We start from the raw sequence: 55,886 nt of genomic DNA, 5'->3' as shown, positions 1-55,886 counted from the left end.
GCTCATGTCTCGCTCCTCTCGACCAACATCCCCTTCCACACCGTAGTGACTGGAGGGCCCGCGCGCGGGCCCTCCAGTCACTACGGTGTGGAAGGGGATGTTGGTCGAGAGGAGCGAGACATGAGCACCAAGACGCGTGCCACCTACCGCACGATGGCCGAGGGCACGGCGGAGGACTATGCGCTCATCGATCGTGCCGAGCACGCGAACAACGCGGGGCTCGTACCCCGCGTGCTCGGCCTGGTGGAGGCTCTGGCCGACGGCCAGCAGGCCTACCCGATCAGCCGGCTCGACCATTCCCTGCAATCGGCCACCCGCGCGCTCGACGACGGACGTTCGGACGGGTACATCGTCGCCGCGCTACTGCACGACGTGGGTGACACCTACGCACCGCATGCCCACGGCGCCTTCGCCGCAGCCGTCGTCGCGCCGTACGTGTCGGAGCGAATGGCGTGGATCGTCAAGGTGCATCCCGAATTCCAGCAGTACTACTACGCACCCCACATGGGCGGCGTGCGCGACGCCCGCGAGAAGTACCGCGGGCATCGGTGGTTCGACGACTGCGTCGAGTTCTGCGAGAAGTACGACCAGAACTGCTTCGACGCCGACTTCGAGCACCGTCCGCTCGACTTCTTCCGTCCACTGGTGGAACGCGTCTTCGCCCGCCAACCGTGGACGAGCAGAGACTGACGACGGGCACGCTTCGCGAGGCAGTGTGAAGCACTCGCACGAGATAGCGTTCGGAACGGTCGCACAACGTCGGGTCCGCTGCCCGATATTCGGTAACCCAGGCGACGGTGGCAAACACTGCCCTCAGCAATGACCGCGACGTTAGGGCCAAATTGTGATTCACATACGACTCGCCTTCACCGTCATGCGAACGGCGTGACGTGGCAGCCGTCCTGGAGACGGTTCCCCCCAGCCGGGCAACGGGATTGGCGCAGCCGTCTCGACCGGCTCATCATGACGACGCGCGCCACTATTGCACCCGTCGCTTCCGCGGCTTCCGCGGGATGAGGACGTACGTCACCAGTCGGTGGGTTCTACCAGGTGGTGCCCTCAAGCCCGGGAATTACGCACCGCCCGTCCGCGGCCACGCGCCCGATCAGCATGCCGTCGTAGCCGGTGCATGAGGAGTTCAGCGGCTCGCAAGTGTTGATCGACGTCACCACCTTGCCTGCGCCGCACGGGGTGCCCGGAGCCGGAGGGTCGGCTGTGGCCACGGCACTGCTGAAGCTCACGGCGAGCATCGCTGCAGACGTGGCGACGAGCAAACGCGTCGAGTTGAACATCATCGGTACCTCCCCTATTGATGGGTTCCGACGACGTCGATGCTACGCCGGCAACGAACCATCCCTGCTGCGATTGACTGCAGGGAAGCTGACCGATGCGGCGGGCGTTAGACGTCGACCCGCTAACTAGTTCCGGTGACGGCTTCGAGGAACTGCATCGAGTATTCGCTTATCAAGTGCTGCCATCATTCCAGCCCTAGGTCACCGCAGACTAAGTCCAACCCCAGCCGCCGCTGCGCCAGCACACCCAGTCGATTTCTACGCGGGCATCGACCGCCAGGCCGGTCACCCCGACACAGGTCCGGGACGGCAACCGGTCCGGAAACCAGGCGGCATACGCAGCGTTGAACGCCTGGTACTCGGACCAGTCAGTGAGATATGCCCGCACCGACACCACGTCGGCCAGTCCCCCGCCGCACAGCTGTGTCACCCGCAGCAGATTGGTCAGCACCTGATCGGTCTGGGCGGCGATGTCCTGACTGACCACCGATCCACTTGTGTCTGTGGGCATTTGGCCCGTCACGTACAGCGTCTCGCCGGCAGCGGTGGCGTGCACGAAAGGGGCCACCGACGGCGGAACTCCGTCGGCGGGGGTGAACGTGAAGGGGCGGATCCCACCCGGGGCGCTCACGCCGCGCTCCCCCATGTGCCGGTGAAGGACCGCTTGTCGATGCGGGCATGCACGCCCTGGCGCTGATCGACCACCTGAGTGACAGTGAAGTCCACCGCCACAGACATGTACGAGTACGCGTCGGCGTGGGAGAGGCCGTACAGCTGCTGCAGGAGGTCGAGCGCGCGCACCGCCGCCGCACGCATCGCTTCGTCGAGGCTGTCTCCGAAGCCATGGACCAGCAGTTCGGTCGACGTCTCCAGCACTGGCACCGTGAACGGCAGGTCGCGGCGCACAGTCAGACGCAGCAGCCCCTTCAACGATGCCTCCAATGCGGTGCCGCTGATCTCGCCGTCACCTTGAGAAACGTGTGGGTCACCAATCGACAGTAATGCGCCGGCGACGTGGACGGGGTAATACATGCGGCCTCCGACGCCGATTCGCCAATTGTCGATGTTTCCTCCGTGGTCGCCGGGCGGCACCGAGGACACCCGCCCGGGGGTTGCCGGTGCCACCCCCATCGTGCCGAAGTGCGGTCGTAGCGCGACAGTGACGCCAGGCAGCGCCGGTTCTCTTGTGACGCTTGTCGGTTCGACGACCGTTCCCGGTTGATCAGCCAGCGCCGTCGTGGTCCAGTCGTAGCCGAAAATCGCCCGTCCTCGCAGCGCCGCGGTGTCGAGCTCGTAGACGGTCACGCGTTCGGTGCCCGTGAGGTCGTAGAGATACCCCCAGTGCGCCGCCAGATTGGAGCCGTAGGGCAGGCGCGGAGTGGCCTCCAAGATGTCGACCTGCAGCACGTCGCCTGGGCGGGCGCCGGTGACCGCGACGGGACCGGTCAACAGGTGCGGCCCCGGCCCGCGATCGCAGACCTGATCGAAGACGGCCCGAATCTCCGCGTCCATCAACAGATCTGGCGCGTCTCCGGCATGATGGGTCAACGCTTCGACGGCCACCAGGTCGCCCGAGTTCACCGTGAGCACCGCAGGCAGAGCCGGATCGAAGTACCCCCAGTGTACGGTCGCCGGAGTGGCTGGCAGGACGTGATACATCGGCACATCATGCCAGTGGAGCCGGTGTGCCGCACGGCGAGCGAACCACCGCGCCTTGTCTGAATTCCAGGTGTCGCAACAATGCTAAAACGTCTGTGCCTCAATAATTCACGATCGCTGCCCGACCTGCAGTCGGTGTCGTGAATCAGGCTCGGGCGCGCACTGTCCCGCGGAACAACCTGTGCACGATCACCCCCACCAGCAGCGCCCAGAATGCCGCGCCGACCCCGGCTACGGTCGCTCCCGACGCCGCGACCACCAGGGTCACCGCAGCCGGTAGGCGTGCCGACTCATCGGACATGGCGCCGGCGCACGCGCTGGCGAACGCACCCAGCAGCGCCACCCCCGCGACCGCCTGCACGAGCCCGGCCGGCGCGGCGAGCACGACGGCCGTCAATCCCGTCGAGACCAGGCCCAGTGCGCAGTAAGCCGTTCCGGTAGTGACTCCGGCTACCCAGCGACGCCGGGGATTCGGATCGGCGTCCGGCCCGGCGGCCAACGCGGCACTGATGGCGGCAAGGTTGACGGCGTGACCGCCGAACGGCGTCGCCAACAGGGAGGCGACTGCTGTGACCGTCAGCGCTGGGCGCCAGGGAACGTGGTAACCGAATCCCGACATGACGGCGACGCCCGGGATGTTCTGCGCGGCCATCGTGACGATGTACAACGGGAGAGCGATACCGATGAACGCCGACACCGTGAGGGTCGGTGTGGTCACCTGCAGGTGCGGGGCCCACGACGACGCGGCGGGCACCGCGTCGTGCCGCACCAACGTCACCGCCAGCACCAGGAGCGCGACGCCGAACGCCGCCGGTACTGCCCAGCGGGGCCGGGTCGCCGATACGATCAGCCACGCCACCAGCACCGGCGCAATCACCACAGGATCGCTGGCCAGTGCGGTGACCGGAGCGATGCACAGCGGCAGCAGTACCCCCGCCAGCATCGCCTGGGCAACGGAATGGGGAATGCGGGCCACGGCTCGGGCCAGCATCGGCCACAGTCCGGTGGCGAGCAGCAGCACGGCGGTGACGGCGAAAGCGCCGACGGCAGCCGGCCACCCTCCTGCCCCCGCGCCGGTGCTGATCAGCAGTGCAGCTCCCGGCGTCGACCACGCACACGTGATCGGCATGCGAAATCTCCACGACAGCAGCACCGATGCCGCGCCCATCGCCAAGCTCACCGCCATCAGGCCCGACGCCGCCTGCTCCTGATCGGCCCCTACCGCGCGCAAACCCGCGAGCACCACCGCAAACGACGAGGTGAAGCCGACGAGCGCGCACACCACGCCGGCGCCCACCGGCACCGCCTTCGAGACGTCCTGGTCCACTCTCGCAACCCCTCGTTCTGTTCACGGAACGCGTTCCGTGAACAGAACGTAGCATCGGTGGGGTGGATGCGGGAGACGTCGGTCGCCGACTGCGCGAGTTACGGTCCGAGCGCGGGCTCAGCTTGTCTGAACTCGCCCGTCGCGCCGGCGTCGGCAAGAGCTCGCTGTCGGAAATCGAAGCAGGCAAACGTAATCCCACGGTCGAGACGCTCTATTCGCTGTGCGCGCCCCTGGACGTACCTCTGACCGCGCTCGTCGGCGAGACACCCGGCGCCCGCTCGGCAGCAGACGGCGGAATGCGCACGGTGTTGCTGTCTGTGCGGCACTTGCCCCGGGTCACCGTAGAGGTGTTCCGACTCGAGTTCCCCGTGGGCGCAGATCATGTCTCGCCATCCCACGGCGCGCGCACCCGCGAACATCTCACGGTGGTGGACGGGCGGGTGCTGGCCGGACCCGTTGGCGAGGAGACCGTAGTCGATGCGGGGTCGACGCTGAGTTGGTCGAGCGGTCGGCGCCACCGGTTCGCCGCCGTCGACGGCGCCGCCGAGGCGGTAGTGGTGATCACCACCCCGCGGACACGCCCGAAGTAGTCCCCATAGGGAGGCATGGCAGCCCGAGGTCTTCTTCGAAGGACTGGTGAACCACGACCGGCCCCAACTGGTAAACCGCTTTGCCCCGCGGCACAGCGGATCGGTGGACCGCGTCAAATGCACGGCACTCTATGTACGTTGCAGATCAGATTGTCCCGCACCCAATCTTTACAAATTTGCTGACAAGAAATTATCGCCACCGTAAAGTCGACCGAGTTCGCGACGCGCGACTGTCGTCGACCGGTGTCGGTCACGAACAACGGCGTCCACATCACTGATGATTTCGGGGGTCTCCATGTCCGTTGCTGCTGCGCCGAGTACGGCCGACCGCGGCGATCTTTCTTCTCTTCCGCAGCGGACGAAAGGGGCGCACCGACGGTCGGAGAGCTTCGCGGTTCGGAGGTGGTTGCTCGCCGGAGTCGCGTCCGCGGGCATGGGCACGGCATTGTTCCTGGCCGTGCCCCAGGCGGCTGCCCATGCCGACGAGGGCACCTCGGCATCGTCGGACAGTCACGTTTCTTCTGCGACGTCGGGCGCTTCGGCAGCGACGCGTGACCGCGCGTCGACCACTGCGGCCGACCGACGCGCTACCGCGAAACAGGAACGTACAGAACGCATCTCCGACGCGGCTGAACGACGCGCGGAACGACGCAACACACTGAACTCGACCGCAGACGAGAGCGCGGCCGACCCCGCTCCTTTCTGGCGATCCACAGCGACCGCATCGACACCGCGTCAGCCCAAAGTCGTTCTCTTCGGCGATGGCACCGCCGAGCGTCCCAATGGCGGCCTCATCGTCGGCGACGGCTACTCGTGGACGTCCGAGACCTGCACAGGTGTCTCTGCGTGCGATGGTGGTCGAGGCGGGTTCTTCGGCGATGGCGGCGCCGGATACAACGGTGGCAAGGGCGGGTCCGCCGGTGCTTACGGCGATGGTGGCGCCGGCGGCAACGGAGTCGCGGCGGTCAACGGCGGCGACGGCGGTGACGGTGGCGCCGGCGGCAAGATCCGCGGCAACGGCGGCGAGGGCGGAGACGGCGCCACGACGGTCGGCGGGTCGCGCGGTGGGCGCGGCGGATCGGCGGGCGCGAACGGTGATGGTGGAAACGGCGGTACGGGCGGCACGTCGACCGGGGCCTCGACCGGCGGCGCGGGCGGCGCAGGAGGGACCGGTGGCCTCGTCCGCGGCGATGGCGGCGCCGGCGGTGTCGGCGGGAACGCGGTCCTCAACGGCCAGACCGCAGGTGCCGGTGGCCGAGGCGGCGACACCGGCACGTTCTCGGTGAGCGGCTACGCCGGCGCGGGTGGCACCGGTGGCAAGGCCAGTTACGGCGGCCGGGGCGGTGACGGCGGCGACGCCGGTCTGCTCGCCCTGTTCGCGATGGGCGGCGCCGGTGGCAGCGGCGGCGACAGCCCTTGGGAAGGCTTCGGATCCGATCACGGCGGCGACGGTGGCAATGGTGGCCGCGGCGGCAGGATGAGCGGCAACGGCGGAGACGGCGGCGCCGGAGGCGAAGGCGGCGGCGACGGTGGCAACGGCGGCAACGCGGGCAGGTCGTCGTTCCTCGGACGTGGCGGCGACGGCGGTGACGGCGGTATCGGACAGACAGGCATCGTCGGCACCAACGGCTCGGCGACCCAACTCGACGGCGGAAACGGCCAGGCCGGTGGCCAGGGCGGCGCCGGCGGTGACGGCGGCAACGGAAGCATGCTCATGGGTCTCGGCGGCAACGGCGGGGCCGGCGGCACCGGCGGCACCGGTGGCCAGGGCGGCCAGGGTCGCAGGGGGCCGGACACCAACGCCGGCCCCGGTTCTGACGGCGGCAAGGGCGGTAACGGCGGTTCCGGCGGCGCAGGCGGTTCTCTCGGCGGCGCGGCGGGGACGGGTGGAATGTTCTTCGTCATCCGCACGAACGGTGAGGCCGGTGCCAGCGGCGCAGGCGGCCAGGGCGGCGCCGGCGGGCAAGGCGGCAGGGGCGGCTGGACGACGGCCGCCGGTGAGAACGGCGGTACCGGCGGCGCCGGCGGCAATGGTGGCGCCGGCGCTGCCGGCGGAGCCGGCTCCAGCGGCGGCAACGGTGGCGCCGGTGGGCTCGGCGGCGACGGTGCCTACGGGGCTGACACCGGGGGGCGCGGCGGGCGCGGCGGCGACGGCGGCACCGGCGGGACCGGCGGACTCGGAACGGCGACACTCGATCCGGGCGATGGTGGAACCGGTGGCGCGGCAGGCGACGGCGGAGCCGGAGGAACCGGGTTCGTCACCCCGGGCGACGGTGGTGATGGTGGCGACGGCGGAACCGGTGGAACGGGGGGAACGCCCGGCGGCGCGGGCGGCGCGGGCGGCCAACTCGGTTCGGGCGGCGTCGGTGGGACCAAGCGCGATGACCCGACTGTTCAGGGTGACAGCGGCTCGGACGGCAGCGCGGGCGCCCAGGGCGCCACAGGTGTCAGTGTGGCCACCGCGCATGTGGCTGTGCCGTCGGCCAAGCCGCTGTCTCCGTTCGCCGAACTCGCGCGTCGGTGGGCGTACGTCTACTTCAATCGGGCACCATCGGCGTCACCGGAGACGGGACCGCAGACGGGCGACAACAAGCAGATCGTCATCGACATGAACGGGCAGAGCAACAATGGATATGACGTCACCTACACCGTGACGAGCGGGCCGCGTTACGGCACGCTCATCGCCGGTGACGAACCCGGGACGTACACCTACATCGTCGATCCGGCGCTGGTCCGGCCGGGCATGCAGGACAGCTTCGTGATCACGCTCGACAACGGCGCTCAGGCGGTTCGGCCGGGACTCGCCGGCGTGCTGCAGAAGCAGCGCCACGACCGGGCCGTGGAGAAGGGATTCGCGCAGGCGGACACGGTCGAACAACTGGTCACGATCAGGGTCCTCGGTGACGGTGTCTTCGGCGACGTCGACGAGGGCAGCAAGTACTGGGTCAGCCAGAGCTTCTCCAACTGCGCCCTCCAGGCCAGCGCGTCCGCGATCGGCATTGCGACCAAGACGACCCCGCCGACCGAGGCCGAGATGGTGTACCTGGCCAAAACCACCGGCAGCGTCGTCAGGCCGGGAAGCATGATCTTCCTGGATGAGAACATCGACGAGGGAGCCGCTACCCAGGACCTGCCCACTCTGATGGAGCAGTACTTCAACGTCACGGCGACCTACTCCACAGGCGCGACGGTCGACGAGAACGGCGACACCGTACTGCCGACGACACTCGATGCCCAACGGCAGCTCCGTGACCTCGAAGCCGCTCTCGCACAGGGTAAGTCAGCCGTGGTGATCTACTCGACGAACATCGTCTGGACGGCCGTCGCCGGCAGTGCGCCAGAAGGCCAGGACGGCTACTTCACCCTCGATCACGCCGCGGTGGTCACTGAGGTCGATCTCGCCAACGGCGTCGTCTACGTCAATGACAGTTCGATGACCGACGACGACGGACAGCTGATCGGCCGAGGCAAGAAGCTGCCGATCGGTGTGTTCCTCTCGGGCTGGCAGGCGAGCAACTACGACATGGTCATCGTCGCGGCGCGCACGCCCTCGGTTGAAGTCTGAGGGCGTGAACCGCCGGGCCCGCCAGGGTCCGGCGGTGTGACCCCCGCGGACACGCAACCGAACGACTCCGCCTGCAGCCCTGCTTCGGGCAGCCATCGCGCACACTGGGACGCGCAATGGAGCGCAATGGAGGAACGGTGCCCGAAACAAGCCCAGTGGCCGAATTCGACTATGTGATCGTGGGAGCAGGAAGCGCCGGTTGCCTGCTCGCCAATCGGCTCAGCGCCAACCCCGATCACCGGGTGCTCCTCATCGAAGCCGGCGGCAAGGACGACTGGTTCTGGATCAAGGTCCCGGTCGGATATCTGTACACGATCGCCAACCCGCGCACCGACTGGTGCTTCACCACCGAGCCCGATCCAGGTCTGGCCGGCCGCAGCATCATCTACGCGCGCGGCCGCGTCATCGGCGGCTGCTCATCGATCAACGCAATGATCCACATGCGCGGCCAGGCCAGCGATTACGAGCTCTGGGCGAGAGCCACCGGCGACGAGCGGTGGCTGTGGGGCGGCCCAGGCGGTCCCGGCGAAACACTGCAGATCTACAAGGAGCTGGAGAACTACTTCGGCGGAGCTGACGAGTGGCATGGCGCCGGCGGTGAGATTCGGGTGGAGCGGCCACGTGTGCGCTGGAAAATCCTGGACGCATGGCAGGCCGCCGCGGCCCAGACGGGCATCGAGCCCATCGAGGAGTTCAACCGTGGCGACAATTCCGGCAGTGCGTATTTCCACGTCAATCAGCGGCGCGGCCGGCGATGGTCGATGGCTGATGCGTTCCTGCACCCCGTCGCCCACCGACCCAACTTGATGGTTTACACCCAGACCCAGGCGCTGCGGGTGCTGATGGACGACCAGGTTCGTGACGATCAGCGGCGCGGTGCGTGGACCGATGCGCGGCACCGCGCCACCGGGGTGCGGCTGCTCAGAGACGGCCAGATCGTCGACGTCCGGGCCCGCCGCGAGGTGATCCTCAGTGCCGGGGCCATCAGTTCGCCTCACCTGATGCAGGTTTCGGGTCTGGGCTCGGCCGAGCTGCTCACCCGACACGGCGTGCCGGTGGCGGTCGATCTGCCCGGGGTGGGTGAGAACCTGCAGGACCATCTGCAGATTCGCTCCGTCTACCGCGTCCAGAACGCCCGCACCGTCAACACGCTGTACCGGAACTGGATCACCAGGGCGGGCATGGGACTCCAGTACCTGCTCATGCGGTCAGGACCCTTGACGATGCCACCGTCCACGCTGGGCGCATTCGCCAAGAGCGAGCCCGAGCTGGCCAGTCCCGATCTGGAGTGGCATGTGCAGCCCTTGTCGTTGCCGAAGTTCGGAGAACCTCTGCACCCGTATGGCGCCATCACTCCCTCGGTCTGCAACCTGCGGCCCACCTCGCGCGGCCATGTGCGTCTGGCCGATGCGGACCCGCTGACCCACCCGAGGATCTCCTGCAACTATCTGTCCACCGACGCCGACCGCGATGTCGCCGTTCGTGGATTGCGGATGACCCGCGAGATCATGGCATCCCCGGTCCTCGCCCGCTATCAGCCGCAAGAAGTACTTCCCGGCCCACAACGGATCAGTGACGACGATCTGCAGGCGGCGGCAACTGAATTGGGAACCACCATCTTTCATCCGGTCGGCACATGCGCGATGGGTGAGTTCGATGCACGCGGTGTACCGCGGTCGGCCGCCACGGTCCTCGACACCGACTGTCGCGTCCACCGCGTCGCCGGCCTCCGGGTTGTCGATGCCTCGGCGATGCCGACGATCACGTCGGGCAATACCAACGCCCCCGTGATGCTGATCGCCGAGCGCGCAGCGCGGGCAATCCTGAACTAGGTCGACATCGCCCCGAGATGTTCAGTCAGCGGGTCTGGATGCCGACATGGTTTGCGCCTGCCGAGACGTGTTTGTCGCGGCGGCAGGACCGGCTGGTCCGGATCGTGGACGCTGTTCAACTTCGTGGTCCGTCGGAGATACTGGGGTGATGGACGGATTCGCGAACGTTGAGCGCTGACGCGATCCCGTCGGGCCGAAGGGCGCGACGGAAGGCCGAAGTGCGACAGCGCCTGTTGACGGCAGCGCGGTCGACGATCGCCGGATCAGGGATTGATGCTCTGCGCATCAGCGACGTAACAGCGCGCGCGGACGTGGGATTCGGAACGTTCTATTCCTACTTCGAGAACAAGGATGCGCTTGTCGAGGCCATCGTCGCGCAAGCTCTGGAATCTTTGGCGTCGATGATCGGCCAAGCAGCGCAGGATGAGTCGGACCCCGCGGTGGCCGCTGCGGCCGCATATCGCCGATTCTTGCGCTTCGGCTGGAAGGAACCCGAATTGGCGAGTGTTCTCGTTGACCGTTACCACGTGGAGGGTCAGTTCGAACAAGCCGTGCAGCCGTGGGCCATGGACACACTGAGACGAGGGATCAGCTGCGGTCGTTTTGACATCACGAACATCGAGTTGTGTCTGTCATCGGTGGCCGCCTCGGCGGTTGCCGCCATCAGGGCGATTCTGTCTGGTCGTCTGGAGCCTGGTCCCGCTGTCGAAAGTGCCGGGGCAGAAATGATGCTGCGTTCGTTCGGGATCGACGCCGATGAGGCACGATCGATCGCGAATCTTGATCTACCGGCGCTGGCAGCGCATTCCTGAAGACCTCCCCCGTTGCGGAGGAAGGCACGGAACCTTGTCACTCGCTTGGGGTCTCGACGTTCAACGGCATCTCGCCGACGAGCATTCCGGCCTAGACGGAGACGCCGCTTCCGTACTGTTGCCGTATCGCACGTAGCAGTGCCCAGGTCATGATCGGATACCAGATGCCGAAGGCCGCCGCCGGGATCCAGAATCCGATCAATCCCGTCCACGCCATCAGCCCGTCGCGAAAGAAGATGATCATATTCGCAGGCAGCAGCAAGACACCCACCCACAAAGTGAAGAATCCAACCGACCGCGGAAACACCTGTACAGCTGGCCGCCGTCGTAGCGTCGTGATGACGATCGCTGCGATCTGACCGATGATCGGTGGCCACGGCAGGATGAGCATGATGTAGCTCATGTCGTTGAGCATCTGCGACAGCTCTGGCGAGCGTTCTGGTCGGAAGGCCGTGACGATGAAGATCAACATCGGAATCAGCAGAACGGCGGTGATGATGATGCCGCAGATCATCTGCAGCGCCGACATGAGCGGCTGCCCTGGCTCGGCCCGGCGCATCTGGACGCTGATGACGAGATAGAAAGGCAACGTCAGGGTGATTCCTACCATGCCCAAGCTGAGGCCGACCTTGTGTAGCACCGGATTCTGTGCGAGCGCAGCCGCTATCTCCGCGGGCGAGTCCGCAGCGGAGATGAGTGGGATGAAGCCGCCCATGATCCCCCACCCACCGAAGAGCAGAATGACGAAGGCGACCCCGCACCACGCACTGAATATCTGGAATCGTCGCGACAGTTCTGCGTCCGCGATCAACATTTCCTCATCGACAGTCGCGCCACGAAGCGTGGGTACCGTCACTTCGCGAGTCGCTGTTCGCGCAGCGCCGTCTGGGCGGCGAGCTTTCCGGGAAGTGCGCAGACCCCGCCGACAGGATGAGTGCCTGCCCCGCTGAGGTAGAGGCCGTCGATCGGTGTGCGGTAAGCGCCCAGGCCGGGCGCCGGCTTCATCGGTCCGAACCGAGTGATCAAGGGGTCGACGTGATAGACGTTGCCCGCTGGAGCGTTGAACCGCTCTTCGATATCGGGCCCGCCGAGCACCTTTCGGTCGATCTCCAGATCACCGAGCCCGTCGTAGTACTCGGCACAATTGCGCAGCACGGAGTCGCCGACCTTGTCGCGCACGTCTTCCCACGGTTCATTGGGTGTCACCGGAATGACTCCGGACCAGAGGTAGAAGGTACTTTGGCCCGTGGGAGCCTGTGTGGGGTCAACGGCTGACGGGATCATCGCGCAGCTCACAGGCACCGGGTCCGGCCACTCCCCGCGGACGACGGAGTTCCATCCCGCGTCTTGCTCCTTGAGCGTGTGCCAAGCAACGAGGTGGCGCCGTAGATCGATGTCGTTTCCGCGCCACTTCTCATGGCGCGCCAACGAAACCTCACCAGACAGCGCGACGTTGATCTTCAACGACGTCGCGTGAGTCTTCCGAATGGGAATGTCGTGTGCCCGAATCGACATCTTTCGGTCCAAGGTGCCCTCGGGCAGCAGCTCGTTCAGCGTGATCACCGGGTTGCAGGTGCTGATGACGCCGACCCGCGGACGCACGAGCCTGTCGTTGTCGAGTCGCAGCGCTGTGACGCGGTCATTGCTGACGACGATCTCGTCGACCCGAACACCGGTGTGGATCGTGCCGCCATGAGCGAGCAGACAGCGGCTCATGGCGGCCGGAAGTGAGCCGGTACCGCCGATGGGCATGAGGTTCGGCGTCTTCTGGACGATGCCGAGGTAAATCATCGCCCACGCCGTCATATCGAGTCGCATCTGAGAGAACGCTGCCATCGCGGCCAGCGCGCCTTTGGGAAGTTCCGACTCGAAGGTCTCGTCCAGGAACTCGGTGTGCGACGCCGTGGCGAAATGGCGAAGGGACCATAGGCGTTTCGGGTGACGGGCAGCTCGGGCTACTGCCGATGCCATCTCTTTCGTCCAGGGGCGGAGGGGATGTGCCTTCATGTATGCCACGACGAGATCCATCGCCGGGTCCAGAGCATTCGCCAAGTCGAGCCAGGCTTGCGCATCCTTCTTCGAGAACCTGCGCAGTTCGTCGGCAGTCCTGCTCGCGTCCTTCCAGATCGCCAGCGAGCTGCCGTCGGGCGCTAGCTGTACGTGGGCTGGGTCGACAGGAACCATCCGCAGCCCGTATTTGCCCAGCTCGAGCTCCTCAGTGACACCGGAGAGGCCGAAGATTCCGGTGGCTTGGATGGCACCCTCATTGAACAGGTGCCCTGGCGCATCGGCGAAGATTGGGTTGGTCGTCGTCATGCCCCCGATCCCCGATGACGCCTCTAACACGGCGACGCTGTGGCCCGCCTTCGCGAGGTAGCAGGCCGCAGTCAGTCCGTTGTGGCCTGCGCCGATGACGACGTAGTCGGGCGAGTGAGGTAAGTCGGTGCCGGCCGAGGGTGTGATCGGTTGCATAGGCCGATTGTTGATGAATCTGAATTAAAAATCAATATTGATTCGTCAATCGATTTTCTGCGTTCGTCGTCGAGGGCATGGCTGTCGTCGCGCGGGGACTCGGCCGTCATCGAGTACGTCGGCGACCAGCCCGTCGTGCATCACAGCCGCTGATTCACGGCGGTGACGAATGGCCCCACTTGCGATGAGAAGCCCGAATTGCCGTTGCGGCATGGCTTTTCGAATCCGAGTGATCCCACGCCGCTAGCCGGCAACATCAGCGTGATCGATCGTTTCCCGCGCTCGGCGTACTACTCGGCCCTGCTGCCCACGCCGAAGGCGCAGCGGCAGGCGGTGGCCGTGCGTTATCCGGTGAACACGCCGGCGGCGATCGCGGCGAGTGCGGCCCGCGCCGCGCGGTTCGCGTCGCGGTCGTCGGGCGCTCCGTTGCCGGTGAGTAGCCGGTAGTAGAGAGGTGCAGACAGGTAGCGAATGGCGTCAGAGGGGTCGGTGCCTGGCGGTGCCTCGCCGCGGGCGATGCCGTCGGTGACGGTTCCGGCGAACTCCTCCAGTCGGACGCTGTAGAACGTGGCGAGAGCCCTGGCGGTGTCGGGACTGCACGTTGCCGCCGCGATGATCGCCGCAAACAGCGGACCTTGCCGGCGATCGGCCAGTGTCCGCTGAATCAGGTTGGCAATACTGCGGAAGTCCTCGGCGAGGCTCCCGGTGTCGGGACGAGGAAGTGATGACTCAGCCATGTCGGCGAGCAAGTCGGTCACAAGCGCCGACACTGTCCCCCAGCGGCGATACACCGTGGACTTGCCGACGCCCGCGCGCCGGGCCACCTCGGCGAGGTCCACGCTTTCCAGGCCGGACTCGACCAGCAGGTCGGCGGTTGCGCTGAGTACTGCGGCGCGAACGTTCGCTGTTCTGCCGCCAGGTCGAATCGGGGTCACCTACTCATCTTAACGGGACTTCGGTCGCGTTAAGACGCGGAACGCGGTAGCGTCATGCCCTTAAGGGGAATATCGTCCAATTAAGGAGATGTCGTGGATTACCGCCAAGTGGGCAGCTCAGGGCTGGCCGTATCCGAATTGTCCTTTGGTGCAGCGACTTTTGGTGGGTATGGCGATTTCTTCGGCGCCTGGGGTGATACCGGCGTGGACGAGGCGCGAACAATGGTCGACCTGTGTCTGGAATCGGGGATCACGCTGTTCGACACCGCCGACGTGTACTCGGCAGGCCGCTCCGAGGAAGTTCTCGGCTGCGCTCTCAAAGGTCGACGCGATGATGTGCTGATTTCGACGAAAGCGGCACTGCCAATGGGTGACGGACCCGCTGACGCGGGCACGTCGAGGGGCCGTCTGATCGGCGCAGTCGAGCAGGCGCTGCGACGCCTGAAAACTGATCGCATCGATCTGTTCCAGCTCCATGCGTTCGATGCGTTCACCCCAGTCGAAGAGGTGCTCGATACCTTGGAGACCCTCATCGCCCAAGGCAAGATCCGCTACACCGGGGTGTCGAATTTCGCGGGCTGGCAGCTGATGAAGTCACTGGCTGCAGCCGACGCTGCGCACCAGCCGCGCTACGTTGCGCACCAGGTCTACTACTCCCTCATCGGCCGTGACTACGAGTGGGAACTGATGCCACTGGGTCTGGACCAGGGTGTGGGCGCACTGGTCTGGAGCCCGTTGGGGTGGGGCCGGCTGACCGGGCGTCTCCGACGAGACTCCCCGCTACCTCCCGTGAGTCGACTGCACAAGACGGCCGATGCCGGTCCGCCGGTCGACGACGCGCTTCTGTTCGACGTCGTCGACGAATTGGGCGTGATCGCAGGCGAAACCGGCAAGACCATCGCACAGGTCGCCCTGAACTGGTTGCTGCGCCGGCCCACTGTGGCATCAGTGATCATCGGCGCGCGCGACGCCCGCCAGCTCAGCGAGAACTTGGGCGCCGTCGGATGGTCACTCGACGACGAGCACGTTGCCCGGCTCGACGCAGTCAGCCAGCGCGACCAGCCTTACCCTCACTTTCCCTACTATCGCCAGGACGGCTTCGCCCGCATCAACCCACCTCTGTTCCCCCCGTTACCCGCGACCGCAACCTAACTGTCCGCGGGCGCTTCCGTTGCGGTCGTCGGCACGATGGGCCGCGTCGGTGTGACCTCAACGGGTAAGGGTGGATACGGCACGCCGCTTGGCATCACGATGGGCACCTGTGCGGGTGAGACTTCGTCCTCGTGCACAGGGTCGAGTCTCGGTGGCCATTCCACCTCTGTGGGAGGCCAGGTGGTGACGACGCTGGACGGACTGCTGCTGCTGTCGTCATCGTCGTCATCGTCGTCATCGGCTCCAGCCGGACCCGCCGTGAGGATGATCCAGCACACCGTCACCAGGGCGAGCAAAGGGCGCGAAACGTGTTGCGATGTCATAAGCGCACGATGTCTCCGTAGACGTTGACGCTGTCATCTGAAGTGTCGGTGCTGATGTGCGCGGAGGCGAACAACCGTACAGACACGGGCCCACCGCACCCGTCGATCTGAACGTGCGCGTCCTCCACCGACACGATGCCGGTGCGTCCCTTCAGGCGTTTGGCGCCGAGCCCCACTGTTCGGATGTATCCGGGGCGAAGGTCGACGCCGATACTCGGAGTCACGTTGAGGAATGGATCGTCGGCTACGACGTCGAGCTGATTGCCGATGCCGAGGTCCATACCCTCGTCGAGTTTGACCTGGCAGCCCAATTGCACCCCGACCACAACGGAGCCGGAGTTGACCGGCATCCGGCCTTCGTCGTCGATGTTGACTTCCACTCGTGCAGATGCGAAGCCTTCGCCGGTGAACGGTGTCGCGGCCATGTTGGGTACCGCGTTGATGGCTATCCGGGTCATCGACAGGCTCAGCTGCCATCCGTCGGCTGTTTCACCGTGCCGGCTGACATCGGGAAGGGCCACCGGCTCGGCACTGGCGATGCCCGTGTCGGGCAGCAGGGCCGCGGCGACCATGGCCGTCGCGGTCACCGTGAGTGCACGCGCGATCGAGTGACTGTTCTGGCTGATGTGCGACCGTCCATGCCGGGAAGGGCTTGACGACGCCGTCCACCGGCCCAGCGTGGCGGCAGCGTCGGTGGGCATCGGCGGTCCTCTCGGCGTGTGCTGACTCGTGCGATGGGCAACTTCGGCGCCGACGAGGTGAAAGGTGCGGCGTGAAGGCGCTAGGGGGTCGCGCCCGCACGCCGCACACCTCGAGGAATGCCGGCGCAACGGTCTCACCGTCGTGCGGATCAGCACCCGTAAAGGCGGCTCAAAGCTACTTTCTCGAGTTAAGTGTCAACTGTTCATCTCTTAGGTGAGAGCTGTGTAATGCCGCCAGGTCTGCGGTCTTGCACATAGACGCCACTGCGAAAACCACGCAGACGATAACCAATCCACAGTGTGGCCATAGTCCAACCTCATCGAATCTCGGTTATCTGGTTCCTATGACAAGCGAACCACCCTCGGGCTGGCCCACCACCACTGGCAATGACGTGGTGCTGGTCGTCCACGCGGACTGCGACGCAGGATACGAGTTGGTACAAGAGTTGCTGGCCAGTGGCCGGCGTGTCGTGGTCACTGCTCGATACGCCGTGTCGCTCAGCCGAATACTGTTGGGTAAGAGTTCCGCTGACGTGATGGCGATCGCCGCCGATGTCGACGAGCAAGCACAGCGGGCTCGCCTGATGCAACGCGCAGCGGATCGGTTTGGACACATCGCGTGGGTTGTCGACGGGCGCAGCGGAATGTTGACACACACCACCAGCGTCGTCGAATCCGACGCCGCGTAATCGATTCTGCTGCGTACCAACATTTCTCCGTTGTGCAGATGCCTGTCGCACCGCTTTCAGGACTGTGCGTTCTCCTGCGCGTCGACTCGAACATCACCGTCTTGGTCGGGCTTGTGGAGGTACCGGAAGGCTGGGAAGGAAAACGAGCCGATGAAGCCGACCAGCATCGTCGCAGCGACGATCATCATGGGCGACGGGTAGCCACCCAAGGCATCGTGGCCGAATCCGACAAGCACCGGGCCGACTCCCATGAAAACCGTCAGAGCTGCGAATGCCGTACCGAGTATCTCTGAGCTGGCCTTCAAGCCGAAGTAGCGGGTTATCAGGAGGGGAACGAAGCCGTTGATGCTGCTGAAAGCCATGCCGAGCAGCGCCATGCCGACCAGCAACCCGAGCCCACCGCCGAAGAAGAGTAATGCCATGCCAATCAGCGGCAGGAAGAAGAACGCGGTCACGACTTTCGGACTCGGCACCCGATCCATCAACGCCCCACCGACCAGGGACCCCAAGGGGCCGATCAGGAAGAAGAGGGAGAGCGCCAGGCCGGCAATCTGTGCCTCTACGCCCTCCTCGGTCATCCACGCGATGATGTGGTTGCTGACCGCCATCAGTCCTGCTGCCACCAGGCAACTGACGCCCATGACCGTCCAGAATGTGCGCGATCGTAGCGCTTGTGACCCTTCGACGCCTTCGACGTCCGACGTCGGCCCCTCAGGGCTCGGGGCCGCCGCCGACGACTCTCGAATCAGCACCAGTGCTGCCGGAACCGAGACAACGAAGGCGGTTACAGCGAGCACGCGGTAGGCGGCTTGCCATCCGTAGGAATCGATCAGTATCTGCGAGAGCGGCACAGTCACTGCGGTGGAGATGGCGGGTGCAGCACTGAGTACCAAGCCGAGGGCGAGCCCGCGGTGCTTGCTGTACCAGCCGGCGACGACCTTGGCATAGGAGATGGGACCGGCGACCGCGGTACCGACGCCCATGACGGCCGAGACGAGGTACAGCATGACCTGATTGTCGACATATGACATCGCGAACAGGCCGGCGCTACAGACGGTTAGGCCGATGGGCAACAGGCGACGCACTCCGTGGCGATCGAGAAGACGTCCGGCGAAGGGGCCGAGGACGGCGCCCGCGAGACCGACCACCAGCGACGCCTGCGGGAACACCGACAGGCTCCATCCCAATTCGCTGGACACCGGCTTCAGAAAGGTTGCAACCGTTCCCATGAACAGCGGGACGATACCGAATCCGATGCAGATCGCGCACCCGATCGCGGCCATCGTGCGGACTCGTGTGGACTGCCTGTTGGTCGAAGAAGAAGTGGAGATGCTCACGGGGCCTCCGTCAGTGGCCGAGGAAATTGATCGATCGGTCGAGCGTCGCGTCGAGCGAGCCCACGGTGAAGGGAGGGTTCGGTGTCATCGGGGCATCGTCGACACCGAGTCAGGGCCACTGCGTGTGAAAGCGGAGCGGGAAGCCCTGAGGCGCACCCAGAGTGGTGACGGACGTGGGCGTCCGTCACCACTCTGGGTGAGTACTAGAATTCGATGACGAGCTTGCGGTGTGGTGCGGACCCCTGCTCGTCCCATGCCTCGGAGATCTTGTCGAGCGGCATCCGCTCGGTCTCCACCGACAGCTGGCCCTTGCGCACATGGGTCACCAGCTCCTCGTAGGCGCGAGCGGTCACGTTCGGCGGCACCGTCACGGCGATGTGCCCGATGACCGTCCTGCCGATGAGGTTCGGGTAGGTGATGGTGGCCGACGGCCCCGCGCTCATCCCGCAGACCACGTAGCGAGCACCGAACTTCGTTGTGGCGAAGGCAGCCTCGAGGGGGCCACCGAAGACGGGGTCGATCACGACGTCGTAGCCACCGGCCGAGGCGTCCTTCAACGCTGCGGCGTAATCGCCATCCAGCACCACGGTCTCGTCCGCCGCGCCGGCGTCCTTCAACCTCTCCAGACTGGCGGTGTGCCGTGCCGCGGCGACGACACGGGCTCCGGCGAGCTTCGCGAGCTGGACTGCAATCTGTCCCACCACACCGCTGGCACCCAGCACCAGCACCGACTCGCCGGCTGCCACCTTCGCCCGAACATGGAGCGTCGCCCATGCCGCGGTACCCGCGATACCCACCGCTACCGCCAACGCGTCGTCGACGCCGTCGGGAACGCGATAGATCTTGGTGGGGTCCAGGGGCACCAATTCCGCCATTGAGCCGAAGGGCTTACGCACATCGCGGAAGTACACCCGGCTACCGTCTTCGAGCTCGGCGATACCCTCCTGCCCCACCACCGACGGAATGGTCGGCGGTCCGTACGGGCCGCCCTTCGACAGTGTCCGGTCGATCGGGTTCAACCCGGCAACCAGCACCCGGCCGATCTTTCCTCCGTCGATGGCCTTCGGGTCTTCGAACTCCCCCACCGCGGGGGTCCCACCCACCTCGTTCAGAATTGCAGCACGCATTCCTGTCTCCTTCCTTGTGTCGAACTAGTTGGTCGAGAAAGATCAACGCCTGTTGCGCTGAGTGGTCGCTCGAGTCGTGATCGGGTCATTCGGCCCGGCGCCGAGCCCGAGCACGAATCGCACCGACCGCTCGGCGATCAGGTCGTAGTCCATGAACGCGTGGTTGGCGATCACGTCGAGATCACGCCGAGCTCGCTGCAGCGGGTCGCTCGTCCTGTAGGGACTTGAACCCATTCCATCGCAAACGATTCCGACAGCCTCCTGCGCCATGTGCACGATCGTCGTCTGGTCGAGTTCGATCTGCCCCACCTCCTCGAGGCTCCACTCCTCACCGGCGTCGCACTTCTTGATGGCGAAGTCCAGATTGTGGTGGTAAAGCAGCTGTGCGCACCGCATGATCTCGTGGGCCTTGCCCCACCGATCCCGGCTCATCGGCAATTGAATTCGTGGTGTGCCACCGAATGCAGTAGTCGACGCGAGCCGGTCACGTACAAGCTCGACCGCGGCCTCGGCGCACCCCAGCGCGACTGCAGTCACCATCATGCCGAGGCTGGCATAGGGCGGGTAGCGCATGATCGTCTCCTCGTACATCACCCCGTGATGACGGTCGGCGGAGAGGAAGTCCTCCATGCGCATGCCCCGGTGCTCCGGCACGAAGACGGCTTCGGCGGTGATGCTAGAGCTTCCCGTGGCGGCCATCCCGGACATGAACCAGTCGTCGTTGATGACGAGTTCGGAGAGCGGGATCAAGAAGGTGTAGGCCACCATCTCGCCGTTCTCCCTGACCATGGAGCTGAGGAAGGTCCAGTCGGAGTTCCACACGCAGGACGCGTATCTGAACGTGCCGGAAACCCGGAAGCCGCCCTCCACTCGAACCGCGCTCCCCCATGGAGTGAGCGGAGCAGAGGCGAGGATGAAAGACCGGTCGGCGAACAGCTCCTCCTGCGCCTCGACCGGCAGGCGGCAGGCCATCCAGCTGTGCTCGATCAGGAACGCGATCGTCCAGGCCGCCGATGCGTCGCCGTGTGCCAGCTCCCTGGCGACCTCGCACAGCACGCGGGCGCCGAGGCCCAGTCCGCCCCGCTTCTTCGGAACCATCGCGTTCATGAATTCCTCAGCATCACTGATGGTTTCGTCTGGCTGCCGTCGCAGTGCCTCCGCTTGCGTCGCGCGCGATCGGAGCACGGGAGCCAATTGCCGGGCCCGCTCGATCAGCCGCTCGGTCGCGGCGTCGAACTCCGGTTGCTTTTCCCACATTTGTTCCACGAGAAGCCTCACTTTCTGATCCGGTCCGGAAGCGCCTCACCGCTGCAATCGGAGCGCTATTGGATGACGACCAACGAGTTCGAGCTTAAGTAGCCCATCGAGTCGATGTCAAATGTCAGACAATTAGTTTTTGCTATGAGTTAGACACTTGTCGGTTCTGTCGTACGATGGATGCGGAGGAGGATCCGGTCACCAGTGCGCCGTGAGCTCCAGGCACTCTGCCATGAGTTCTCAGGCCGACTCATCGCCGTTTCCATGCAACCACACAATCGATCGAGGCGAGGTGCTCACATGACCACACCGACCCGCCCACCGCTGTCGGCGATGCTGATCGGCGTTCTGGCGCTTCTCTCCGCAGTGACGCCACTGTCCATCGACATGTACCTGTCGGCCTTTCCGGAGATGGCGACCGAGTTCGGCACAACGGCATCGATGATCCAACTGACGCTGACCGCCCTGCTGATCGGGCTCGCGGTGGGCCAGCTGGTGATCGGGCCGCTCTCCGACCGCTACGGCCGGCGTACGCCGCTGCTCATCGGCACGGTGGTGTGCTTGGCCGCCAGCTTGTTGTGCATGATCAGCCCGTCGATCGAGATGTTGATCGCGGCGCGTTTCGTGCAGGGCTTCGCTGGGGCAGCAGGCGTCGCGATCTCCCGTGCCATCATCACCGACCGCGCCGAAGGCGCCGAGGCCGCGCGACTGTTCGGGGTGCTGATGGTGATCGGTGCATTGGCCCCGGTGCTGGCGCCGGTGGTCGGCGGTTTCATCGTCGCCGACTTCGGATGGCGCGTCGTGTTCGCCGCGCTGGCCGCTTTGAACGCTGTGATGCTGCTCGGCGTTCTCTTCTTCGTGCCAGAGTCGTTGCCCCACGACCGGCGCCGGCCCGGCGGACTGGCCGCGCTGCGGTCCAGCACGGCCGGCGTGCTGTCCAGTCCTCGGTTCATCGGATACGCGCTGGCACTGGCCCTCGTGTTTACGGCACTGTTCTCCTACATCTCGGCGTCATCCTTCGTCTTGCAGAACATCATCGGACTGTCACCGCGGACGTACTCGTTGATCTTCGGCGGGTGCGCGGTGGTGCTGGCTTTGATGAACGCGCTGTCCACCCGGATGGTGGTCCGCGTCGCGCCGCGACAGCTGCTGTTGGGAGGCATGACCGCGATGGTCATCGCCACCGGCTTGCTGCTGCTCACGGTCACCGTGGGGGGCGTGGCGCCGGTGCCGACGATTGCGCTGATGGCGTGCTTCATGGCCAGCGTGGGGTTCGTCGTGGCCAACGCCATGGCGCTGGCCACCGCCGAGGTGCGCGAAGCGGCGGGTACAGGGTCCGCAGTACTCGGTTTCCTACAGTACGCACTCGGCGCCGGTGTCTCGCCTCTGATGGGACTGGCCGGTGAGAACAGCGCGCTACCAATGGGTATCGCCATGTTCGCGTCGGCCGTGTTGGCACTTGCCGCCCTGATCATCTTCACCCGGGGCCAGCGGACCGCCACGGTCGACTCGGCAGAACCTTCGGCAACCGGCATCGCGCAGTGAGTCAGGCTCCGCGCTTGCTCCGCCTGTTCGCGGCAGGCCGACGGGGCTTGCGCTGGACCGCGGATCTGGGTCGGTCGCGATGCATGAGGTCGAGCTGGGCTGTGATGGTCTTCTCGGCGGCGTCCGGATCCTTCGACACGATTGCCTGGACGAGCGAGCGGGTATGGCCCGCAGCGACCTTGGCCTCGTCAGGCTTCAGCTCCCGCAGATAAATGGGCAAGGTGACCCGGTTCAGCGCCGAGACGAAGGCCGCCAACGCTCGGTTGCCGCTAGCAGCCGCGATGAGGCTGTAGATGCACATGCCCAACCCGAACAATTCCAGATCATGCGCGGCATCATTGACCTCCCGTTCCAGCTCCTCCTGCCGGTCCACGAGCCGCTCCAGCTCTGCTGCCTGCTCCTCGGTGCGATTCGTGGCCGCGAGCCGAACCGCGGGCACCTCGAGCATCCGCCGGACGTCCATCGTCTCCGCGAAGGACACCGTGCCGAGAGAGAGGATCGTTTCCAGTGACCCCGACAGCATCGTGCGCAGTGACTCATGGTCCATCGTCTCGACGAAGCTTCCCCCAGCCGGGCCAACCTGCTTCCTGATCAGGCCCGAGGCGGCCAGCGACCGCAACGCCTCACGCACAGTCGCGCGGCTCACCTGAAACGTCGCGGCGAGCTCTGCCTCCCCCGGCAAACGCTCCCCCGGCTTGAACTCCGAAGAGACGATTGCCTTCCGCAGCTGCGCCTCCACTTGCTCGCGGGGTCGCCGGACAGGTTCGGCTTGAAATGCCATTCGTACATCGTAACGATCCGAAATGTCGGATTTGTCGTGATCGGCGCATTTCCGCCGGCTCAGACAATTACCGGTGTCACCGCGCGTACTCGCCTCGGGCCGCTGTCGTATCCGCGAGCAGACGTGCCTCGACCTGTGCCGCGGCGCCTCGAAGATCCGAGGCCCAACGCTTGATCTGCTCGCCCGAAGCGGGCGTCGGCAATTGAGCGAGCCTGAGCAGCAGCACGACATTGCCGTCCTTGCCGAGCACAGGCGCCATGAGTCCGCCGATGTCGTAAACCTGTTCGTCAGCGAAGTCGGCGGTGTCCACAGACGGCATGTACTCCGCCATGCGCGCCAACAGTTCTCGCTCGCGTGTAGGAGTGAGACCGCCGGCGGCATACTCGATCATCATGGCAGCGACATCGGCTTGATCGGTGGAACCGCCGGAGGCCACCTGCCACGCGGCGTAGCCCCGCGCACGGATCGCCGCCAGTCGCTGCCGGTGGGTGCCGAGCCTGTCCGGGTCTTTGCCCACCATCGTCAGCCATCGCGCCGCAGCGTCGTCCGATGCCCATGCCATGTACGCCTCGCCGAGCGGCGGCTTCATCGGCAATCTCTCTCCGAGAAGCTCACGCATGACCGCGGTCCCGCCGTGAGCAGTGCTCACGGTGGTCAACTCGAACTCGTTCACGGCAACAAGCACGGCGGCCTCACAGGCCAGATCGCCAGCCAGGGACTCGATCTGAGGGCGAGCGAGATCTGCAAGCCGGACTCCTGAGATCAGGTCGGCATCGCCGCCGGCCGTCATGCTGTGGGGCGAGAAGCCACCGTATCCGCCCTGGAAGAAGAGCAGAGGAGTGACTTGCCGGTGCACCTCCATGGATTCGACCTCGCAGAGCTGGATGAAGTGGTCTCCGGCTTCGATGGCTCGTCGTGGTACGCAGTCGATGTGTGCCACTGCTCCCGCGATTGCCGGCGCTCCGGTGGAGGAGGCACTCCATTCGACATCGGCGAACTTGTCCGGCGCCGGGCTCGCCATCGTCCGACACAGCGCCACCTGGTCGTGAGCGAGCACGTTGATGCAGAAGGATCGTGCAGTCCGGAGTCGCGCGAATGTCCTCGACGCCAGCGTGGGCAGGAATGCCACCAGCGGCGGATCGAGCGAGACCGAGGTGAAGGTCCCGACGACCATGCCGACAGGCTCTCCGTCATCTGCGATGCCGGTGACAACGGTGACCCCAGTCGGATAGTGCCCCATCACTTCCCGGTATCGCAGCGAGTCGATCGATGGCAGCGGCTCGGTCATGGCTCTTCCTCAGGTAGGTCGTACTCGATACGTGGATATCTATTTGTCAGACATTAATATAGTATCGGATCGCCGACGTGGAAACCTCGGCGAACTGACAAGCCATCTGCGTCCTGATTTCGCTGTGCGGCAGCTCATTTGATGCAGGGCGATCAGGTGGTCGATCTGTGATCGACAGACAGGAGTGTCAATTGTCCGTCAGAATCACGCGGCGTCGTGCGGTTTCTGCGCTTGCGGGTGTCGCGGTGATGGCAACCGGTGCGTCCGCCGTCTTCGGCGCCGGGCATGCGAACGGCGGGACGCCAGAATCCGAACGCCGCCGTCAGTCGGTACTGCGCATCTACGACGCCTTGACCGCGGGAGGCTTCCACGTCGAAGGCCGGGACGTCCTCGAGTCCATCTTCTCCCCAGAGGCCCGCCATCATCGCTCCTCCCAGCCGGTGCCTGACGGGCCAGCCGGAGGGCGCCGGCTCTATCTGGAGTTGCAGACTCGCCTTCCCGGAGTCGTCGCAACGGTCAAACGAACCGTCGCTGATGGCGAGTTCGTGGCTGTGCACTGGCACGCTTCACCGGATCCGCATGACGAGTTCAGTGGTGAGTCCTGGTGCGAATTCTTCCGTTTCGTCGGCGACCGGGTCGTGGAGCACTGGCAGCTCGACGCCGCCGTGCCATCGACCACGGTCAGCGGCAGGTCGGTATTCAGCGACGCTTACCAAGACACTCGCGGTAGGGCGTCGGGCGGAGCCGCTACGACGACGATCAACCGCGAGATCGCCTCAGCTGCCTTCGCCCGGTTCACCATGTTCGACACCACTGTCGTGGCCGATTACTGGGGCGAGGTCTACCTGCAGCACAACGAGATGATTCCGGACGGTACCGACGCCCTTCGCCGCTCACTGGAGGAAGTCGGGGGCCTTCCGGATGAGGTCAGGCCGAGCTTCGCAGTGGTTGTCACACTGGCCGAGAGCGATCTGGTGTGGTTCCTCGAGTCAGTCCGTGTCGGACGACGAACCGGCCTTGGCGTTGACATCTTCCGGGTGGTCGATCGCCGGATCGTGGAGCACTGGGACATCCCTGCGCTCAAGCCGGGTGCCGACGATCACGGCCAACGGTCTGTCTCATAGCAACCGCATAGGTGCGGCCAATACTGCACCCAGTGCGGAGCCTGACGATGAGAACATGACACAGAGCCTGCTCGACACCATCGGCGTTTCAACGGCCGCAGCGCGCCCCAACGCTGTCCTGGAGGCGCAAGAACGCGGCGTGCCCGTCGTCGACATCGTCGTGCCGGTCTACAACGAGCAAATCGCGTTGGCCGGCTCGATTCGACGCCTGCACCGCTACATCGCCGAGACGCTACCGATCTCCGCGCGGATCACCATCGCGGACAACGCCAGCACCGACGACACTCCGCGCATCGCGGCCGAGCTGGCCGACGAACTCGACGGTGTGCGTCACGTGCGACTCGAGCAGAAGGGTCGCGGACGTGCACTGCACACCGTGTGGTCGCAATCCGACTCCCCCGTGCTCGCCTACATGGATGTCGACCTCTCCACCGACTTGGCAGGTCTGCAGCCGCTGCTGGCCCCGCTGATCTCCGGACACTCCGACGTGGCTATCGGTACCCGGCTCGACCGCAGCTCGCGCGTCGTACGCGGCGCCAAACGCGAGTTCATCTCACGCTGTTACAACCTCATCCTGCGCTCGACGCTGTCGGCGAAGTTCTCCGACGCCCAGTGTGGATTCAAAGCGATTCGCGCGGATGTCGCCCACACGCTGCTGCCCCACGTTGTCGATACCGGCTGGTTCTTCGACACCGAGATGTTGGTGCTGGCCGAGCGCACAGGTCTGCGCATCCACGAGGTGCCGGTGGACTGGGTCGACGATCCCGACAGCCGTGTCGATATCGTAGTGACGGCAACTGCCGACCTCAAAGGCATCGGCCGGCTGCTGAAAGGCTTTGGCAACGGTTCGATTCCGGTGCGCGACATCGCTGCACAGCTCGGTTCCGGGAGGGCCGCTGCACCGCGTAGTCTGCTGCGCCAAGGTGTCCGGTTCGCCACCGTTGGCGTCATCTCGACCCTGGCCTACCTGCTCGTCTTCTCGTTTCTGCACGCCAGCATCGGCTCGCAGGCCGCCAACCTGGTCGCCCTCTTGGTCACCGCGATCGGCAACACTGCGGCGAACCGCCGCTTCACCTTCGGCGTCCGCGGCAACGAGGGCGCGCTGCGGCATCACATGGAAGGCCTCGCAGTGTTCGCGCTCGCTCTGGCCGTGACCAGCGGGGCCTTGTCCGCGGTCCACAGTTTGGTCGCGCCGACACCGAACTGGCTGGAGCTCTCGGTGCTCGTGGTCGCCAACCTGACGGCGACCGTGCTGCGCTTCGCGCTTCTGCGCGGCTGGGTGTTCCACCCCAACCGCGACTGACCCGGTAAGAGCACGAGACCCCCCGAACCCCTCAGTGAGATGATCACATGACCCACGTCGCCGACACGGCGCATCGCGCCGCCTCGACCACAACTGACGACGCACAGTCAGACCCCCGGTGGGTACGCCCGGCACTGACGGCGCTGTTGATCGCCACCGCCGCGTTCTGGTGCATCGGGCTGAGCCGCAACGGCTGGGCCAACGCCTTCTACTCGGCGGCCGTCCAAGCAGGAACCAAGAGCTGGAAGGCATTCCTATTCGGCTCCTCGGATGCGGCCAACCTGATCACCGTCGACAAACCTCCGGCCTCCCTGTGGCCGATGGAGATCTCAGCTCGTATCTTCGGCGTCAACACGTGGTCGATCCAACTGCCGCAGGTGCTGCTCGGGGTTGCCTCGGTCGCGCTGCTGTACGTAATAATCAGGAAGCAATTCGGGCCGGCCGCAGGTCTGATCGCCGGCGCTGCACTGGCGTTGACGCCAGTGGCCACTTTGATGTTCCGCTACAACAACCCCGATGCCCTGTTGGTCTTCCTGATGATCGCCGCCGTCTGGGCGACGATGCGCGCGGTGGCCGATGGCCGCACCCGCTGGATGGTACTGTGCGGCGCGCTTCTGGGCCTCGGCTTCTTGACCAAGCAGCTGCAGGTTCTGCTCGTCATGCCGGGACTCGCGCTGACCTACGTGCTCGCCGGGCCGCCACGACTGCGCATCCGCTTGGCACAGTTGGCCGCCGGCCTCGGCTCGATGCTCGTTGCGGCCGGGTGGTGGGTGCTCCTGGTCGAGGTGTGGCCGACCGATAGCCGGCCCTATGTCGGTGGTTCGGAGAACAACAGCTTCTTGGATCTGACATTCGGCTACAACGGCTTTGGCCGCCTGCTCGGCGGCGGCGAAAGTTTCGGTGGTGGGATGCACATGCCGACCGACATGCCCGACATGCCCGACATGCCGGGCGGTGGGGGCAGTTTCTTCAGCAACCCCGGAGTCACCCGGCTGTTCACCGGCGAATCCGGCGCACAGATCTCGTGGCTACTTCCCGCCGCGCTCATTTTGCTGGTCGCCGGCTTGGTGGTCTACGGACGCCGACCGCGCACCAACCTCGACCGCGCGCAGTATCTGGTGTGGGGCGGCTGGCTCATCGGCACCGCCGGAGTTTTCAGCTTCATGTCGGGCCTGTTTCACGACTACTACACGGTGGCGCTCTCCCCCGCGATCGCTGCACTCGTCGGCATCGGGACCGTCGACCTGTGGCGACGACGGCAAAATACCCGGGCCATAGCGGTTCTCGCGCTGACGGTCGCCGGCACCGGTATCTGGTCCTGGGTCCTGCTGAATCGAACCCCGGACTTCGCTCCGTGGCTGCGCTGGGTGGTCCTCACGCTCACTGTCATTGTCGTAGCAGCGCTGGCGGTCACCGCACTGCCTGGCTCATACCGCCCTTGGGTTCGCACGTGGGCTGCGGCGATCGGCATCGTGGTGGCGCTGGCCGGACCGCTGTCGTACTCCGTCCAGACGGTCAGTACCTCGCACACCGGTGGCATCGTCACCGCCGGACCCACGGTCGGCGGCGACGGCTTCGCCGGAAAGAGCGGCGGACGGGGCCCGATGTCAGAGATCAAGGTCTCCGATGCCGTGGCGGGCACCCTGGCGGCCGATGCCGACAACTACACCTGGGTGGCGGGAGTGCCCGGATCCTCAGACGCGGCCTACTACCAGTTGGCCACCGATCGCCCCGTGATGGCACTAGGTGGGTTCAGCTCCGGTGACCCGGCTCCAACACTGGAGCAGTTCCAGCAGTACGTCTCCGACGGCAAGGTGCACTACTACGTCGAATCGCAGAAGTCTGCACTGGGATTCGGAGCCGATCAGGATGCACCGCGTCCGCCGGGAGCCGACAGAGACACCCAGGCCAACCGGATCAAGGACTGGGTCGAGCAGAACTTCGCGATGGTCACCGTCGACGGTGTGACGCTCTACGACCTGACTCAGCCGCAGCATGACTGAGAGCCACCTGGTGCTGGCCCCACTGAACAGTAGTAGCAATCCTGCCTCGAACGCCCAAAAGCGCTGTGGGCCAATGACATTTATCAGCGACACACGTCAAACACAGCTCGCGCCCACCTACCGGCCGTACCGTCGAAACTGCAAGGCCGATAACAGAAGGAGGAACACGTGAAGACACGACACCCGAAGGTCGGGTTGCTGTTGGGTTCGACCGCGGTCTGCGCGGGCCTGGCAGTCACCGGACTCGGAATGGCCGCCAGCGCAAGCGCGGCACCGCCTGGGGCTCCGGGGATCTGCTTACCGTTACTGCCGTGCCAGGGACCGCCACCTCCGGGACCGGGACCTGGACCTGGGCTGGGACTGGGGCCTGGGCCGGGACCTGGGCCAGGACCGGGGCCGGGACGGGGACCCGCGATCGGACCCGTGGGCGGTGGGCCGGGGACGCCCTGGGGAATATGGCGCCCATGAGGTGTGGTTTGGAACGCGGTTGATGGTCTAGTCGCAACGTCCGCGGTCGGCGTTGGTGTATCCAACGCCGGCCGGGGCGTCTCGCGCGACTTCGAGGAAGAAATCCCCCCGGCGGTGTTTCTCGTTTTGGTGGGCGTGATTCGACCCGCTCGGGCGGTCAAAGGTGGACACTGGCGGTATGTCCGCCACCATCTGGATCCTCATCGGTGTGATTGCCGTCGGCACCGTTGCTGCGGGTCTGCTGCGGATGCGTGTTTGGCTACAGAAGCCGGTTCCGCCCGAGCTCATCGAAGCTGCTCGGCGTGACGACGAGGAAGAATGAGAATTCGGAGCAGGTCGCGCAATCCGCCGTGCGGTCGGAGTCAGTTCGCTGAGTGGTCGCTCGTCAGCAAGTCGTCGTAGCGCACGATCTGGTTACCGATGGTGGTACTCACAGCATGACCACCGAACGCAACACATTCCCTGCATGCATCTTCTGGAACGCTTGCTCGACGTCCTCGAGGCCGATTCGCTCGGAAACGAACTTGTCCAAGGGGAGCCGGCCCTGCAGATGTAGATCGATGAGCGTGGGGAAGTCTCTTTCAGGTAGACAGTCGCCGTACCACGACGACTTCAACGAACCGCCGTATGAGAAGAAATCCACCAATGGCATCTCCACCTGCATCGCGGGAGTCGGAACGCCCACCAGTAACACCGTGCCCGCCAGATCACGGGCATAGAACGCCTGTTTCCACGTCGTGGGGCGACCCACCGCGTCAATGACCACGTCCGCGCCGAACCCACCGGTCAGATCCTGAATAGCTGTTACCGCATCCAGCTCGGCAGCATTCACGGTGTGGGTGGCGCCGAATTCGCGAGCCATCTCCAGCTTCCGTGCATCCAGGTCCACGGCGATGATGGTCTTGGCACCCACAAGTGCGGCGCCCGCGATCACAGCATCCCCGACACCACCGCACCCGATCACCGCCACCGAGTCGTCGCGACCCACCGCGCCGGTGTTGATGGCAGCACCGATACCGGCCATCAACCCGCAGCCGAGCAGGCCGGCCACGGCAGGGTCGACTGATGGGTCGACTTTGGTGCACTGCCCCTCGTGCACGAGTGTCTTCTCGACGAATGCGCCAATGCCCAACGCGGGTGAAAGCTGCGTACCATCAGTCAATGTCATCTTTTGTGTCGCGTTGAACGTGTCGAAGCACAGATGCGGACGGCCCCGCTTGCACGCTCGGCACTGCCCACACACCGCGCGCCAGTTCAGCACCACGAAGTCGCCGGGCTCGACGTTGACGACTCCGTCGCCGATCGCTTCGACGGTACCGGAGGCCTCGTGGCCGAGGAGGAACGGGTAGTTGTCGTTGATGCCGCCTTCGCGGTAGGTCAGATCGGTGTGGCAGACCCCGCAGGCAAGAATTTTGACCACCACTTCACCGGGACCGGGGTCTGGGACAACGATGTCGGCGACCTCGACGGGTGCTCCCTTGCGTCGTGAAATCATTCCTCGCACAGTCTGACTCATGGTCTTTCCTCTGTTTCGGTGCTTCTTTATGAGTACGGTGGTGTCGGATACGGGCCCGCTAACGCATTTCTCCGGCTCCGATGTAGGGGAACCGAGTCGTGAGCAGTTCGCCTTCGGTGAACCTGCTGAGCCGGAAATCCGACTCCGGAACATTGGGATCGTTGCTTCGGCCCTCGATCACCAGGTCGGCGATGAGCCGTCCTACTGCGGGTGCGATTTTGTACCCGTGTCCGCTGAAACCAGCTGCGACAAGCAAGCCGTCGACACCGGTATGAGAGATCACCGGATTCCAATCGGGTGTCACATCGTAACAACCGGCGTAGCTCGAGCTGATCGAAGCTTCGCCGAGACCCGGGAAACGCTCGCTGATCTTCTCTACAGTCAGATCGATGAATGCCTCGTCGGCACGATTGAGGTAGCGGTCAGGGTCGGCGATCTCGAGTTCGGCCAGATCCGAGTTGCCGAACAACATCTCGGTATTCACATCTGGGCGGACGTACTGAAGTGACACCAAATCCGAAAACACCGGTACGTTGCGCAGCTCCACACCTGGGTTCACCATGACAATCTGTTCGCGGTGCACCTGGATCGGGATGTCGATACCATAGGGTGCGAGAAATGGCCTGGTCCAGGCGCCGGTGGCCACTACAACTGTGTTGCAGAGGATTTGATCGCCGTCGGCCAGTCGAAGTCCGCGGATGGTGTCACCGTCGATGAGGAGGCCGGTGGCAGTCGTGCCTTGACGTAGCCGAACACCGGCCTGGCGCGCCGTCGCCATGAAGGCGTGTGCGGTCTGATAGGCGTCACCGTACCCGCCGCGCGCCTCCCAGCCGAAGGCTCCGAACGGCTCCAGATCGGCCCAAGGCCACATCTTCGCGACCTCGGAGTGGTCGATCTCCTGGGTCTCGACACCGACCGCGCGCTGTGCGGCGAGTGATCTGCGCATGCTCTCGGCGTTGATCTCGCTGACGCCCACCACGTAGCCGGTCTGGCGGAAGCCGATGTCGGTGCCGAAGATGTCGTCGGCCTTTTCGAAAACCTCCAAACCGACCTTTGCCATCGCGGCCAATGAACTCACGCCGTAGTGGCAGCGCACGATTCCGCTTGATTTTCCGGTCATACCCGATCCGACGGTGTGGCTCTCCACGACCGTCACGTTGGAGACCCCACGCTCGGACAATGCCCAGGCGGCGGCCGCGCCCTCCAGACCGCCACCGACGATCACGATGTCGGCGGTCGCGCTCATAGTCCTGCTCCGTTCTGGCCCGGAATCCACTGTGTGCCAGCCAACGGCACCCGAGCCATTGCGGCCGCTTCGATGGTCACCGCCACCAGATCCTCGGGTTCGAGGTGTTGCACGTGAGCCTTGCCGCAGGCGCGGGCGATGGTTTGGGCCTCCATGGTGAGCACCCGGAGATAGTTGGCCAAGCGGCGGCCGGCGGCCACGGGGTCCAACCGCGCAGCCAGTTCGGGATCTTGGGTCGTGATACCAGCAGGGTCGCGTCCGTCCTGGAAGTCGTCGTAGAAACCGGCAGCGCTGCCCAGCTTCTCGTATTCGGCGCTGTAAGAAGGGTCGTTGTCTCCTAGGGCGATCAGCGCTGCGGTGCCGATGGCTACCGCGTCCGCGCCAAGCGCCATGGCCTTGGCGACATCGGCTCCGGTGCGGATTCCCCCGGATACGATGAGTTGTACTTCCCGGTGAACGCCGAGTTCCTGCAAGGCCCGGACTGCCTGCGGGACGGCAGCCAGCGTGGGAACCCCGACGTGTTCGATGAACACGTCCTGGGTAGCGGCGGTGCCACCTTGCATCCCGTCGACGACCACCACGTCGGCGCCGGCGTGCACTGCGAGCCTGACGTCGAAGTAGGTACGTGTGGCACCCACTTTGACGTAGACGGGCTTCTCCCAGTCGGTTATTTCCCGCAGTTCGCTGATCTTGATGGCCAGGTCGTCCGGACCCGTCCAGTCGGGGTGCCTGCACGCGCTACGTTGATCGATACCCTGCGGCAGGGTGCGCATGTTGGCGACCCGCTCCGAAATCTTCTGTCCCAGAAGCATTCCGCCTCCGCCGGGTTTCGCGCCTTGTCCAAGTACAATCTCGACGGCATCGGCCTTGCGCAGGTCGTCGGGATTCATCCCGTAGCGCGAGGGCAAGTATTGGTACACCAGCGTCTTGCTTTGGCCCCGCTCTTCGTCTGACATGCCGCCGTCGCCGGTGGTGGTGGACGTGCCGACCTCACTGGCGCCACGGCCGAGGGCTTCTTTGGCCTGTCCGGACAGCGCGCCGAAGCTCATACCCGCAATCGTGACCGGAATCGACAGATGCAGGGGATGCTTGGCGTGGCGAGTGCCCAGCACCACGTCGGTGCCGCAACGCTCCCGGTAACCCTCGAGGGGGTAGCGCGACATCGAGGCGCCCAAGAACAACAAGTCGTCGAAATGAGGGAGCGGGCGTTTGGCGCCCCATCCGCGGATGTCGTAGATGCCAGTGTCGGCGGCTCGCTGGATGCCGGCGATGGTGGCGCGGTCGAAGGTGGCTGACTCGCGTAGCCCGCGCTGGGCCCGGGCGTCGTGATCAAAAGCGGAATCGGTCATGTCAGTAATCACTCGCGTTGTCGACATGGAAGTGGTACAGCGTACGGGCGGACCCATAGCGGGTGTAGTCGGCGGTGTCATCGTCATCGAAACCGGCCGACTTCAGGAGTAGCGCGAGCTCTGCGTGGTGTTCGTCACGCATCTCCTTGGCCACGCAGTCTGCCCCCAGGGAAGCCACGTGCCCGCGGACGTAGATACGTGCTTCGTAGATCGAATCGCCCAGGGCCTCACCGGCATCACCGCGGACCACCAAGCGACCAGCCTGGGCCATGAAGGCGCTCATGTGTCCGATGCTGCCGCCGACCACGATGTCGACACCCTTCATCGAGATCCCGCACCGGGCAGCGGCGTCACCTTCGATCACCAGCAGCCCGCCGTGGGCGGTGGCACCGGCTGATTGGCTCGCATTGCCCCTGACCCAAACCGTGCCACTCATCATGTTCTCGCCGACGCCTGTGCCGGCATTGCCGTTGATGGTGATCTCAGCGTGCTTGTTCATGCTCGCGCCGTAATAGCCGACATGTCCGTTGACGGTGACCTGAACCGCCGAGTCCAAACCCACCGCGACATTGTGTGCGCCGGCGGGATTGTCGATCACGTATCTGTCCGACGAATTCGGCCGGTGCAGCGTTGCGTTCACCTCTCGCACGGTGACTTTGTGGAGATCGAATCTATTCGTCACCTGTTCCATGCGTACACCACCTCGGGTTGGGGTTCCCAGATCTTGGCTGCCTCCACGCCGGGCAGATCGGACAGAGCGCGGTACTCGCTGGCCATCGCCACCCAGTCGGGCGTCTCGGCGATCACGGCAGGTTTGCACGCGATGGCGTCGCGCACCACGGCAAACGAGTCGCGGTTCGATACCAGCAGCGTGTAGAAGCCGTCGAAGTTGGCGCACAGCTCCTTCAGTGCCGTCTCCACGCTGCGGCCGCCAGCAAGCTGCGCGGCGACGAACCGGGCGCCGACTTCGGTGTCGTTCTCGCTGTCGAAACGCACACCTTCGGTCCTGAGTGAGCGGCGGATGGTCGCATGATTGGAGAACGACCCGTTGTGCACTAGGCATTGGCCGGGCCCGACGGCGTAGGGATGAGCGCCCGAGGCCGTGACGGCGGACTCGGTGGCCATGCGGGTGTGCCCGACCCCCTGCCACCCGGCGGCAGCAGGCAGACCCCATGCCCTCGCCAGCTCGGCAGGATGCCCGATGCCCTTGAGAACCGTTATGTCGCTGCCGAATCCGATGACAAGTGCATGCGGATACTCGGCGCGCACGGCAGTGAGCAACAGCTCGGCATCCAGTGTTGCCGTGAGCTGGAAGATGGTGTCGATGACTTGCACACTCACCGGGACGCCCAGGCGGACTCTCAGTGCATCGGCTACCACGGTCGGGGCTGCGTCGACCTCGAGTATCGACACGCAGCCCGCGCCGACTGGCGACCAAATGCGGTCACCGTAAACCGCAACTCCCGCCGAATCGGTACCGCGGTCGGCCATCTCACCCAGCATGCCGGTGAGCAGCTTCCCCAATTGTGGAGTCAGATCGGGATTGCGCAGGTGCAATCCCACGATGCCACACATGTCTCACGTCCTCGCTATTGTTGCCGGCGACAGGCCGGTCAGAATGCGGTCAGATATTGGTCGATCTCCCACGGCGTCACTTGGCCGTGGTGGTAGGCGAAGAACTCATCGCGCTTGAGCTGTGCAAAGTAGGCGGCCACGGCCGGTTCATCACTGGCGGCGTCCAGAACACCGGAGATGACGACGTCCGCACTGAGATCGTCGACCGCGTGAAGCAATGTCGGCGGCAATGTCGGACGTCCGGAAACAGAGGCGCCCGCATCGTCCGGATCGGCGCTGCGCTTGATGCCGTCCAGGCCCGCGCCCAGAGCGGCCGCAACAGCCAGGTACGGGTTCGCCGAACCGTCGCCGCCACGTAGCTCGACGCGCTGGTCGTCGGGGACTCTGATGTAGTGCGTGCGGTCGTTGCCGCCGTAAGTTGGCGTGCGGGGCGCCCAGGACGCGCCCGACATGGTGCTGGTGGCACCCGTTCGTTTGTAGGAGTTGACCGTTGGGGCAATGATTGCCTGAAGCGCGCACGCGTGGTCTAGGAGACCCGCAATGAAGCTGTATGCCGTAGGCGAGAGCCCCAAGCCGCGGTCATCGGCGTCGACGGCCGGAAACACCGGAGCTCCACCACTGGTCAGCGACATGTGCAGGTGCAGTCCGCTGCCGGTACGGTCACCGAACGGCTTGGGCATGAACGTGGCGATCATGCCTCGCGTTTCGGCGATCATCGACAACAGGTAGCGGAGCGTGATCACTCGGTCGGCGGTGGTCAGCGCGTCGGCGTAGGCGAAGTTCTGCTCGAACTGGCCGTTGCCGTCTTCGTGGTCGTTGGCGTAGTTGGACCAACCAAGGGTGTTCATCGCAGTCGAGATCTCGGTTAGATGGTCATACATGCGGGTGACGCCGCGCGCGTCGTAGCAAGGCCGGGCAGCGTTGTCGGAGGCGTCCGCGGTGGCGATACTTCCGTCGGCGTTACGGGTCAGGAGAAAGTATTCGACCTCTGCCCCGATCCACGCTTCGAAACCGGCATCGCAGGCCTGCGCCAGAACGGCCTTCAGGATGTTGCGGGGGGCAAACGGCCACGGCTTGCCATTCACGTGTGGATCGCAATGCACCAATGCCAAGCCATCTTTGACGAACGGGATGGGTGTGAACGACGAAAGGTCCGGCACGGCAACCAGATCCGGGTCCTTCGGTGTCTGTCCCATGGCGCCTACCGCATAACCGGCGAAACCGGCACCACTGGCGGTCAACTCGTATGCCGCGGTAGCGGGGACCAGCTTGGCGCAAGGCTTGCCGTTCAAGTCCACGAACAGCGCCAGAATGAAGGTGGTGCCCGCCTCCCGGCACAGGTCTTCGAGGGTGGCAATGGAAGGCATGCAAACTCTCCTCAGTATGCGGTGGTTCTTATCGTGAATATTAGTTTCATGACAGTGGATTCACAACTTGTGTCGCTGAAAGCTGTTCTGTGACAGCAGAAGAGCTCGGTGATGAATCACCGTGCCTGGGCGACGGGGTCCGTCGCAGCGACGGCGCGCTGCAACGACGACCCGCCAGGGTGTCCCACAGTTGCCGTCGGGATCTCGTAAGCCGATTCGGCGTGCACCGTGGAGTCCAGGCCGCTGCGCTCGGTTTCGTCGTCCACTCGAAGGCCCATGAGCTTGTCCAAGAGCTTGGCGATCACCCAGGTCAGGACGAAGGAATAGGCGCACACGATCCCGATCCCGGCAAGCTCACGCCACAGCAGGGATACACCGCCCCCGACGAGCACACCGCTGATGCCTGCGGGGGTCGCGGCGGAAGCGAACAAGGCCACGCACAGTGTGCCCGTGATTCCGCCAATCCCGTGCACCGCGAACGCATCGAGGCTGTCGTCGACCCTCAGGCGGTTCTTGATTCCCAGGCAAGTGGCTACCACGGCGCTGGTGATCACACCGACAGCCAGGGCGCCGATAGGAGTCACTGCGTTGGCGGACGGGGTGATGCCCACCAGTCCGGCGATGATTCCGGTGACCAAGCCCAGAGTGGTGACATGACCGTCTTTGATGCGCTCTATGACGCCGAAGCCGATCATCCCTGCGCTGCCGGCGAGCAGGGTGTTCAAGACGACGTACTGCGCCAGAAAGTTCGCGCCGAGAGCGCAGCTGCCGTTGAAACCGAACCAACCGAACCACAGGATGCCAGCGCCGAGCACCACCGAGGGTACGTTGTGTGGACGGTTGGATCCCACCTTGCGCCGCCCCAGCACCAACGCCAGTGCCAACGCCGCGACTCCGGAATTGATGTGCACCGCTGTGCCGCCGGCGTAGTCGTGAATCTTCATGTCGTTGAGAAGGAAGCCACCCGAACCGGTCTCGGTGTCGGGGGCGAACACCCAGTGCGCGATCGGAAAGTACACGAGCGTCAGCCATGCCGCCGAGAACACCAGCCATGAGGTGAACTTCATTCGCCCTGCCGCGCCACTTGCGACAATGGCGACGGTGATGGCGGCGAACAGGATGAACCATGCCGCGGTCCACGCCCCCTGTGCCGAACCTGACCCGTCGTCGGTCTCGAAGCCGATGAGACCCAGGTATTGCGCAGGGTTGCCGACGAAACCTCGGCCCCCGACCGACGGACCGGACACCAGGCCGTAGCCGTAGATGACGTAGAGCACGCTGGCCACCGCCAGCGAGCTGAGCACCATCATCATCATGTTGAGGGTGTTCTTGGCGCCGACCATGCCGCCGTAGAAAAGAGCGAGGCCGGGGAACATCAACGCGATCAACACGAAGGCGGCCAGCAGCCATGCGAGATCGCCGTTGGCGGCCAGGACTGGTTCTGTCACTACACTCTCCAAACTGGTGGTTACGGTTATGGCCCGCGCAACGCGCCCGCAGCGCTGCGCGGCCGTGATGGACCCGGGAGTCAGGTGCCGTCGAACAGAAAAGAGCCGGGTACGAGTCAGGCCCTCAGGTGGGCCGCGACGTGGCCGCGGCGTTGCGGCGCATCAGCCGAATGGGGGCACTGCCACTTCGGCAAGTGTGCTAGCCAGAAAAGTCGAGCCGCAATCATCGTGCCGGCAGTCATGAACGGTTCCAGGCGCGCAACCATGCCGAGGCGCGTTCTCGGTACTTGTCGATTCCCTTGTAGGAGGCCATGTCCGAAGGCAGCTCGGACAGCACAGCGGCAGTGCGCGTGCGCCACGGTTCGATGGCGGCCAACTCCTCGAACGGCATCAGATAGGTCCGTATCAGGAACATCACCGCACCGGAGTTGGCAAGCCGGATCAGATGCTGCACTTCGACTCGCAGATGTACCAGCCTGCCGAAGGTATCGTCGTCAACCTGCTGGATCATCTCTCGGTCGGGACCCCAGTCCGGATAGCGCTCTGTGGACACGTCGAGTCGGTGGCCGATGGTGAGCGTCCAGTTGGTCCGCCGGTATGGCTCATGTGGCTGCAGCCTCTTGAGGAACTCGTGGGCGCGGGTGATCACTTTTTCGGAATGGATGCGCGGCACCGGGCCGTGAATCTCCAGAAAACTCATGCCGACGTCGAAGCCGAAGCTCCAGTCTGCGGCGAAGGTGACCACCCCGGCGTCACCATAGAGCTGGTCACGCTGGTCGAGCAGGACGATGTCTTCTTGAACCTGGCCCGCCACCCAGCGCAGCGGCTCCTCCGGCAGCGTCGAATCGTCACCATAGGTGAAGGTCTCCTCGATTTCGAGCAGTGCGTTCGTCCACTTCCAGCGGCCGTCTGAAAGCGGTGTGAGTGCGCACTGCCCAGGGAAGGCGGTCGACAGTTCCCGCAACAGGGTCAGACAGGCATCCCAGGCAGCGGGGCGCATGTGTGGGAGCACAGCGTGCCGGCTGGGGTCGGTCGCCAGAATCCGGGCGCGCTCAGCGAGTTCGTCGGTGTAGTCCGAGTCGATCATGACCACCGTGTGGCCCCACTGGCCCAGCGGTGTGGTGACTGGCCGGGCTGCCGGTTCGACATTGGTGGAGTAGCGATATGCGTCGTGGGGAAAGGGAAACGGGAAGTTGGCATATCGCTGCGCGGCCGCACTTGTCACAGGGTCACCTCCAGGGCAGAACCATCGCATCGGGAAACGCAAGCCATCAACACTGTGCCGCTGGCCTTTTCGTCTTCGGAGAGGAACATGTCGCGGTGCAGCGGGGTGCCCGATTCCACCGGAATCCGGCATTCGCCGCAAATGCCTTGGCGGCACAGGTTCGAGACGGCGACACCAGCTTCTTCGAGTGCCTGCAGAAGGCTGGTTCCGCCCGGCACCTCCACCTCGGTGCCTGTCCTGGTCAACCTCACCGTGAAGGGGTCTCCAGGCTGCAAAGCATCCATGGTGAACCGTTCCATGTGCACGCGGGAGGTGGGCCAGCCGGCATCCGTGGCCGCTGCCACCACCGCGTCGATCATCGGGCCGGGGCCGCAGACGTAGAGATGGGTGCCAAAAGGCTGCTGGGTGAGAACTTCGCGCAGCCGCATCATGAACCTCTCGGGCCCGTCGCTGATCAATTCGGCGTCGGGTGCCAGCTCGCCGATGTCGGCGAGATGGGCGGCGTACCCATCACGAAAGGTGTAGAGCACCTGTGCGTCTCGACCCCAGGACCGGGCAGCGCGCAAATGCGAAACAATGGGGGTCACGCCTATTCCGCCAGCGATGAGGAGGTGCTTGCGAGCTCGCGCGACGGGTGGAAAGGCGCTGCGCGGCGGTCGCGCATCGATGATGTCGCCCAGGTTCAAATGTTCGTGCACATATGCCGAACCGACTCCGTCGGGGACGCGCAGTACAGAGATCGTGTACTGCCGCGGCGCCACGCCGTCACCTGTCAGGCTGTAGGCGTTGAACTTGTCCGCCACTTCGATGGCGAGATGGCTGCCGGGGATGAAGCCGGGCAGTTCCTTCCCGGCTGGGTGGGAGAGCGTGACCGACCGAATGCCGGGAACGCTGTCGTCGAGTTCGGTGACGACGAGCTTGATGGTCATGAGAGAACCTCGCTAGCCGGCGGGGTCAGGCTGGAGTTGCCCGGCAGTGTCTCTGCGTCGGCCTGGAACCCGAGATACTTCCCGAGCCGACGCGAGACGTGGTGATAGACGATCAGGGTCCGACCACACCCATCACACGGCACCAACCCGTCGACTCCGACATGGGTGGCGGTAGAAGTGGAGCAATGCGCGCAGAAGATGTCGATCGGACCGTGCTCCGTTGCTTGGAAATCCATTTCGTCTTCTTCAGCCCCAGCCGCCAATAGGGCCGCACGTACCTGCAGGCAGGCGCCGACCGAACCTGCGACGGCGATTCGCATCCCCACACTCGCTGTTCGCAGCGCCTCGGTGGCCGAGGCGACGGCGGTTGCGGCATCCTCGGTGGTGAGCAGCGCAGCAGTGGGCAGAGTTCGTGCCCACCGCCGCGCTACGTCCTGACCTGAGGCCACGCCGATGAGGAGGTGAGACGCTCCCGCCTGCGACGGCGAAATGTCTGTACCTGTGCGTCGAGTCCAGGCGGGGATACTCGTGGATTCGAAGTCGATCATCTCGAGATGTTCCGGCGGTTTGCGTTCGCGTCCTCAGAGACCGTCGGCCGTGCGATGCCCGGTGTAGAAGGCCAGTGCGCGGTCGGGGGTGCTGAACAGGATCCGAGATCCCTTCGGAAAGAAGATTGCGTCTTTGGCTCGGGCCACTGACCTCTGCCCGGTGTCGGCGTTCTCCAGGTGGAATTCACCCTCCAGGACGATCTTCATCTCGTCGTAGGTGTATTCGTACAGTAACGGCTCTTCAGCTGCTACGAGCTCGAAGAAGCCGCTGCACATCACGCTGCCACTTGGGTTTTCGTACACGTCGCCGATGTAGCCATCCGTGCCGGGGTATTCCGAGTCGGGCATCTTCGGCAGGTTCTTCCAGCCGTCAGAAGTGACGCTGAACTGCGGGTGGGTCGTGGCTGTCATCCTACCTCCGTTTTCCTTAGGTGAAACTACGTTGACCCTAAGTAAACCGAGGTGAGTGTTTCTTCCGTGTTAAACGAGGTGAAAGGTGGGTTGCGAATCAGCGCGGCCGCGCCTGGGTCGTTGTGCCCGGACGATTGTGAGCGGCCCAGGTGTCCTCGGCGGTGCCCACGATCGCTGATTACGCGGAAGATGCCGTGGGCGGAAGGCTTTCACTTCGACGTCGTCGTCGACGAGGGGCCGTTGATCAGTCGACGCGCGTTGGGGCGCCGTGCTGACTACAGTCGCCCGCTAGCCCCGGCGAATCCGCAGATGCACCGGACATCTTTGCCGGAGCTGTCTCCGGAAGAGCAAGAATGCAGACCACCGAAATCGCAAGTAACGCAGCCAGATAGAAGCCGACCCAGCGGGCGTCGCCAGTGCTGGCGATGATGCGGTTCGCCACCAGCGGGGAGATTCCGCCCCCGAGAACTCCGCCGACATGGTAGGCGAATCCAAGACCGGACTGACGTTGATGACGAGGAAACAGTTCGGCGAAGAAGCTGTACAGCGGACCGAACATCACTCCGGTAACGGTGCACCCGATCAAGACCGCGATGTTGATCGACGTCACCGTGCCGTCGATGGTGACGGTGAACATCGTCAAGGCCGACGCCAGCGACAGCACTCCCCCGGCGATCATCACCGGTTTCCGCCCGATACGGTCCGAGACCCACGCTGATCCCAGGTTCGCGACCGCATGTACAGCCATCGCGAAAAGCACGCCCAAGAGAATTGGCTGTCGAGCGAGGCCCAGGCCATTGGGCGCAGCCGCCGTGCCGTAAGACAGCATGAAAGTCGCCAGCGTGTAGGTCGAAGCCGTCAATCCGACGTTCACCCCAGCAGCAAGCAAGACGATGCGCCAACGGCGGCGAAGCATGTCCCACAGCGGCACGGCAGGCAGCTCACCGGACGGGCTCCCGGATACCTCCTGGAATGCCGGTGTCTCGGAGACGCCTTTGCGAACCCAGAGGCCGACGACGAGGACCACGCCGCCCATCAAAAAAGGTATCCGCCACCCCCACTCGCGGATGTCCTGGTCGGGCAGCAGTAAGACGAGCGCGAAGGCGATGTTGGCGAGGATGAGTCCGATCGGCGATCCGATTGCCACCACGGAGCCATAGACCCCGCGCCGCTTCTGGGGCGCATGCTCGATCGCGAAGACTGCAGCGCCCGCATTCTCCCCGCCGCGGGCCAGGCCGTGGAAGACGCGAAGCACTGTGAGAAGTATCGGGGCCAGCACCCCGATGGCGGCGTAAGCAGGTAGGGCGCCCATCAGCAATGTGGAGATGCCCATCGTTGCGAAAGCCAGGAACAGAGAGGGCCGCCGACCGAAACGGTCACCGATCCAGCCGAAGAGCGCGGCCCCCAGCGGTGCCATCACGAAGCCGAGCGCGAAGGTCGCCAGGCTCATGAACGTGGCGAACCACGCGTCATCGGTCTTGAAGAAGATCTCGCCGAACACCAGGGCGGCTGCCGTCCCGTAAATGGCGAAGTCGTAGAACTCCAGGGCCGTACCCACACCCGCAGCTATGAGCACTCGCCCGGTCCTGGGCGTTCCGGGCGCAACGGGTTCGGTCATGGATGAGCACTCCCTAGTACGGGCTTGCCGGGGAAACGGACGGATTCCTCCCCCGCCGCACCGGTCATCGGACCGACAGCGTCTCTGCGGGATGCCGGCCGAAGAAGGCTGCAGAGACCAGGGCCCGGACACCATCGGCCGTGACTGCCCGCGGGTTCGCGTAGGGGTTGGCGGTGGCCATTTCGACGACGGTGTCTATGCCGCTCTCGGGCATGCCGAGATCGCGGAGACTCGCTGCTACACCCACCTGCTGTTCGAGCCCGTACAGCTCTGTCGCGGGGTCCTCCCCGCCCAGCGCCTCGGCAAGGAGCGCGCGTGCCACCGGCGCCGCGTCCAGGTTGTAGGCCAGCACATAGGGCAGCACCGTGGTGTGCACCTCGGCGTGCGCCAAATCGAAAGTGCCGCCGAGGATGTGGCAGAGCTTGTGATGCAGGGACATCGTCGTGGCGCCCAGGCAGGAACCAGCGAGCCAGGCGCCGTAGAGGGCCTCCGCGCGTGCGACGACACTGACCGGGTCCGCGACGATCGCCGGGAGCGCGCGGTTGAGGGCACGCACTGACTCGACAGCCATCATGGTGATGATGGGTGAAGCATCTGGCGCGTAGAGTGCCTCAGCGGCATGCGCCATCGCATTCACTCCGCTTGTCGCAGAGAGCGTCGGCGGCAGGGTGACTGTCAGCTCGGGATCGTAGATGACCGTTCGGGGCAACACTCGCCAGTCGCGCCCGGTTGTCTTCTCGTTGCCCTCCGTGAGACCCCAGATCGGAGTCATCTCCGAGCCGGCATAAGTGGTGGGCACGGCGATGCTGGGAAGGGAGGTTCTCAACGCGATGGCCTTGGCCAAGCCGACTGCGGAACCTCCGCCCACTGCGATCACTCCGTCGACCGCGTTGGTTTCGGCGTACTCGACCGCTGCGTCGGCCACCTCCCTCGGAACATGCATGACCGCGAACGGGTATACCGAATGCGCCAGCTCACCGAGTGCCGCGGCGATGGTGAGTCCGGCATCCCGTTGCGGCGGCGTGCAGACGATCATGACGCGAGACAGCTTCAGCCGCTCCACCTCCGTTGGCAGTTCATGGCGACGACCCGCGCCGAAGAGCACCCGCATGGGCAGGCCGGTGTGGGTGAAATCAGACGTGCTCGTCATCGTGGAACTCCCTGTGCGTCGCGCTGATGATGCCGGACTCGGGTCACGCCGGAGCGGTCGTGGCGCAGTTGTTCTCCAGTGAGGAGACCACAGCCCGCGCCAGATCCAGCCACTCGAGGACCGTTGCGCCGGCCACTCCGCTGGGGAACTGCGCGAGCCTCAGCGTCAAGGAATAGCCTCCGTCGGCCACCCGTACCGGCATGACGAGCGATGCCACATCGTATGTCCCTGACGGATCGATCTCGCGGAGCCGATAGTCCACAGCAGAGTTGCCGATGGATTCACGGATACGGCGCTCTTGGGCGGGCGTGAGTCGGGTCTTTCCGTATTCCCTGCTGGCCCTCCGCAGTTCGTCATAGGCGGTCTCGCCCTGCGGCGGCAGGAAAGAGAGGAGATAGCCGTTCTTCCGAACGAAGCCCAGGCGTTCCAGATGCATCGACCGAACATCCTCGGACACGTCACGCAACCTGTCCAGCCAACGTGTCTGCTGAGCGTCGCTCTGGTCGAACATGTACGTGTCACCGATGGGCGGCACCATGGGCACCCGTGGCGACAGGCCGAGCTGTGAGTCCACACCGGGCGCAGTCGCCCACAGCACTCGCGTCATCTCGTCCGAACTGACCGCGGTGAGAAGAGATACTTCACAACCGATCTCGTCAGCCAGCCCTTTGACCTCCGTGCGCACTGCGTGGGCTTGGTTGATCGCCGGCAGGATTTCGTGATCCATTCTGGCCATCAACGATGTCAGTACGAAACTTCCGTATCCACCCTGAAAGAAGAGCAGAGGTGACACCGGGTTGGTCACCGACAGATCGCGGACCGAGCACAGCACGATCATGTGGTCGCCCGCATCGACGGTAGTCGCGATGCGGGCATCGATCCAGGCCACCGCGTCGGCCAGAATCGGATCGCCTGAAGGCGACTCGTACCAGTCGATACCCTCGAGCTTGTTCTCCCACCGTTGTGAGATCGTGAGCACGATGTCCTCCTGCTCACCGCCGAGCACGTTGATGCACATCGACGGGCAATTCAGCAGCTGGCTGAAGGTGCGGGACGACTTCATCGGCATGAAGGAAACCAGTGGCGGATCCAACGACACGGAATTGAAGGTGCCGACCACCATCGCCAGTATCTCTCCGTCGTCGCTTTTGGCGGTGACCACGACGACACCCGTGGGATAGTGGCCCATCACGTCGCGGAACAACTTCGGATCGATCGAGACCGCTTGGTTTCCAGTCATCGCCGCTCCTCCTACGCCGGTGTCGGACTGCCCTGTTCGTGGACGTCTACGAAACTAGAGCTCCCCCGACCTACGGCGGTACGAGGGAAATCTTTACTGGTGCGAGCACCCGCGCTGCGACAGACTGATCTGGTCAGCAGAGAGGGAGCAACGGGTGAACTCCGCCTATCGGGCGCAACCGATCCAGGATCAGGTGGCAGCGATACGCCAAGGATCGATTTCGGCGGTGGAACTTGCAGCGCAGGTTCGCACGGAGATCGAACGCCGAGAACCCGATCTCGCAGCCTGGACCGTGCTCTCCGACGACGTGCCCATTCAGGCACAGGCGCAGCAGGATGCTCCGGAGGCGCTGCCGTTACGGGGAGTCTCAGTCGGCATCAAAGATCTCATCGATGTGGCGGGATTGCCCAGCAGGGCCGGATCCTCCACGACGTCAGCGGAGCCGGCATCCGAGGATGCGGAATGTGTCGCCCGCCTCCGGGGTCTCGGCGCGGTGATCCAAGGAAAGACCGTCACGACCGAATTCGGCTATTTCGCACCGGGGCCCACCCGCAATCCGTATTCGGCTGATCACACTCCAGGTGGGTCGTCGAGCGGCTCTGCAGCTGCGGTCGGCGCCGGCACGATCCCGCTCGCGCTCGGGACACAGACCGCCGGCTCCCTGACACGTCCCGCTGCATTCTGTGGCGCAGCGGGACTGGTGCTCACACAGGGATCGACGAGCCTGACCGGAGTATGCGGGTTGTCCCCGTCGCTCGACTCGCTCGGCATACTCACCCGCACCACGGAGGACCTCGTCCATGTGTACTCGGCCTTCAGCGGGCAGGCCAGCAGTCGCGCGTCCTCGTCACCTGTCGCCAACGTACTGGTGTGGTCTGGCAGCGGCCTGGGCGACGTGCACCCGGAGATGGCTTCGCTCATCGAAGTGCTACCCGACCTGCTGCGCGGGGCGGGGTTCGGCGTCGCACTTCTCGACTGGGACGACCACGTCAGGACGCTGACGGAGGATCACCACCTCGTCATGGCATATGAGGCGGCCGAGACGCTTCGCGCTGTTGAGGAGGTTCACCGGGAGGCGCTCAGCGAGCCACTACGTGCGTTGCTGACCCAGGGGCGGCGCATCGGTGACGGTGAGCGTGCGTCCGCTCTCACCCGTCGGGACCGTTCGCGCGATCTCCTCGCCACCATGCTCGGAGGGTCGACGGTCGTGGCCGGTCCCGCGGCGCTGGGCCCGGCCCCATCCGGATTGGCAGCCACCGGGACGCCCATTCTGAGCCGCGCTTGGCAGCTGTTGGGCTGCCCGGTCGTCACCGTGCCGGGTGCGCGTAGCGCGGAGAATCTGCCTCTCGGAGTACAGCTCATCGGTCAGCCCGGGCAGGAGACTGCGCTGTTGGAGATGGCGACCCGCGTGGAGCCTTTGTTGCGCGCCAACCCGACATGATTGTCAGACGTGTCTGAATCGGAGAACATCGTGGTTGTGACATCCCGACCGACCAATCACCACAGGACATTCCTGACGTGTTACGAAGACACCTTCAACTACGGGTGGCACCATGTTGATCTTTTCGTGCACGACGAATACGACCGGGAGGTCAACTGGGTGCACTGGACCGTGCAAGCCGACGGACCTGCCGCGGCTGACGAGTCGGTGCACCGCGAGGAACCTCGTTTGCGCCGCACATCGGAGTGGCGCCACAACGTGAGCGCAGTCGGCATGAACTACTGGATCGCCGATGCGGAGTGGGACGAGTCACCACAGACGGCCGAATCCGAGACACCATCCCAACCATGGGATCCCACGAGCCCACGAGCGCATCGATGAACGATGCCACTTCCTCGGCGCGGGTGTACGTCGTCGACGATGATCCAGAGCTGTGTGAATCCGTGGACTGGCTGTTGGGGAGCATCGGGATTCAGCCGACGCTGTGCCACAGCGCCGACACATTCCTCAACGCGTATGACGGGAGCCACCCAGCGTGCGTCATCCTTGACGTCAGGATGCCGATGATGAGTGGTCCGCGCCTGCAGGAGAGGCTCAATGCGTTCGCGCCCCATGTCGCGATTGTTTTCGTGTCCGCGCATGGCGATATCCGCCTATCGGTATCCACTCTGCAAGCCGGCGCCATGGATTTCCTCGAAAAGCCTTACGACCCCCAGCGGCTGCTCGAGGCGGTGCAGAAGGGTATGGAGACAGCCTCAGCCCGTTTCCTGGCTCATCAGCAGCGGCAAGCCATCCAGCTGCGGGTCTCGTCGCTGACCAGCCGTGAACGGCAGATACTTGCCTTGGTGGTGGAGGGCCTACCCAGCCAGAACATCGCCCGCAAGCTCGGCATGAGTGTCAAGACGGTCGATGTCCACCGTGCGCGGATCAAGAGCAAGACCGAGGCCGACAGCATCAGTACGTTGGTACGCGACATTCTTCGCTACGACGTGTCTGTCCCACATGATGATTGACTGAGATCAGCGACTGCCGGAGGAATCCGATCAGTAGTAGTCGAGCACTATTCTCTGCCCCTTCACCCGTGACACGCAGACCGCGATGAGTTCGCCGGATTCCTTCTCGGCCTTGGTCAGGACATTGTCGCGATGTTCAGGCACACCGTCGATAACCTGCATCACACACGTGCCGCAGATTCCCTCCTGGCAGGAGGTGTCGATGTCGCAGCCGTTCTCGTCGAGGACTTCGAAGATGCTGCGGTCCGCCGGGACCTGGTACGTCTGGCCCTCGAGTTCCACCTCGAAGGGCGAATTGTCGGCCGCCGCGACCGGCTCCGCCGCATGGAAATTCTCGAAGTGCACGGCGTCCGGGGCCACGTACTTCTCGGCGAGCGCGATCATCTTCGTCATGAATTCCCTTGGGCCGCAGACATACACGTGGGTGTTCGCCGCCGCAGATTCGAGGGCCGCCGATAGCAACGCCTCTTGACGCTCACGGCTCACGCCTAGATGAGCGTGCAGCTTGTCTGGGCACCGGTCGCGCAGGATTGGTAGGAAAGCCGCCTCTTCCTCCGAGCGCGCGAAGTAGTGCAGCTGGAAATCGATTCCCCGTACGTCCATGTATCGCGCCATGCTCAACATCGGGGTGATGCCGATGCCGGCCGCGACCAGTACATGGTGACTGGCCTGTTCCGCGATCGTCAACAGATTTCGCGGAGCACTGATTTGGATGACATCGCCCTCTTGGAGCTCATGGAGCGCCGCCGACCCGCCGCGTGAGTTCGGCTCACGCTTGATTGCGACGGTGAAGGTGTCGCCTGCATCGGGCCGGCTGCACAGCGAGTACTGCCGGGTGATGGCCGTAGGCCCCACGACGTCGATGTGCGCTCCCGGCGTGTACGCGCCGAGAGGAGTGCCGTCCAGTCGTGTGAGGTGAAGAGATTTCACCGAAGCAGTCTCCGCGACAATTCGCGAGACTACGACGTCAATGAGCGTCATGATCCATATCCTTTGTTGTTCAACGAAAATATAGTCCGCCGTTAACGTCCCAGCATGCACCGGTGACGAAGAACGCATTGCGTTGGGCGAGAAGGGCCACCATGTCGGCGATGAAAGACGGGCTGCCCAGCCGGCGGGCCGGAATCGACGACAGGACTGCCGCCAGGCGCTCCGAAGTCATCGTCGCTGTGACAATGGGTAGGTCGTGGGGTCCTGGAGCGATTGCGTTGACCGTGACCCCTGCCGAAGCGAATTCCTTTGCGAAGATCTTGGTGATGGTGAGGATCGCGCCCTTCGACGATGCATAGTGCGCACCCGTGCCGGTGCCGCCGTTCTGTCCGGCCAGGGAAGCCATGTTGACGATGCGCCCGTACTGCTGGTCCGCCATCGCAGCGCCGAAGACCTGACAGCCGAAGAAGATACTGTTGACGTTGGTGGTGAGCACCTCGGCGAAGTCGTCCTCCGCCAGCGTCATCAGGTCCGCGGCTCGAGTGATCGCGGCATTGTTCACCAGCACATCGGGCGTACCCCACACACGTTGAACCTCTACCAACGCATCGACGAACCCGGATTTGTGCGAAACGTCGAGTTCCAGCGGTATGGCTGTCGAACCGTCGGGACTGAGCTGCATCGCGATGTCCTGGGCCTTGTCGAAGGCGATGTCCGACAACACCACTCGGTAGCCGTCGGAGTGCAGCCGGCTCGCAATGTGGCTACCCATTCCTCCGGCGGCGCCTGTCACGAATGCGATGCCCTGCTCTGACTGATTGTCGCTCATTGCTGCCCCTCTCACGCCGATTGCGGTCAGACGTCATCACGGATGACGAGTTCACGACCCATCCGGGCTTCGATCTTGAAGAACTTCCACAGCGCGTACTCGCCGACCATCGTCGTCCTGAGCAAGTTGCAGGCGTCCTTGACGGTGGGTTGGTCACGGACATCAGCGAGGATGTAAGCAGTCCAGGGCCACGTGGAGGACGGGCCGACCTGGTGGGAGTCGTCGTCGAAGGTGCCGATCACCTGCACACCATCCATGTTCTTCAGATTGGTGAGCATCTCACAGGTCGCCTCCCACACCGGGCCGATGTCTGCCTTCGGAAGGTCGAAGAAATTCTGGTTGTTGCCGAGGCAGAACAGTGTGCGCAAGGGCTGTTCGGACATAGCGTCACTCCTTGGGGAAAGTCGGTGGACAGATCAGGGGAAGCTGGGGATGCCGGGTGCGAGCCCCAGCAGCATCGAACCCGCCGCCTCGTAGGTGCTGCTCTGCAACATGGCGTGTTGGGCTGGGACGAGCGCATCCTGCAGGTAGCGCTGCAGGGGGTGAGTCTCGTAGATGGCTCCGGTACCGGCGAGGTCAAACGCCTGCATCACCACCGATCGGCCGACGTGGGCAGCATGCGTGGCCGCCAAACGCAGCATCGCACGGTCTTCGTCGGTGATGACCTGCCGTTGCTGCGCCTTGACCCACACCTCCTCCGTGACGTCGAAGAAAAAGGCTCGTGCAGAACGAAGTTCGGCCTCTCCGCGGGCGATCCCGAGCTTGTACACCGGCCGGTTTCCCTTGCTGCTACCTCCAGTTATGGACGTGCGCTCAGCGCCGACTTCGATGGCGTAATCCAACGCACCACGGGCGGCTCCCAGTGTGACGACAGCGAGCACTTGCGCCGCATAACTCAACGCGGGGTAGCGGGTCAGTGGTTCGTCCACTGTGGGTGCACCACCACGGACGAAGGTCATGTGCTCGGGAACGAACAGCTCGTGTGCTCGCAGCGAATGCGAACCGGTCGCCTTCATACCCGCGACCTGCCAGTTGTCAATGATCTCGACATCATCCGGGGACACCACCGCAGTCAGTGGTCTGCCTTCGGTCTCGGGTCCGCCCAGCAGACCGATGCCGAGGACGTCTGCACCTCGGCATCCACTGGCGAACTGCCACACGCCAGAGCACACGTAGCCGCCGGGTACTCGCCGGGCCTCCTGCATGGGGAAGAGACCACCGGCATAGGCGACGTCTGGGCCTTGCGCATAGATCTCGCGTTGCGAATCAATCGGCAACGCCGCGAGATACACCAGCGCCGAACCAAAACTGGCAACCCAACCAGTCGCGGGATCGATCGCGGAAATTCGCTCCACGCGGCTCATGAACTCGGTGGGCGACATCGGCTCACCCCCGAAGATGGCCGGCGTGGAAGCGCGGTACATCCCGGTCCTCTTGAGCAAGTCGATGAAGTCAGCCGGGACGTAATGTTGCGAGTTGAACTCGTCGCGGCGGTCTCTGAGCACATCGAGCGCCTCTGCGAAAGCTGCGTCGCGGGAAGCTCCGGGCGGGGCGGCGCTGACCCGCTCACGGGTTGTCGGCATCGTCATCGATTCTCCATTTCGAGATTGAGCGCGCATTAAGCGTTAGGCTAGAGGCGGGACCGCGCCCGCGATATCGGGATTATCTACGCCGGATCTAAGCAATCCCTTACCCGCTGGTGCACCCGGCATCAGCCGCCGGACGGGCTGAGTAGCGCCCAGAAAGGTGCTGGCATTGTTTCCCACACGCCGCGATTTCGAAGCGATGATCCGGAGGACGCAGACCGGCATCCTCATTCACGAGGCGTACTCCAAGAGCATCCTCTGGGCCAACGAATCCGCCTGTCAGACATTCGGGTTCACGCTCGAGGAACTCAAGCCGCTCAAAGCACACCACATGAGCGCCCAAGAGCACCAATATCGCCGGGAACTGGGTGTGGAATGGCTGCAGTCAGTGGTGGTCCATGGCAGCGGCCGAAAACAGTGGAAGTATCGCACGAAGGACGGGACGGACTTCTTGGCCGACGCCCGCGCGACGCTGGTGCCGTGTGAAGATGGCCCCGTCATCATGGTCGAGTTCCGCAACATGGAGGAGGAAGTGGAACTGCAAGAGGAGCTCAGCCGAGTCTCCGAGTCGCTGCAACGGATAATGACGCACACCGCGGCAGGGATCGTGGTACTCGACGAGCACAATCGAATTGCCGACATCTCGCCGTTGGCCGCCCGACTCTTCGACCGCACGGTTTCGCAATTGAGCGGCGTGCACCTGGAGACCCTCGGTCGGTGTGAACCGCGACTGCACAGCGAGCAGGTAGTGGCAGCATTGGCCGGCGGCAGCAGTTCGGTGAGCTTGCAGTTGGAGATCGCCAACGACGACGGCAGCACGGCGTGGTTGGCGGGTGAACTCGAGATCGTGTCACACGACGGGATTCGTTCCAGGGTATTGACGGTCCGCGATGTGACCGAACGCGTCGAGTGGGAACGCCGCAACGCATACCAGGAAGCCAATCTGCAGTATTTGAGCCGCTACCACGCCATGGGTGACATGGCGATGATCCTTGCCCACGAATTGGGGCAGCCATTGGCGGCGTCGACCAACTACCTGAGCGGGCTCAAAGCGCGGCTGTCCACAGACACGGTGGACTCACAGCACCTGAGTTACGGCATCGATCAGATCGAGCGTCAATTGCTCCGCGCCGCAGACATCGTGGCGTCCGTCAAGCGCTATGTCCGTCGTATCGAGAGCACCTCGGTACTGATGGATCTCAACGCGACGGTCGAGGAGAGCTTGTATTTCGTTCGACTCAGAGCCGCTGAATACGGCATCGGGGTGAAGGCCCGAGTACCTGAAGAGACGCTACTCATTCACGGCGAAAGCGTTCTGATCGGTCAGGTGATCATCAACATCTGTGTGAATGCGATCAACGAAATCATGCGCCCCTCGACAGAGGTCAAGGAGCTCAGCATCGAAACTGACACGATCGACGATCGCGCCGTCATCCGGATCCGCGATCAGGGGGGCGGCATGCCTGGGGTGCCCTCCGACCGACTGGCACACGGTGCGTTTTCTTCGGAACTCGACGGCTCGGGTATCGGGTTGATCATCTCCGAACACATCGTGGAACGCCACGGCGGATCTATTCACTACGGGAACAACGAGCCCCGCGGAACCGAAGTGACGATCGACCTTCCGCTTGCGCAGCGCCCGAACTGACTGCACATCGCTAAAGGTATCCGTACGTCGTCGCAGGCAACTCCCAGTGGATGATCGCCGCTGTCGCCGATATGTTGACAGCACGCGGTACACACCGTGAACCTGGGCGGTCCGGTAGCGCCGCCGTATCGATCCCGCGACTGCGCGCGCGGAGATTCCGGCGACTCGTGGATGCCCGTCTGTCCCAAAGGAGCACACGTACCGTGATCGACATCTCTGAACTCCACGCCGGACTGTTCATCGGCGGCACCTGGCGCGATGCCGAACAGACGTTCACCACGATGAATCCAGCCACCGCAGAGCCGCTGGCACAGTTGTCGTCCGCGGACGTCGACGATGTGGAAGACGCGGTTGCGGCCGCAGCCGCAGCGTTCCACGGTGCGTGGGGCGCGACTCCCCCCTCCGCCAAAGGGGTTCTGCTTCACCGCCTGGCTGACCTCGTCGAGCGGGACTGCGAGCAACTCGCAGCCCTGGAATCCCTGGACATGGGCAGGCCTGTCGGCCAGGGCATCGCCATGATGATTCCCAACTTCGCTGCCTCCCTGAGGTATTACGCCGGCTGGGCCGACAAGATCAACGGTGAACTGGTATCCACCGACGGATACTTCGGCGGCCCGCCGATGCATGCCTACATCCGCAGAGAGCCACTCGGAGTGGTCGCGGCGATCGTGCCATGGAACGCACCGCTGATGATTCTCGGCTGGAAGCTGGCGCCGGCACTGGCTTGCGGGAACACGGTGATCGTCAAACCCGCCGAGGACGCCTCGCTGTCGATCCTGCGGCTGGCCGAACTCATCGACGAGGCCGGATTCCCACCCGGTACCGTGAACATCCTTCCGGGCACCGGCAAGGTCGCGGGTGAGGCGTTGTCACTGCATCCGGGGGTCAAGAAGATCTCGTTCACCGGGTCCACCGAGGTGGGGCGGGCGATCCTGCGCAACTCCGCCGTCAACTTCAAGCGCACAGCGCTCGAACTCGGCGGCAAGGCACCCCAGATCGTCTTCGATGACGCCGATGTCGCGGCGGCCGTGCAGGGATGCGCCATGGGGCTGTTCACCAATCAGGGCGAGGTATGCGCAGCTGGTACTCGTATATTGGTGCACCGATCTGTGGTGAACGACGTGATGGACGGGCTCAGGGATGCGGCCCTGGCGCAGGTGCTCGGTGACCCGTTCGACCCGGCGACGACGATGGGCCCGTTGGTCAATGCCCGGCAGCGCGATCACGTGGCCAGCTACCTCGACGACTTCGCCACCCGGGGCGGCCGTTTCGTCGCCGGCGGCGGGGTGCCCGAGTTGCCGGGTTTCTTCGTCGAACCAACGGTAGTGGCGGGCACCAACGACATGCGCATCGCCCGCGAGGAGCTGTTCGGGCCGGTCGGTGTGATCATTCCCTTCGATTCAGACGACGAGGCCGTGGCCATGGCCAACGACAACGAGTACGGTTTGTCGGCGACTGTGTGGACGTCCGATGTGTCGCGCGCACATCTCATTTCGTCGAGAATCGACGCGGGTGCCATTGGTGTCAATGGCTGGTCTCCCCTGTCGCCGCAGCTACCTTGGGGTGGTGTCAAGGCGAGCGGAATCGGTCGCGAACTCGGCTACGAAGGCATCCTTTCCTACACCGAACCCAAGACAGTCGCCGTCGTCTTGTGAGGCGGGCACGGCGCGCCGGGACGCGAACACGCCGCGCCGGTGCGCCGTCGAGCCTTCTCGTTGCGCTGTGCTGTGTTGGCGCACATAGAAGCGCCGAAGCGGAGCAGCCCCAGGAATTTTTCGGGCTGCTCCGCTTCGGCGTTCGCCAACCAGGTTTTCCGCTATAACAAGAATCCCGCAGCGGGAACCTCGTCGGCACCGTCCACGAGCCGAATCACCTTGCCCCCGATCCGGTCCGCTTCGGGCTCGGCGCCGAGCAGGATCGTGTAGTCGACACTGGCAGCCCAGATATCGTGACGGCCGCGCTTGTAAGCCACCAGATTCTGTGCAGCGCGTAAATCCACCCGGGTATCCGACACCGCAGCCGGGACGACACGGCCGATGATGCGAGACGTGGCGGCAGCGTCCACCGCCGCGATCGCGTAACCCTGGGTCATCCTCGTCACGCGCAGTTGGCGCATTCGGGCGTCGTCGTACACCATGTTGAGCGAGTTCTCGAAGTCGGTGGTGTCCGGATCGATCGGAATGACGTACATCGCGTCTTGCGTGTACAGATCCTGCCAACGTTCATAGTTCTTGAGGTCCAGAAGTTCCGCCTCCCTCGCGATCAGGTCGAGCGCGCGCACCACACGAGGATCAGAGGTGGGCACCATGGCCGTCGGCAGGTCTCGGCCACGGCCGGCAGATCCACGTGATCCAGACTTCACCCTCGCGCTCACCTCCGTGGTCTCAGTCATTGGCTCATCAGTTCCTTCCACTTGGCGTACGCGGAGCGCATGCCGGTCTCATCGGTCACGTGGGACGTGACCCACTTGCCGTCGGTCTTCTCCCGAGAAATGCCCCGATTGACCATGATCGGCAGATCCGGCCCCCCAATTGCTCCGCGTTGCACGCGATCCCAGCCCTCGGCGTCGTCCGGGGTGCCGAAGCCGAACGGGCCCTGGAAGTGCTCGTGCACCCGGAGTCGTTCACGGTTGACCGGGCCCACGATCTCGGGTGGTCCGTCGAGGCCCAGTGCGACATGCTCGATCCACGTCTCGTCCACACTGATGGGCCGCAGTACCCGTAGGAACGCGATCGACATTGACACGTTCGGGAACATGTTGAGGTTGAAGCCTGTGCCGTGCATCGCGCGGACCATACGTCGCACAGAAGCATCATCGAGGCCCTGCGCCTTCAGCTCCGCAACCAGGCCGTCAAACCGCGACTGCAGCGGCTCGGTGCCATCGTCGATATCGAGATCGGTGTGTTCCGGAACCATCTCCGCGACCGAGTGCCCATTGCCGAGATCACTCGTCTTGCAGGCCGGATCTGTCATGAAGCTCATCATCTCGGCTGTCTCGGCATCCACCGAGGCCATCCATGACCGGTGCACGATGGGGAAATGGTACCCATCAGTCGTGTTCTCCAACTGGATCTTCCAGTTGCCGTGGAACTTGAAACGGTGGGTGCCGAGCACCTTGAGCGGGTAGCCGGCCCCCTGCTTCATGAAGAGGTCGATCCACTGACGGACGTCGCCCAGGAACTCCTCGAGCGGCTCGGCCTCGTCATCGAGGGTGGCGAAGACCATCCCACCGTAT

49 protein-coding genes and 1 pseudogene (1 of these 50 cut by a window edge) are annotated in these 55,886 nt (G+C 64.5%); 17 read left to right on the top strand and 33 right to left on the bottom strand.

The window, feature by feature from the left end:
• Positions 1 to 120 precede the first annotated feature (120 nt).
• Complete coding sequence (locus DMB80_RS12570) at positions 121 to 690, top strand: HD domain-containing protein (RefSeq protein ID WP_111510152.1); 570 nt, start codon at positions 121 to 123, stop codon at positions 688 to 690.
• Positions 691 to 1,043: 353 nt separating this feature from the next.
• Here the strand turns inward: DMB80_RS12570 and DMB80_RS12565 are convergent, their stop codons facing one another.
• From DMB80_RS12565 to DMB80_RS12550, 4 genes are all read right to left on the bottom strand, one after another.
• Positions 1,044 to 1,295 carry a hypothetical protein gene (locus tag DMB80_RS12565; protein WP_111510151.1) on the bottom strand — a complete coding sequence of 84 codons (252 nt, stop codon included), beginning with the start codon at positions 1,293 to 1,295 and terminating at the stop codon, positions 1,044 to 1,046.
• Positions 1,296 to 1,503: 208 nt separating this feature from the next.
• Complete coding sequence (locus DMB80_RS12560; RefSeq protein ID WP_240431159.1) at positions 1,504 to 1,923, bottom strand: RidA family protein; 420 nt, start codon at positions 1,921 to 1,923, stop codon at positions 1,504 to 1,506.
• Positions 1,920 to 2,951 carry an acetamidase/formamidase family protein gene (locus DMB80_RS12555; RefSeq protein WP_111510149.1) on the bottom strand — a complete coding sequence of 344 codons (1,032 nt, stop codon included), beginning with the start codon at positions 2,949 to 2,951 and terminating at the stop codon, positions 1,920 to 1,922. The genes DMB80_RS12560 and DMB80_RS12555 overlap by 4 nt, the downstream gene beginning before the upstream one ends.
• A gap of 145 nt (positions 2,952 to 3,096) precedes the next feature.
• Positions 3,097 to 4,278: a benzoate/H(+) symporter BenE family transporter gene (locus DMB80_RS12550; protein WP_205538648.1), complete on the bottom strand. Its 1,182-nt coding sequence runs from the start codon at positions 4,276 to 4,278 to the stop codon at positions 3,097 to 3,099.
• A gap of 62 nt (positions 4,279 to 4,340) precedes the next feature.
• Here DMB80_RS12550 and DMB80_RS12545 point away from each other — a divergent pair, with 62 nt between their 5' ends.
• The 4 genes from DMB80_RS12545 to DMB80_RS12520 all read left to right on the top strand — a co-directional run bounded on the left by DMB80_RS12545 (position 4,341) and on the right by DMB80_RS12520 (position 11,077).
• Entirely contained in the window at positions 4,341 to 4,868 is a 528-nt protein-coding gene (locus DMB80_RS12545; protein WP_111510148.1) for a helix-turn-helix domain-containing protein, read from the top strand.
• A 433-nt stretch (positions 4,869 to 5,301) separates the two neighbouring features.
• A complete protein-coding gene (locus DMB80_RS28815; protein WP_162938516.1) occupies positions 5,302 to 8,433 on the top strand; it encodes a hypothetical protein in 3,132 nt (1,043 codons plus the stop codon).
• Positions 8,434 to 8,588: 155 nt separating this feature from the next.
• Positions 8,589 to 10,265, top strand: a complete 1,677-nt coding sequence (locus tag DMB80_RS12525) for a GMC family oxidoreductase N-terminal domain-containing protein (RefSeq protein ID WP_111510146.1) — start codon at positions 8,589 to 8,591, stop codon at positions 10,263 to 10,265.
• A 218-nt stretch (positions 10,266 to 10,483) separates the two neighbouring features.
• On the top strand, positions 10,484 to 11,077 hold the full coding sequence (locus tag DMB80_RS12520; protein WP_240431158.1) for a TetR/AcrR family transcriptional regulator: 594 nt from the start codon (positions 10,484 to 10,486) through the stop codon (positions 11,075 to 11,077).
• A 91-nt stretch (positions 11,078 to 11,168) separates the two neighbouring features.
• On the opposite strand, the gene DMB80_RS12515 is transcribed toward DMB80_RS12520, so the two are convergent.
• The 3 genes from DMB80_RS12515 to DMB80_RS12505 form a co-directional block, all read right to left on the bottom strand.
• A complete protein-coding gene (locus DMB80_RS12515; RefSeq protein WP_162938514.1) occupies positions 11,169 to 11,933 on the bottom strand; it encodes a hypothetical protein in 765 nt (254 codons plus the stop codon).
• Complete coding sequence (locus DMB80_RS12510; RefSeq protein WP_111510144.1) at positions 11,930 to 13,549, bottom strand: phytoene desaturase family protein; 1,620 nt, start codon at positions 13,547 to 13,549, stop codon at positions 11,930 to 11,932. Before DMB80_RS12510 ends, DMB80_RS12515 begins: the two co-directional genes overlap by 4 nt.
• 344 nt (positions 13,550 to 13,893) lie before the next feature.
• A complete protein-coding gene (locus DMB80_RS12505) occupies positions 13,894 to 14,484 on the bottom strand; it encodes a TetR/AcrR family transcriptional regulator (protein ID WP_111510143.1) in 591 nt (196 codons plus the stop codon).
• 93 nt (positions 14,485 to 14,577) lie between these two features.
• Between DMB80_RS12505 and DMB80_RS12500 the strand changes: the two genes are divergently transcribed.
• Complete coding sequence (locus DMB80_RS12500; protein WP_111510142.1) at positions 14,578 to 15,636, top strand: aldo/keto reductase; 1,059 nt, start codon at positions 14,578 to 14,580, stop codon at positions 15,634 to 15,636.
• Between the two features lie 319 nt (positions 15,637 to 15,955).
• Here DMB80_RS12500 and DMB80_RS12490 read toward each other — a convergent pair whose 3' ends face one another.
• Complete coding sequence (locus tag DMB80_RS12490; protein ID WP_240431157.1) at positions 15,956 to 16,660, bottom strand: MspA family porin; 705 nt, start codon at positions 16,658 to 16,660, stop codon at positions 15,956 to 15,958.
• Between the two features lie 344 nt (positions 16,661 to 17,004).
• Between DMB80_RS12490 and DMB80_RS12485 the strand changes: the two genes are divergently transcribed.
• The gene (locus DMB80_RS12485) at positions 17,005 to 17,349 is read left to right on the top strand and encodes an SDR family NAD(P)-dependent oxidoreductase (protein ID WP_111510140.1); all 345 of its coding nucleotides are present in this window, start codon (positions 17,005 to 17,007) and stop codon (positions 17,347 to 17,349) included.
• Positions 17,350 to 17,405: 56 nt separating this feature from the next.
• Here the strand turns inward: DMB80_RS12485 and DMB80_RS12480 are convergent, their stop codons facing one another.
• The 3 genes from DMB80_RS12480 to DMB80_RS12470 all read right to left on the bottom strand — a co-directional run bounded on the left by DMB80_RS12480 (position 17,406) and on the right by DMB80_RS12470 (position 21,070).
• The gene (locus DMB80_RS12480; RefSeq protein ID WP_205538645.1) at positions 17,406 to 18,686 is read right to left on the bottom strand and encodes an MFS transporter; all 1,281 of its coding nucleotides are present in this window, start codon (positions 18,684 to 18,686) and stop codon (positions 17,406 to 17,408) included.
• Between the two features lie 203 nt (positions 18,687 to 18,889).
• A complete protein-coding gene (locus DMB80_RS12475) occupies positions 18,890 to 19,813 on the bottom strand; it encodes a quinone oxidoreductase family protein (protein ID WP_111510138.1) in 924 nt (307 codons plus the stop codon).
• 42 nt (positions 19,814 to 19,855) lie between these two features.
• On the bottom strand, positions 19,856 to 21,070 hold the full coding sequence (locus tag DMB80_RS12470) for an acyl-CoA dehydrogenase family protein (protein ID WP_111510137.1): 1,215 nt from the start codon (positions 21,068 to 21,070) through the stop codon (positions 19,856 to 19,858).
• 300 nt (positions 21,071 to 21,370) lie between these two features.
• Between DMB80_RS12470 and DMB80_RS12465 the strand changes: the two genes are divergently transcribed.
• Positions 21,371 to 22,615: a multidrug effflux MFS transporter gene (locus tag DMB80_RS12465; RefSeq protein ID WP_111510136.1), complete on the top strand. Its 1,245-nt coding sequence runs from the start codon at positions 21,371 to 21,373 to the stop codon at positions 22,613 to 22,615.
• Position 22,616: 1 nt separating this feature from the next.
• On the opposite strand, the gene DMB80_RS12460 is transcribed toward DMB80_RS12465, so the two are convergent.
• Positions 22,617 to 23,354: a FadR/GntR family transcriptional regulator gene (locus DMB80_RS12460; RefSeq protein WP_162938513.1), complete on the bottom strand. Its 738-nt coding sequence runs from the start codon at positions 23,352 to 23,354 to the stop codon at positions 22,617 to 22,619.
• Between the two features lie 118 nt (positions 23,355 to 23,472).
• Entirely contained in the window at positions 23,473 to 24,684 is a 1,212-nt protein-coding gene (locus DMB80_RS12450; protein ID WP_111510135.1) for a flavin reductase, read from the bottom strand.
• Positions 24,685 to 24,932: 248 nt separating this feature from the next.
• Between DMB80_RS12450 and DMB80_RS12445 the strand changes: the two genes are divergently transcribed.
• The 4 genes from DMB80_RS12445 to DMB80_RS28110 all read left to right on the top strand — a co-directional run bounded on the left by DMB80_RS12445 (position 24,933) and on the right by DMB80_RS28110 (position 29,904).
• Positions 24,933 to 25,808 (top strand): nuclear transport factor 2 family protein, encoded by an 876-nt coding sequence (locus DMB80_RS12445; RefSeq protein WP_111510134.1) that lies wholly within the window; start codon positions 24,933 to 24,935, stop codon positions 25,806 to 25,808.
• Positions 25,809 to 25,863: 55 nt separating this feature from the next.
• Positions 25,864 to 27,111: a glycosyltransferase gene (locus DMB80_RS12440; protein WP_111510133.1), complete on the top strand. Its 1,248-nt coding sequence runs from the start codon at positions 25,864 to 25,866 to the stop codon at positions 27,109 to 27,111.
• A gap of 47 nt (positions 27,112 to 27,158) precedes the next feature.
• Positions 27,159 to 29,114, top strand: coding sequence for an ArnT family glycosyltransferase (locus DMB80_RS12435; protein WP_111510132.1), 1,956 nt, complete (start codon positions 27,159 to 27,161; stop codon positions 29,112 to 29,114).
• 646 nt (positions 29,115 to 29,760) lie between these two features.
• Positions 29,761 to 29,904 carry a hypothetical protein gene (locus DMB80_RS28110; RefSeq protein ID WP_162938512.1) on the top strand — a complete coding sequence of 48 codons (144 nt, stop codon included), beginning with the start codon at positions 29,761 to 29,763 and terminating at the stop codon, positions 29,902 to 29,904.
• 108 nt (positions 29,905 to 30,012) lie between these two features.
• On the opposite strand, the gene DMB80_RS12425 is transcribed toward DMB80_RS28110, so the two are convergent.
• From DMB80_RS12425 to DMB80_RS12360, 14 genes and pseudogenes are all read right to left on the bottom strand, one after another.
• Positions 30,013 to 31,098, bottom strand: a complete 1,086-nt coding sequence (locus tag DMB80_RS12425; protein WP_111510130.1) for an S-(hydroxymethyl)mycothiol dehydrogenase — start codon at positions 31,096 to 31,098, stop codon at positions 30,013 to 30,015.
• 58 nt (positions 31,099 to 31,156) lie between these two features.
• On the bottom strand, positions 31,157 to 32,344 hold the full coding sequence (locus DMB80_RS12420; RefSeq protein ID WP_111510129.1) for an NAD(P)/FAD-dependent oxidoreductase: 1,188 nt from the start codon (positions 32,342 to 32,344) through the stop codon (positions 31,157 to 31,159).
• On the bottom strand, positions 32,341 to 33,693 hold the full coding sequence (locus DMB80_RS12415) for an FMN-binding glutamate synthase family protein (protein WP_111510128.1): 1,353 nt from the start codon (positions 33,691 to 33,693) through the stop codon (positions 32,341 to 32,343). The genes DMB80_RS12420 and DMB80_RS12415 overlap by 4 nt, the downstream gene beginning before the upstream one ends.
• Before the next feature lies 1 nt (position 33,694).
• A complete protein-coding gene (locus DMB80_RS12410; RefSeq protein ID WP_111510127.1) occupies positions 33,695 to 34,384 on the bottom strand; it encodes a GltB/FmdC/FwdC-like GXGXG domain-containing protein in 690 nt (229 codons plus the stop codon).
• Entirely contained in the window at positions 34,372 to 35,268 is an 897-nt protein-coding gene (locus tag DMB80_RS12405) for a class II glutamine amidotransferase domain-containing protein (protein WP_111510126.1), read from the bottom strand. The genes DMB80_RS12410 and DMB80_RS12405 overlap by 13 nt, the downstream gene beginning before the upstream one ends.
• A 38-nt stretch (positions 35,269 to 35,306) precedes the next feature.
• Positions 35,307 to 36,635: a type III glutamate--ammonia ligase gene (gene glnT, locus DMB80_RS12400; RefSeq protein WP_111510125.1), complete on the bottom strand. Its 1,329-nt coding sequence runs from the start codon at positions 36,633 to 36,635 to the stop codon at positions 35,307 to 35,309.
• Between the two features lie 116 nt (positions 36,636 to 36,751).
• A complete protein-coding gene (locus tag DMB80_RS12395) occupies positions 36,752 to 38,083 on the bottom strand; it encodes an ammonium transporter (RefSeq protein WP_240431156.1) in 1,332 nt (443 codons plus the stop codon).
• Between the two features lie 253 nt (positions 38,084 to 38,336).
• Positions 38,337 to 39,338 (bottom strand): annotated as a pseudogene (locus DMB80_RS12390) (heme-dependent oxidative N-demethylase family protein); the annotation flags it as partial.
• Positions 39,305 to 40,237, bottom strand: a complete 933-nt coding sequence (locus tag DMB80_RS12385; RefSeq protein WP_111510123.1) for a PDR/VanB family oxidoreductase — start codon at positions 40,235 to 40,237, stop codon at positions 39,305 to 39,307. The pseudogene DMB80_RS12390 and the gene DMB80_RS12385, both read right to left, overlap by 34 nt.
• The gene (locus DMB80_RS12380) at positions 40,234 to 40,686 is read right to left on the bottom strand and encodes a dimethylamine monooxygenase subunit DmmA family protein (protein WP_240431155.1); all 453 of its coding nucleotides are present in this window, start codon (positions 40,684 to 40,686) and stop codon (positions 40,234 to 40,236) included. Before DMB80_RS12380 ends, DMB80_RS12385 begins: the two co-directional genes overlap by 4 nt.
• A 132-nt stretch (positions 40,687 to 40,818) precedes the next feature.
• A complete protein-coding gene (locus tag DMB80_RS12375) occupies positions 40,819 to 41,196 on the bottom strand; it encodes a cupin domain-containing protein (RefSeq protein WP_111510121.1) in 378 nt (125 codons plus the stop codon).
• Between the two features lie 244 nt (positions 41,197 to 41,440).
• Positions 41,441 to 42,754 (bottom strand): MFS transporter, encoded by a 1,314-nt coding sequence (locus DMB80_RS12370; protein WP_240431154.1) that lies wholly within the window; start codon positions 42,752 to 42,754, stop codon positions 41,441 to 41,443.
• Between the two features lie 124 nt (positions 42,755 to 42,878).
• Positions 42,879 to 43,964: a maleylacetate reductase gene (locus DMB80_RS12365; RefSeq protein WP_111510119.1), complete on the bottom strand. Its 1,086-nt coding sequence runs from the start codon at positions 43,962 to 43,964 to the stop codon at positions 42,879 to 42,881.
• Between the two features lie 43 nt (positions 43,965 to 44,007).
• Positions 44,008 to 45,204, bottom strand: coding sequence for a flavin reductase family protein (locus DMB80_RS12360; RefSeq protein ID WP_111510118.1), 1,197 nt, complete (start codon positions 45,202 to 45,204; stop codon positions 44,008 to 44,010).
• Positions 45,205 to 45,358: 154 nt separating this feature from the next.
• Between DMB80_RS12360 and DMB80_RS12355 the strand changes: the two genes are divergently transcribed.
• The 3 genes from DMB80_RS12355 to DMB80_RS12345 are packed head-to-tail and all read left to right on the top strand — an operon-like array spanning position 45,359 to position 47,658.
• Complete coding sequence (locus DMB80_RS12355) at positions 45,359 to 46,645, top strand: amidase (protein WP_111510117.1); 1,287 nt, start codon at positions 45,359 to 45,361, stop codon at positions 46,643 to 46,645.
• A 30-nt stretch (positions 46,646 to 46,675) separates the two neighbouring features.
• Positions 46,676 to 47,026 carry a hypothetical protein gene (locus DMB80_RS12350; RefSeq protein ID WP_240431161.1) on the top strand — a complete coding sequence of 117 codons (351 nt, stop codon included), beginning with the start codon at positions 46,676 to 46,678 and terminating at the stop codon, positions 47,024 to 47,026.
• Positions 47,023 to 47,658 (top strand): response regulator transcription factor, encoded by a 636-nt coding sequence (locus tag DMB80_RS12345; protein WP_111510116.1) that lies wholly within the window; start codon positions 47,023 to 47,025, stop codon positions 47,656 to 47,658. The genes DMB80_RS12350 and DMB80_RS12345 overlap by 4 nt, the downstream gene beginning before the upstream one ends.
• A gap of 30 nt (positions 47,659 to 47,688) precedes the next feature.
• On the opposite strand, the gene DMB80_RS12340 is transcribed toward DMB80_RS12345, so the two are convergent.
• From DMB80_RS12340 to DMB80_RS12325, 4 genes are read right to left on the bottom strand one after another with little or no spacing between them, the layout of a single operon-like run.
• Complete coding sequence (locus DMB80_RS12340) at positions 47,689 to 48,639, bottom strand: PDR/VanB family oxidoreductase (protein ID WP_111510115.1); 951 nt, start codon at positions 48,637 to 48,639, stop codon at positions 47,689 to 47,691.
• 19 nt (positions 48,640 to 48,658) lie between these two features.
• On the bottom strand, positions 48,659 to 49,417 hold the full coding sequence (locus tag DMB80_RS12335) for an SDR family NAD(P)-dependent oxidoreductase (protein ID WP_111510114.1): 759 nt from the start codon (positions 49,415 to 49,417) through the stop codon (positions 48,659 to 48,661).
• A 26-nt stretch (positions 49,418 to 49,443) separates the two neighbouring features.
• Positions 49,444 to 49,800 carry a hypothetical protein gene (locus DMB80_RS12330; protein WP_111510113.1) on the bottom strand — a complete coding sequence of 119 codons (357 nt, stop codon included), beginning with the start codon at positions 49,798 to 49,800 and terminating at the stop codon, positions 49,444 to 49,446.
• A gap of 33 nt (positions 49,801 to 49,833) precedes the next feature.
• On the bottom strand, positions 49,834 to 51,006 hold the full coding sequence (locus tag DMB80_RS12325) for an acyl-CoA dehydrogenase family protein (RefSeq protein ID WP_111510112.1): 1,173 nt from the start codon (positions 51,004 to 51,006) through the stop codon (positions 49,834 to 49,836).
• Positions 51,007 to 51,202: 196 nt separating this feature from the next.
• Here DMB80_RS12325 and DMB80_RS12320 point away from each other — a divergent pair, with 196 nt between their 5' ends.
• Entirely contained in the window at positions 51,203 to 52,651 is a 1,449-nt protein-coding gene (locus tag DMB80_RS12320) for a PAS domain-containing sensor histidine kinase (protein WP_111510159.1), read from the top strand.
• Between the two features lie 203 nt (positions 52,652 to 52,854).
• Positions 52,855 to 54,306 (top strand): aldehyde dehydrogenase family protein, encoded by a 1,452-nt coding sequence (locus tag DMB80_RS12315; protein WP_240431153.1) that lies wholly within the window; start codon positions 52,855 to 52,857, stop codon positions 54,304 to 54,306.
• Between the two features lie 161 nt (positions 54,307 to 54,467).
• On the opposite strand, the gene DMB80_RS12310 is transcribed toward DMB80_RS12315, so the two are convergent.
• Positions 54,468 to 54,932: an aromatic-ring-hydroxylating dioxygenase subunit beta gene (locus tag DMB80_RS12310; protein WP_476703725.1), complete on the bottom strand. Its 465-nt coding sequence runs from the start codon at positions 54,930 to 54,932 to the stop codon at positions 54,468 to 54,470.
• 107 nt (positions 54,933 to 55,039) lie between these two features.
• On the bottom strand, positions 55,040 to 55,886 hold the 3' portion of the coding sequence (locus DMB80_RS12305) for an aromatic ring-hydroxylating oxygenase subunit alpha (RefSeq protein ID WP_111510110.1). The gene runs 446 nt beyond the window's last position; 847 of the gene's 1,293 nt are visible here — the last part of the coding sequence; its start codon lies beyond the right edge, outside the window; it ends in the stop codon at positions 55,040 to 55,042.

The organism is Mycobacterium kyogaense (assembly GCF_003254575.1).
GTDB classification, from domain to species: domain Bacteria; phylum Actinomycetota; class Actinomycetes; order Mycobacteriales; family Mycobacteriaceae; genus Mycobacterium; species Mycobacterium kyogaense.
The sequence above is the reverse complement of the archived record's forward strand: the minus strand, read 5'-3'. Positions and strand labels throughout refer to the sequence as shown.

Bases quoted from the DNA above. Each gene is read 5' to 3' on its own strand.
- DMB80_RS12475 (WP_111510138.1), bottom strand. From the start codon at position 19,813: ATGCGTGCTGCAATTCTGAACGAGGTGGGTGGGACCCCCGCGGTGGGG.
- DMB80_RS12490 (WP_240431157.1), bottom strand. From the start codon at position 16,660: ATGCCCACCGACGCTGCCGCCACGCTGGGCCGGTGGACGGCGTCGTCA.
- DMB80_RS12410 (WP_111510127.1), bottom strand. From the start codon at position 34,384: ATGGAACAGGTGACGAATAGATTCGATCTCCACAAAGTCACCGTGCGA.
- DMB80_RS12420 (WP_111510129.1), bottom strand. From the start codon at position 32,344: ATGAGCGCGACCGCCGACATCGTGATCGTCGGTGGCGGTCTGGAGGGC.
- DMB80_RS28110 (WP_162938512.1), top strand. From the start codon at position 29,761: ATGTCCGCCACCATCTGGATCCTCATCGGTGTGATTGCCGTCGGCACC.
- DMB80_RS12325 (WP_111510112.1), bottom strand. From the start codon at position 51,006: ATGACGATGCCGACAACCCGTGAGCGGGTCAGCGCCGCCCCGCCCGGA.
- DMB80_RS12365 (WP_111510119.1), bottom strand. From the start codon at position 43,964: ATGACGAGCACGTCTGATTTCACCCACACCGGCCTGCCCATGCGGGTG.
- DMB80_RS12465 (WP_111510136.1), top strand. From the start codon at position 21,371: ATGACCACACCGACCCGCCCACCGCTGTCGGCGATGCTGATCGGCGTT.
- DMB80_RS12335 (WP_111510114.1), bottom strand. From the start codon at position 49,417: ATGAGCGACAATCAGTCAGAGCAGGGCATCGCATTCGTGACAGGCGCC.
- DMB80_RS12470 (WP_111510137.1), bottom strand. From the start codon at position 21,070: ATGTGGGAAAAGCAACCGGAGTTCGACGCCGCGACCGAGCGGCTGATC.
- DMB80_RS12450 (WP_111510135.1), bottom strand. From the start codon at position 24,684: ATGACCGAGCCGCTGCCATCGATCGACTCGCTGCGATACCGGGAAGTG.
- DMB80_RS12440 (WP_111510133.1), top strand. From the start codon at position 25,864: ATGACACAGAGCCTGCTCGACACCATCGGCGTTTCAACGGCCGCAGCG.
- DMB80_RS12445 (WP_111510134.1), top strand. From the start codon at position 24,933: ATGGCAACCGGTGCGTCCGCCGTCTTCGGCGCCGGGCATGCGAACGGC.
- DMB80_RS12425 (WP_111510130.1), bottom strand. From the start codon at position 31,098: ATGAGTCAGACTGTGCGAGGAATGATTTCACGACGCAAGGGAGCACCC.
- DMB80_RS12385 (WP_111510123.1), bottom strand. From the start codon at position 40,237: ATGACCATCAAGCTCGTCGTCACCGAACTCGACGACAGCGTTCCCGGC.
- DMB80_RS12405 (WP_111510126.1), bottom strand. From the start codon at position 35,268: ATGTGTGGCATCGTGGGATTGCACCTGCGCAATCCCGATCTGACTCCA.
- DMB80_RS12340 (WP_111510115.1), bottom strand. From the start codon at position 48,639: ATGACGCTCATTGACGTCGTAGTCTCGCGAATTGTCGCGGAGACTGCT.
- DMB80_RS12330 (WP_111510113.1), bottom strand. From the start codon at position 49,800: ATGTCCGAACAGCCCTTGCGCACACTGTTCTGCCTCGGCAACAACCAG.
- DMB80_RS12345 (WP_111510116.1), top strand. From the start codon at position 47,023: ATGAACGATGCCACTTCCTCGGCGCGGGTGTACGTCGTCGACGATGAT.
- DMB80_RS12485 (WP_111510140.1), top strand. From the start codon at position 17,005: ATGACAAGCGAACCACCCTCGGGCTGGCCCACCACCACTGGCAATGAC.
- DMB80_RS12415 (WP_111510128.1), bottom strand. From the start codon at position 33,693: ATGACCGATTCCGCTTTTGATCACGACGCCCGGGCCCAGCGCGGGCTA.
- DMB80_RS12570 (WP_111510152.1), top strand. From the start codon at position 121: ATGAGCACCAAGACGCGTGCCACCTACCGCACGATGGCCGAGGGCACG.
- DMB80_RS12435 (WP_111510132.1), top strand. From the start codon at position 27,159: ATGACCCACGTCGCCGACACGGCGCATCGCGCCGCCTCGACCACAACT.
- DMB80_RS12510 (WP_111510144.1), bottom strand. From the start codon at position 13,549: ATGCAACCGATCACACCCTCGGCCGGCACCGACTTACCTCACTCGCCC.
- DMB80_RS12360 (WP_111510118.1), bottom strand. From the start codon at position 45,204: ATGACTGGAAACCAAGCGGTCTCGATCGATCCGAAGTTGTTCCGCGAC.
- DMB80_RS12555 (WP_111510149.1), bottom strand. From the start codon at position 2,951: ATGTATCACGTCCTGCCAGCCACTCCGGCGACCGTACACTGGGGGTAC.
- DMB80_RS12375 (WP_111510121.1), bottom strand. From the start codon at position 41,196: ATGACAGCCACGACCCACCCGCAGTTCAGCGTCACTTCTGACGGCTGG.
- glnT (WP_111510125.1), bottom strand. From the start codon at position 36,635: ATGCCTTCCATTGCCACCCTCGAAGACCTGTGCCGGGAGGCGGGCACC.
- DMB80_RS12565 (WP_111510151.1), bottom strand. From the start codon at position 1,295: ATGATGTTCAACTCGACGCGTTTGCTCGTCGCCACGTCTGCAGCGATG.
- DMB80_RS12320 (WP_111510159.1), top strand. From the start codon at position 51,203: ATGATCCGGAGGACGCAGACCGGCATCCTCATTCACGAGGCGTACTCC.
- DMB80_RS28815 (WP_162938516.1), top strand. From the start codon at position 5,302: ATGGGCACGGCATTGTTCCTGGCCGTGCCCCAGGCGGCTGCCCATGCC.